This is a genomic window from Azospirillum sp. B2RO_4, assembly GCF_051124815.1.
GTDB lineage: Bacteria > Pseudomonadota > Alphaproteobacteria > Azospirillales > Azospirillaceae > Azospirillum.
In genome coordinates this window covers 282,793-338,071 of sequence record NZ_CP118486.1, presented here as the reverse complement: position 1 = coordinate 338,071, position 55,279 = coordinate 282,793, and the positions used below count along the sequence as shown (strand labels likewise).

At 67.8% G+C, this 55,279-nt stretch carries 56 protein-coding genes (2 of these 56 running past the window's edge); 13 read left to right on the top strand and 43 right to left on the bottom strand.

The genetic code is table 11. The features are described 5' to 3' along the window. From PWS46_RS15595 to PWS46_RS15570, 6 genes are all read right to left on the bottom strand, one after another. A protein-coding gene (locus tag PWS46_RS15595) for an alanine racemase (protein ID WP_434621910.1) crosses the window boundary here: on the bottom strand, nt 1-350 show its 5' end (the start). Its footprint begins 709 nt before the window's first position; 350 of the gene's 1,059 nt are visible here — the first part of the coding sequence; the start codon lies at nt 348-350; the stop codon falls past the left edge of the window. Between the two features lie 81 nt (nt 351-431). Continuing rightward, nucleotides 432-815 carry a RidA family protein gene (locus PWS46_RS15590; protein ID WP_149224340.1) on the bottom strand — a complete coding sequence of 128 codons (384 nt, stop codon included), beginning with the start codon at nt 813-815 and terminating at the stop codon, nt 432-434. A gap of 22 nt (nt 816-837) precedes the next feature. Continuing rightward, nucleotides 838-2,442 carry an N-acyl-D-amino-acid deacylase family protein gene (locus PWS46_RS15585; RefSeq protein WP_434621907.1) on the bottom strand — a complete coding sequence of 535 codons (1,605 nt, stop codon included), beginning with the start codon at nt 2,440-2,442 and terminating at the stop codon, nt 838-840. A gap of 1 nt (nt 2,443) precedes the next feature. Further along, nucleotides 2,444-3,349, bottom strand: coding sequence for an ABC transporter permease (locus PWS46_RS15580; protein ID WP_434621905.1), 906 nt, complete (start codon nt 3,347-3,349; stop codon nt 2,444-2,446). 14 nt (nt 3,350-3,363) lie between these two features. Continuing rightward, complete coding sequence (locus PWS46_RS15575) at nt 3,364-4,305, bottom strand: ABC transporter permease (RefSeq protein ID WP_434621903.1); 942 nt, start codon at nt 4,303-4,305, stop codon at nt 3,364-3,366. A 190-nt stretch (nt 4,306-4,495) separates the two neighbouring features. Further along, nucleotides 4,496-6,070 (bottom strand): ABC transporter substrate-binding protein, encoded by a 1,575-nt coding sequence (locus tag PWS46_RS15570; protein ID WP_434621901.1) that lies wholly within the window; start codon nt 6,068-6,070, stop codon nt 4,496-4,498. A gap of 143 nt (nt 6,071-6,213) precedes the next feature. Here PWS46_RS15570 and PWS46_RS15565 point away from each other — a divergent pair, with 143 nt between their 5' ends. Next, a complete protein-coding gene (locus PWS46_RS15565; protein WP_434621899.1) occupies nt 6,214-7,017 on the top strand; it encodes an IclR family transcriptional regulator in 804 nt (267 codons plus the stop codon). Nucleotides 7,018-7,036: 19 nt separating this feature from the next. On the opposite strand, the gene PWS46_RS15560 is transcribed toward PWS46_RS15565, so the two are convergent. The 9 genes from PWS46_RS15560 to PWS46_RS15520 form a co-directional block, all read right to left on the bottom strand. Then, nucleotides 7,037-7,528, bottom strand: coding sequence for an L-2-amino-thiazoline-4-carboxylic acid hydrolase (locus tag PWS46_RS15560; protein ID WP_434621897.1), 492 nt, complete (start codon nt 7,526-7,528; stop codon nt 7,037-7,039). Between the two features lie 26 nt (nt 7,529-7,554). Continuing rightward, a complete protein-coding gene (locus tag PWS46_RS15555; RefSeq protein WP_434621895.1) occupies nt 7,555-8,265 on the bottom strand; it encodes an ABC transporter ATP-binding protein in 711 nt (236 codons plus the stop codon). Beyond that, nucleotides 8,262-9,032 carry an ABC transporter ATP-binding protein gene (locus PWS46_RS15550; RefSeq protein ID WP_434621893.1) on the bottom strand — a complete coding sequence of 257 codons (771 nt, stop codon included), beginning with the start codon at nt 9,030-9,032 and terminating at the stop codon, nt 8,262-8,264. Before PWS46_RS15550 ends, PWS46_RS15555 begins: the two co-directional genes overlap by 4 nt. Continuing rightward, entirely contained in the window at nt 9,029-10,081 is a 1,053-nt protein-coding gene (locus PWS46_RS15545; protein ID WP_434621891.1) for a branched-chain amino acid ABC transporter permease, read from the bottom strand. The genes PWS46_RS15550 and PWS46_RS15545 overlap by 4 nt, the downstream gene beginning before the upstream one ends. Beyond that, entirely contained in the window at nt 10,068-10,982 is a 915-nt protein-coding gene (locus PWS46_RS15540; RefSeq protein ID WP_085082531.1) for a branched-chain amino acid ABC transporter permease, read from the bottom strand. The genes PWS46_RS15545 and PWS46_RS15540 overlap by 14 nt, the downstream gene beginning before the upstream one ends. A gap of 62 nt (nt 10,983-11,044) precedes the next feature. Then, the gene (locus PWS46_RS15535; protein WP_434621889.1) at nt 11,045-12,154 is read right to left on the bottom strand and encodes an ABC transporter substrate-binding protein; all 1,110 of its coding nucleotides are present in this window, start codon (nt 12,152-12,154) and stop codon (nt 11,045-11,047) included. 54 nt (nt 12,155-12,208) lie between these two features. After that, complete coding sequence (locus PWS46_RS15530; RefSeq protein WP_434621887.1) at nt 12,209-12,706, bottom strand: L-2-amino-thiazoline-4-carboxylic acid hydrolase; 498 nt, start codon at nt 12,704-12,706, stop codon at nt 12,209-12,211. A gap of 17 nt (nt 12,707-12,723) precedes the next feature. Beyond that, a complete protein-coding gene (locus PWS46_RS15525; RefSeq protein WP_434621885.1) occupies nt 12,724-13,944 on the bottom strand; it encodes an NAD(P)/FAD-dependent oxidoreductase in 1,221 nt (406 codons plus the stop codon). Nucleotides 13,945-14,224: 280 nt separating this feature from the next. Continuing rightward, nucleotides 14,225-15,391, bottom strand: coding sequence for a M20 aminoacylase family protein (locus PWS46_RS15520; protein ID WP_434622053.1), 1,167 nt, complete (start codon nt 15,389-15,391; stop codon nt 14,225-14,227). Nucleotides 15,392-15,607: 216 nt separating this feature from the next. Here PWS46_RS15520 and PWS46_RS15515 point away from each other — a divergent pair, with 216 nt between their 5' ends. Continuing rightward, complete coding sequence (locus PWS46_RS15515; RefSeq protein ID WP_434621883.1) at nt 15,608-17,929, top strand: tetratricopeptide repeat protein; 2,322 nt, start codon at nt 15,608-15,610, stop codon at nt 17,927-17,929. A gap of 5 nt (nt 17,930-17,934) precedes the next feature. Here the strand turns inward: PWS46_RS15515 and PWS46_RS15510 are convergent, their stop codons facing one another. From PWS46_RS15510 to PWS46_RS15460, 11 genes are all read right to left on the bottom strand, one after another. Further along, on the bottom strand, nt 17,935-18,213 hold the full coding sequence (locus PWS46_RS15510) for a hypothetical protein (RefSeq protein ID WP_434621881.1): 279 nt from the start codon (nt 18,211-18,213) through the stop codon (nt 17,935-17,937). Beyond that, nucleotides 18,203-18,823 carry an RNA polymerase sigma factor gene (locus PWS46_RS15505; RefSeq protein WP_434621879.1) on the bottom strand — a complete coding sequence of 207 codons (621 nt, stop codon included), beginning with the start codon at nt 18,821-18,823 and terminating at the stop codon, nt 18,203-18,205. The genes PWS46_RS15510 and PWS46_RS15505 overlap by 11 nt, the downstream gene beginning before the upstream one ends. Before the next feature lie 34 nt (nt 18,824-18,857). Beyond that, nucleotides 18,858-19,337, bottom strand: a complete 480-nt coding sequence (gene fliS, locus PWS46_RS15500) for a flagellar export chaperone FliS (RefSeq protein WP_434621877.1) — start codon at nt 19,335-19,337, stop codon at nt 18,858-18,860. 40 nt (nt 19,338-19,377) lie between these two features. Beyond that, the gene (fliD, locus tag PWS46_RS15495) at nt 19,378-21,060 is read right to left on the bottom strand and encodes a flagellar filament capping protein FliD (RefSeq protein ID WP_434621875.1); all 1,683 of its coding nucleotides are present in this window, start codon (nt 21,058-21,060) and stop codon (nt 19,378-19,380) included. 136 nt (nt 21,061-21,196) lie between these two features. Then, nucleotides 21,197-22,021 (bottom strand): flagellin, encoded by an 825-nt coding sequence (locus PWS46_RS15490; protein ID WP_434621873.1) that lies wholly within the window; start codon nt 22,019-22,021, stop codon nt 21,197-21,199. A 122-nt stretch (nt 22,022-22,143) separates the two neighbouring features. After that, a complete protein-coding gene (locus tag PWS46_RS15485; RefSeq protein ID WP_434621871.1) occupies nt 22,144-23,049 on the bottom strand; it encodes a flagellin in 906 nt (301 codons plus the stop codon). A gap of 11 nt (nt 23,050-23,060) precedes the next feature. Further along, nucleotides 23,061-24,803, bottom strand: coding sequence for a flagellar hook-associated protein FlgK (flgK, locus tag PWS46_RS15480; RefSeq protein ID WP_434621869.1), 1,743 nt, complete (start codon nt 24,801-24,803; stop codon nt 23,061-23,063). Nucleotides 24,804-24,833: 30 nt separating this feature from the next. Beyond that, nucleotides 24,834-25,382, bottom strand: a complete 549-nt coding sequence (locus PWS46_RS15475; protein ID WP_434621867.1) for a hypothetical protein — start codon at nt 25,380-25,382, stop codon at nt 24,834-24,836. Between the two features lie 103 nt (nt 25,383-25,485). Then, on the bottom strand, nt 25,486-25,743 hold the full coding sequence (locus tag PWS46_RS15470; RefSeq protein ID WP_434621865.1) for a hypothetical protein: 258 nt from the start codon (nt 25,741-25,743) through the stop codon (nt 25,486-25,488). Between the two features lie 4 nt (nt 25,744-25,747). Next, nucleotides 25,748-27,058 carry a flagellar hook protein FlgE gene (gene flgE, locus PWS46_RS15465; protein ID WP_434621863.1) on the bottom strand — a complete coding sequence of 437 codons (1,311 nt, stop codon included), beginning with the start codon at nt 27,056-27,058 and terminating at the stop codon, nt 25,748-25,750. Between the two features lie 36 nt (nt 27,059-27,094). Next, nucleotides 27,095-27,796 (bottom strand): flagellar hook assembly protein FlgD, encoded by a 702-nt coding sequence (locus PWS46_RS15460; protein ID WP_434621861.1) that lies wholly within the window; start codon nt 27,794-27,796, stop codon nt 27,095-27,097. 274 nt (nt 27,797-28,070) lie between these two features. Here PWS46_RS15460 and PWS46_RS15455 point away from each other — a divergent pair, with 274 nt between their 5' ends. Continuing rightward, the gene (locus PWS46_RS15455) at nt 28,071-28,238 is read left to right on the top strand and encodes a hypothetical protein (RefSeq protein WP_434621859.1); all 168 of its coding nucleotides are present in this window, start codon (nt 28,071-28,073) and stop codon (nt 28,236-28,238) included. Between the two features lie 64 nt (nt 28,239-28,302). On the opposite strand, the gene PWS46_RS15450 is transcribed toward PWS46_RS15455, so the two are convergent. The 4 genes from PWS46_RS15450 to PWS46_RS15435 form a co-directional block, all read right to left on the bottom strand. Beyond that, nucleotides 28,303-28,611, bottom strand: a complete 309-nt coding sequence (locus PWS46_RS15450) for a hypothetical protein (RefSeq protein ID WP_434621857.1) — start codon at nt 28,609-28,611, stop codon at nt 28,303-28,305. Nucleotides 28,612-28,900: 289 nt separating this feature from the next. Next, nucleotides 28,901-29,902 (bottom strand): mechanosensitive ion channel family protein, encoded by a 1,002-nt coding sequence (locus PWS46_RS15445; RefSeq protein WP_434621855.1) that lies wholly within the window; start codon nt 29,900-29,902, stop codon nt 28,901-28,903. A 54-nt stretch (nt 29,903-29,956) separates the two neighbouring features. Beyond that, nucleotides 29,957-30,343 carry a hypothetical protein gene (locus PWS46_RS15440; RefSeq protein ID WP_434621853.1) on the bottom strand — a complete coding sequence of 129 codons (387 nt, stop codon included), beginning with the start codon at nt 30,341-30,343 and terminating at the stop codon, nt 29,957-29,959. A gap of 66 nt (nt 30,344-30,409) precedes the next feature. Beyond that, nucleotides 30,410-31,483 (bottom strand): AI-2E family transporter, encoded by a 1,074-nt coding sequence (locus tag PWS46_RS15435; protein ID WP_434621851.1) that lies wholly within the window; start codon nt 31,481-31,483, stop codon nt 30,410-30,412. A 237-nt stretch (nt 31,484-31,720) separates the two neighbouring features. On the opposite strand from PWS46_RS15435, the gene PWS46_RS15430 reads away from it, so the two are divergent. Next, nucleotides 31,721-32,731, top strand: a complete 1,011-nt coding sequence (locus PWS46_RS15430) for a PRC-barrel domain-containing protein (protein ID WP_434621849.1) — start codon at nt 31,721-31,723, stop codon at nt 32,729-32,731. 98 nt (nt 32,732-32,829) lie between these two features. Here PWS46_RS15430 and PWS46_RS15425 read toward each other — a convergent pair whose 3' ends face one another. Further along, nucleotides 32,830-33,570 carry an SDR family oxidoreductase gene (locus PWS46_RS15425; RefSeq protein WP_434621847.1) on the bottom strand — a complete coding sequence of 247 codons (741 nt, stop codon included), beginning with the start codon at nt 33,568-33,570 and terminating at the stop codon, nt 32,830-32,832. Nucleotides 33,571-33,617: 47 nt separating this feature from the next. Next, nucleotides 33,618-33,830: a tautomerase family protein gene (locus PWS46_RS15420; protein WP_434621845.1), complete on the bottom strand. Its 213-nt coding sequence runs from the start codon at nt 33,828-33,830 to the stop codon at nt 33,618-33,620. 167 nt (nt 33,831-33,997) lie between these two features. On the opposite strand from PWS46_RS15420, the gene PWS46_RS15415 reads away from it, so the two are divergent. Then, the gene (locus PWS46_RS15415; protein ID WP_434621843.1) at nt 33,998-34,873 is read left to right on the top strand and encodes a LysR family transcriptional regulator; all 876 of its coding nucleotides are present in this window, start codon (nt 33,998-34,000) and stop codon (nt 34,871-34,873) included. A gap of 103 nt (nt 34,874-34,976) precedes the next feature. Here the strand turns inward: PWS46_RS15415 and PWS46_RS15410 are convergent, their stop codons facing one another. Next, the gene (locus tag PWS46_RS15410) at nt 34,977-35,402 is read right to left on the bottom strand and encodes a hypothetical protein (RefSeq protein WP_434621841.1); all 426 of its coding nucleotides are present in this window, start codon (nt 35,400-35,402) and stop codon (nt 34,977-34,979) included. A gap of 284 nt (nt 35,403-35,686) precedes the next feature. Between PWS46_RS15410 and PWS46_RS15405 the strand changes: the two genes are divergently transcribed. Next, complete coding sequence (locus PWS46_RS15405) at nt 35,687-37,453, top strand: SLC13 family permease (RefSeq protein ID WP_434621839.1); 1,767 nt, start codon at nt 35,687-35,689, stop codon at nt 37,451-37,453. A gap of 65 nt (nt 37,454-37,518) precedes the next feature. Next, nucleotides 37,519-37,950, top strand: a complete 432-nt coding sequence (locus tag PWS46_RS15400; RefSeq protein ID WP_434621837.1) for a CBS domain-containing protein — start codon at nt 37,519-37,521, stop codon at nt 37,948-37,950. A gap of 15 nt (nt 37,951-37,965) precedes the next feature. Here PWS46_RS15400 and PWS46_RS15395 read toward each other — a convergent pair whose 3' ends face one another. The 3 genes from PWS46_RS15395 to PWS46_RS15385 are packed head-to-tail and all read right to left on the bottom strand — an operon-like array spanning nt 37,966 to nt 42,689. Then, nucleotides 37,966-38,571: a DUF533 domain-containing protein gene (locus tag PWS46_RS15395; RefSeq protein WP_434621835.1), complete on the bottom strand. Its 606-nt coding sequence runs from the start codon at nt 38,569-38,571 to the stop codon at nt 37,966-37,968. Nucleotides 38,572-38,578: 7 nt separating this feature from the next. Continuing rightward, complete coding sequence (locus tag PWS46_RS15390; protein WP_434621833.1) at nt 38,579-38,965, bottom strand: response regulator; 387 nt, start codon at nt 38,963-38,965, stop codon at nt 38,579-38,581. Beyond that, nucleotides 38,958-42,689, bottom strand: a complete 3,732-nt coding sequence (locus PWS46_RS15385) for a PAS domain-containing protein (protein WP_434621831.1) — start codon at nt 42,687-42,689, stop codon at nt 38,958-38,960. Before PWS46_RS15385 ends, PWS46_RS15390 begins: the two co-directional genes overlap by 8 nt. A gap of 260 nt (nt 42,690-42,949) precedes the next feature. Between PWS46_RS15385 and rpoZ the strand changes: the two genes are divergently transcribed. The 3 genes from rpoZ (at nt 42,950) to PWS46_RS15370 (ending at nt 45,110) form a co-directional block, all read left to right on the top strand. After that, complete coding sequence (gene rpoZ, locus PWS46_RS15380; RefSeq protein WP_434621829.1) at nt 42,950-43,405, top strand: DNA-directed RNA polymerase subunit omega; 456 nt, start codon at nt 42,950-42,952, stop codon at nt 43,403-43,405. Nucleotides 43,406-43,536: 131 nt separating this feature from the next. Further along, entirely contained in the window at nt 43,537-44,403 is an 867-nt protein-coding gene (fdhD, locus tag PWS46_RS15375; protein WP_434621827.1) for a formate dehydrogenase accessory sulfurtransferase FdhD, read from the top strand. 170 nt (nt 44,404-44,573) lie between these two features. Beyond that, nucleotides 44,574-45,110: an HD domain-containing protein gene (locus tag PWS46_RS15370; protein WP_434621825.1), complete on the top strand. Its 537-nt coding sequence runs from the start codon at nt 44,574-44,576 to the stop codon at nt 45,108-45,110. Between the two features lie 27 nt (nt 45,111-45,137). Here the strand turns inward: PWS46_RS15370 and PWS46_RS15365 are convergent, their stop codons facing one another. The 3 genes from PWS46_RS15365 to PWS46_RS15355 all read right to left on the bottom strand — a co-directional run bounded on the left by PWS46_RS15365 (nt 45,138) and on the right by PWS46_RS15355 (nt 47,552). Beyond that, nucleotides 45,138-45,518, bottom strand: coding sequence for a hypothetical protein (locus tag PWS46_RS15365; RefSeq protein ID WP_434621823.1), 381 nt, complete (start codon nt 45,516-45,518; stop codon nt 45,138-45,140). Between the two features lie 162 nt (nt 45,519-45,680). Next, nucleotides 45,681-46,115 carry a hypothetical protein gene (locus tag PWS46_RS15360; protein ID WP_434621821.1) on the bottom strand — a complete coding sequence of 145 codons (435 nt, stop codon included), beginning with the start codon at nt 46,113-46,115 and terminating at the stop codon, nt 45,681-45,683. Nucleotides 46,116-46,193: 78 nt separating this feature from the next. Continuing rightward, nucleotides 46,194-47,552 carry an Nramp family divalent metal transporter gene (locus tag PWS46_RS15355; RefSeq protein ID WP_434621819.1) on the bottom strand — a complete coding sequence of 453 codons (1,359 nt, stop codon included), beginning with the start codon at nt 47,550-47,552 and terminating at the stop codon, nt 46,194-46,196. A 113-nt stretch (nt 47,553-47,665) separates the two neighbouring features. Here PWS46_RS15355 and mntR point away from each other — a divergent pair, with 113 nt between their 5' ends. Continuing rightward, complete coding sequence (gene mntR, locus PWS46_RS15350; RefSeq protein ID WP_434621817.1) at nt 47,666-48,127, top strand: manganese-binding transcriptional regulator MntR; 462 nt, start codon at nt 47,666-47,668, stop codon at nt 48,125-48,127. Nucleotides 48,128-48,146: 19 nt separating this feature from the next. Here mntR and PWS46_RS15345 read toward each other — a convergent pair whose 3' ends face one another. After that, nucleotides 48,147-48,779, bottom strand: a complete 633-nt coding sequence (locus PWS46_RS15345; protein WP_434621815.1) for a response regulator transcription factor — start codon at nt 48,777-48,779, stop codon at nt 48,147-48,149. After that, nucleotides 48,776-50,098, bottom strand: a complete 1,323-nt coding sequence (locus tag PWS46_RS15340; protein ID WP_434621813.1) for an ATP-binding protein — start codon at nt 50,096-50,098, stop codon at nt 48,776-48,778. The genes PWS46_RS15345 and PWS46_RS15340 overlap by 4 nt, the downstream gene beginning before the upstream one ends. A 444-nt stretch (nt 50,099-50,542) precedes the next feature. Here PWS46_RS15340 and PWS46_RS15335 point away from each other — a divergent pair, with 444 nt between their 5' ends. Further along, nucleotides 50,543-52,456 (top strand): methanol/ethanol family PQQ-dependent dehydrogenase, encoded by a 1,914-nt coding sequence (locus tag PWS46_RS15335; RefSeq protein ID WP_434621811.1) that lies wholly within the window; start codon nt 50,543-50,545, stop codon nt 52,454-52,456. Nucleotides 52,457-52,531: 75 nt separating this feature from the next. Then, complete coding sequence (locus tag PWS46_RS15330) at nt 52,532-53,227, top strand: pentapeptide repeat-containing protein (protein WP_434621809.1); 696 nt, start codon at nt 52,532-52,534, stop codon at nt 53,225-53,227. Between the two features lie 2 nt (nt 53,228-53,229). Here the strand turns inward: PWS46_RS15330 and PWS46_RS15325 are convergent, their stop codons facing one another. Next, nucleotides 53,230-53,427: a hypothetical protein gene (locus PWS46_RS15325; protein WP_434621806.1), complete on the bottom strand. Its 198-nt coding sequence runs from the start codon at nt 53,425-53,427 to the stop codon at nt 53,230-53,232. A 3-nt stretch (nt 53,428-53,430) separates the two neighbouring features. Further along, nucleotides 53,431-55,279: the 3' portion of a ferrous iron transport protein B gene (gene feoB / locus PWS46_RS15320; RefSeq protein ID WP_434621803.1), read on the bottom strand. It continues 62 nt past the right edge of the window; only the last 1,849 of its 1,911 coding nucleotides appear in the window; its start codon lies off the right edge, out of view — the gene reads right to left on this strand; it ends in the stop codon at nt 53,431-53,433.

Below are 55,279 nucleotides of genomic sequence, written 5' to 3'. Positions count from 1 at the left end.
GCAACGGTGTCGAGCGCGACGGCGTTGTCGAGTGCGACCGTCAGCTTGGTCTTGGCGGCCAGTTCGGCCAGCGGCTTCACCTTGGAGGCGCCGACGATGGGGTAGGTCAGTAGGATGTCGGTGCAGCCGGCCTCCGCCATCACCAGCGCCTCGCTGATCTTCTGGCAGGTGATGCCGACGGCGCCCAGCTCGATCTGGCGGCGCGCGAATTGGGGAAGCTTGTGGGTCTTGATGTGCGGGCGCAGCGCCAACCCGTGCCGGTCGCAATAGGCCTGCATCTTGGTCAGGTTATGCTCGACCCTGTCGAGGTCGATGACGGGGACGGGGGTGTCGAGATCGTCGACGCGCATGGGACCGCTCCGGAACGCAAGAAGAGGGAAAGGGGCCGACCCCGGCGGTGACGCTGTGGGATCGGCCGTGTACTGACGATGTTACGCTGTCGGCAGGACGGCGATGCAGTCGATTTCGACCTGGATGTTGTTCAACTGGCAGCCGATGGTGGTGCGGGCCGGCGGCTCGGTCGGGAAGAACTCCGAATAGAGCGCATTGTATTCCTGGAAGCGGCCGAGGTCGCTGAGGTAGCTGTTGACCTTCACCACATGGGCGAGGTCGGTACCGGCGGCCTTCAGGATGATCTCCAGATTGCGCAGGGTCTGGCGCACCTCGCCGGCGAAATCCTCGGGCAGCGCGCCGGTCTCCGGATGGTGCGGCCCCTGGCCCGACACATAGACGAAGCCGTTCGCGACGATCGCATGGCTGTACTGGCCGGCGGGCTTCGCCCCCTTTTCGGCGAAGATCGGCTTGCGGTTGGTCATCGGGTCCTCACTGGTTGAAAGATCAGGCGCGGGACAGGGCCTTGCCCGGACGCGCGCCGGTGTGCCCGCCGTCGCGCAGGACGAACTGTCCGGCGACGAGCACGTCGGTGATGCCGTGGGGTGGGCGCGTCGGGTCCTGGAAGGTCGCGCGGTCCGCCACGTCGGCAGTGAACAGGTTCAGGTCGGCCACCATGCCGGGCCGGATCAGCCCACGGTCGGACAGGCCGAAGCGTTGGGCCGGAACGGCGGTCATGTGGCGCACGGCATCCTCCAGCCCCAGCTTGCCTTCGCCGCTCAGGGCGCGGGCGAGATAACGCGGGAAGCTGCCGAAGGCGCGGGGGTGCGGCTTGCCGGTCTCGCGCGGCAAACCGTCGGAGCCCAGCATGTGCAGCGGGTGCGACAGCGCGGTTTCCAGATCGGCTTCGGCCAATTGGAACATGACGATGTTGGTCCGGCCGCGGTCGAGGGCGATCAGCCGGACCAGCGTGTCGAAGGGCTGCTCCCACCGCGTCGCCGCGATTTCCGCCAGCGACATTCCCTCAAGGTCACGCAACTCGTGCGCGGAAACGCCGCCGATGCGGACATTCTCCCAGCCGATCAGGCGGATCTTGGATTCCCAGCCGGCGTCGTCGGGAGCCTCGCCGTCCTCCACCGCGTGGCGCAGCGCCGCCAACCCGTCCGCATCGGCCATGCGCGCCAGCAGCGCCTCCACGCCGCCCGCCAGCGCCGAGGGCGGCAGCAGTTGCAGGATGGTGCTGGAGCCGGCCGGGTAGGGGTACATGTCGAAGCTGACGTCGGTGCCGTCATGCCGCGCGATCTCCAGCCGCTCCACCGCCCGCGGCAGGCTGCCCCAATAGGGCTTTCCGGCGGCTTGCAGGTGGGACAGCAGGCCGCTCGCCCCGCCGGCCTTCAGCAGGTCGAGGAACTCGTCCACCGAGGCGATCAGCCCGCCTTCGTAAGAGCGGACATGGGCGGTCAGCAGGGCGCCATGCTCCGCCACCACCTCGGCCAGCCGCACCAGCTCGGCGCGGTCGGCCCAGGCGCTGGGCGGATAGACGAGGCCGAGCGACAGGCCGTGGGCGCCCTGGCGAAGCTGGTCCGCCAGCAGGGCCGCCATCGCCTCGCGCTCTTCGGCGGTGGCGGCGCGGTTCTGCCAGCCCATCACGGCGAGGCGCAAGGCCGCGTGCCCGACCAGCGAGACGAGGTTGATGGCGGTGCCGCGCCTGTCGAGCGCCGCACGGTAGCCGGCGAAATCGGTGAAGGTCTCCTGATCGGATACCGTGCCCAGCAGGTTGCCGAAATGCTCGCGCAAGGGGGCACCGCTGTCGGCGCTCTGCGGGTAGAGGCCGAAGGAGCAGTTGCCGACCACCACGGTGGTGACGCCCTGCGCCACCTTCTCCGGCCGGCCGGGCTGGCGCAGCTGGATCAAATCGTCGTGGCAGTGGGCATCGATGAAGCCGGGGGCGAGGAAGCGGCCCTGCGCCTCCAGCGGTTCGGCGTCGGGCACGTCCAGCATCGGGCCGACGGCGGCGATGCGTCCGCGCTCCACCAGCACGTCGGCCGGGAACCAGGGGGCACCGGTGCCGTCGACGACGCGGGCGCCCTTGATGAGGAGAGTGGTACTCATCTCACTTCGCCTTCTGGAGCCGGGGGTCGAGCGCGTCGCGCAGCCCGTCGCCGACGATCTGCAGCGACAGCACGGTCAGGACGATGGCGCAGCCGGGGAACAGGATCAGCCAGTCGGCCTGCTGGAAATACTGCTGGGCACCGGCGATCATGTTGCCCCAGGTCGGAGTGGTCGGCGGCACGCCGACGCCGAGGAAGGACAGCGCCGCCTCCGTCAGGATGGCGTAGGCGAAGATGAAGGTGGCCTGCACCAGGATCGGCGACATCAGGTTGGGCAGGATGTGCAGGAAGACGATGCGCGGGGTGGAGGCGCCGAGCGCGGTGGCCGCCTCGATGAAGGGCATCTCGCGCACCACGAGGCAGGCGGCGCGCACCACGCGGGCCACGCGCGGGGTGTAGACGATGCCGAGCGCCAGCACGACGTTGTAGAGCGACGGCCCCAGCGCCGCCATGAAGGCGATGGCGAGCAGGATGTCCGGGAAGGCCATCAGCGCGTCGGTCAGCCGCATCAGCAGACCGTCGAGCGGCCGGATATAGCCGGCCGCCAGACCCAGCAGCGTGCCGAGCAGCGTCGCCACCACCACCACCAGCAGGCCGACCAGCAGCGACAGCCGGGCGCCCAGCATCACGCGGGACAGCACGTCGCGGCCATACTCGTCGGTGCCGAACCAGTGGGCGGCGGACGGCGGTTTCAGCCGGCCAAGGATGTCCATCTTCATCGGGTTGAAGGGCGTGATACACGGCGCCAGCAGCGCCACCGCCAGGATCGCTGCCATGATCAGGAAGGACAGCACCACCAGCCGGCGGCGGAAAAGCTGGCGCATCAGCAGGGCGGCCGGCGAGCGGCTTTGCCGAGGTTTGGCGGAGGGAAGGGGGACGCTGCCGTGACCGGCGGGGACGCTTGCCATGGGAACCCTCCCTCTCAATAGCGGACCCGCGGATCGACCACGGCATAGAGCAGGTCGACCGTCAGGTTGATCAGCACATAGATGGCGGACACCACCAGCAGGGCGCCCTGGATCACCGGATAGTCGCGACGCAGCACGGCGGAGACGATCAGGTTGCCGACGCCGGGCAGGCCGAACACGGTTTCCGTCACGATGGCGCCGGCGATCATCACCGCGGTGGTCAGGCCGATCACCGTCAGGATCGGGATCATCGCGTTGCGCAGCGCGTGCTTCAGCACGACGACCAGCGGCGGCAGCCCCTTGGCCCGCGCGGTGCGGACATAATCGTGACTCATCACGTCCAGCATGCTGGTGCGGGTGAAGCGCAGGATCAGCGCCGAGTTGGGGATGCCGAGCGCGATGGCGGGCAGAACCAGATGGCGCATGCGCTCCAGCAGGTCGGCCTCGGGCGGGCCATAGCCGGCGACCGGGAACCAGGCATGGTCGACCGCCAGATACTTGATGAGGGTCAGTCCGATCCAGAAGCTGGGCACGCTGGCCGCCAGCATGGCGAGGCCGACGGCGGTCTGGTCGATCAGCCCGCCGCGCTTGGCCGCCGACAGGATGCCGATCGGCACGCCGATCAGCATGGCGATCCCCACCGACATCATCGTCAGTAGCCCGGTCAGCTCCGACCGTTCGGCCAGCGCCTGCGCCACCGGACGGTTGAGGAAGATGGATTCGCCGAGGTCGAAGCGGACGATCTGCCCGAGATAGAGCAGGAACTGCGTCAGCAGCGGTTCGTCGAGCCCCAACCGGCCGCGCAGCGCCGCGATGTCTTCCGGCGTGGCGGCGGAGCCCAGCATGACGGCGGCGGGATCGCCCGGCACCACACGGGCGATCACGAAGACCACCATGGCGACGAGCAGCATGACGACCATCATGCCGGCGAACCGGCGGACGATGTAAACGAGCATGGTTGCGGTCCCGTAAGGAATCCCCTCTCCCCCCCGGGGAGAGGGTTAGGGTGAGGGGGACGCGCGGCGAGGATTCACAAGAATTGTGACGCTGCGATCATCCCCCGATCCACCCTATGCATCCCCCTCACCCCGACCCTCTCCCCAGGGGGGAGAGGGGGATTTCCGGGGAGATGTCGTAATTCCGACTTCAGCCCTTCAGGTCGGTGTTCCAGAAGAAGGGCCAGGGCGTCGGGGTGTAGCCGGTCAGCTTGTCGCTGCTGGCGGCGAGGTTGTAGAAATCGCCGACCTTGATGCTCGGCACCTCGCTGTAGAACAGCGTCTGCAGCGTCACCCACTTCGCCTTGCGGGCGGCCGGGTCCATCTCACGGTTGAAGGCGGCGAGCGCCTCATGCTTGGCCGGGCTGTCCCACCAGCCGGGATAGCTGGGGTTCAGCACGGTGATCAGCGACGGTTCCGGCACGAAGGTGTGGTAGGTGAAGAAGGCATCCCACGCCTTTTCGTCGCCGCGCCGCTGCAGCAGCGTCGCCCAGTCCAGCACCTGCAGATCGACCTTGAAGCCGGCCATTTCGAGCTGGGCCTGCGCTACCATGCTCATCTTGTACAGGAACTCGTACTGCACCGAGGTCATGATGCGGATCGGCTCGCCCTTGTAGCCGGCGGCCTTCAGCAGGTCCGCCGCCTTGCCGGCGGCATGGTCGCTGTAGGGCTTGGCGCTGGCCGCGTCGTAATAAGGCGTGCCCTGGGCGTAGATCGATCCCTCCGCCTGGACGAAGGCGGGATCGCCGAAGCCGGCCAGCAGCATGTCGTTGGGCTCCAGCGCCGCCAGCACCGCCTGGCGGAGCTTCTGGTTCGCCATGACACCGGTCCGGGTGTTCATGATCATCAGCGGGAAGCCGAAGGGCTTGACGATCACCGGCTTGACACCGGCGGCGTCCTTGATGCGCGGCAGGGTTTCCGCCGGCAGGCTGTCGGCGAACTGGTATTGGCCGGCCAGCACGCCCGACACGCGGGTGGCGGCGTTCGGCACGGGGACGAAGCGCACCTCGCCGATGACGGCCTTGCGGCTGCCGGCATAGCCGCTGGGCGTGCCGGCGGGAGAGGCGTAGCCGTCGTGGCGGACCAGCCGGATATACTGGTCGGGCTTGTGCTCCAGCAGCTTGTAGGGGCCGGTGCCGATCAGCGACTTCAGCGCGCCCGGCCCGTCGATCACCGATTTCGGCACGATGGCGGCGGCGCCGTTGTTCATGGCCAGCAGCGCGGTCAGCGGCGCGAACGGCTCCTTCAGCGCGATGATGACGGCGTCCGCGCCCTTGGCGGCGATGCTCTCGACCAGCGGGGCGACGGTCTTGCCGCGTGGGGAGGCCTTGGTCCAGTGGTCCAGCGAGGCGACCACGTCGTCGGCTGTGACGGTGCTGCCGTCATGGAAGGTGACGCCGCTGCGCAGCGGGATCGTGTAGGTCTTGCCGTCCGCCGACACCTGCGGCAGAGCCGACGCCACCAGCGGGGCCAGCTTCCACTCGCCGTCGAAGGTGAACAGCGTCTCGAACATATGCTGGGTGATGATGCTGACGAGGTCGGAGGTGGTGCCGACCGGGTCCAGCGTCGGCGGTTCACCGATGGTGGCGACCGTGACGACCGAGGCACCGCCCTGCTGGGCCAGCGCCGGCGTGGTCCAGGTTCCGAGGATTCCAGAGGAAAGCCCGCCGGCGGCCAGTGTCGTGCCGAGGGCGGTGTTGAACAGACGTCGCGTGATCCCTGTCATTTCTGCCTCCCCGACCGTTTGTCCGAAATATCGGACATCGGTCTTGTATTCCAGACAAGGAAACGGTATATCGGACAATGACCACTGGCAAGCCGAAAATCCGCGTGCTAATCGGTTGCGGGACGGCAGGGAGCGCGGATCGGATGAAGAGCAGCGGCGTGGCGGAAAAGCAGAGAGCGGAAAAGCAGGCGGAAGAGAAGTCGACGGGCCGCGCCCGCGGCATCGACCGCGTCATTGCGCTGATGGAGCATCTGCACAGCCGGCGTGCGCCGACACGCATCGCCGACATCGCGCGCGACACCGGTACGCCGCGCTCCACCATGTACGAACTGGTCAACACGCTGGTGGAGGCGCGCTGGCTGGAACTGCGCGACGGCGATGGCACGGTCTATTTCGGGCCGGCGATGCATTATTACGGCAGCGATTACCTCGACAGCGTCGACCTGATCCGCAAGGCGCGGGTGGAGGTCGCCCACATCGCCGAGACGGTGGGGGAGACGGCGCAGTTCTGTACGCTGGATGGCGACAAATATCTGGTCGTGCTGAATGAGCCGGGGCGGCGCATGTTCCGCATCAGCTCCGAGATCGGCATCAAGGTGCCGATCCCCTGGACGGCGTCCGGCCGGCTGCTGGTCGATCACATGGCCGCCGACGAGATCCGGCGCTTCATCCCGCCCGAGGATTTCGTCCTGCCCGACGGCCGCCGCATCGCCGAGGATGAGTTTCTGCAAGACATCGGCCGCGCCCGGACCCAGGGCTATGTCCGCACCACGGCGCTGGTCGACCGCTTCACCACCTGCCTCGCCGCGCCGGTCCGCGATGCGGCCGGCCGCTGCATCGCCACCATCTGCTTCGTCGTCCCGGCCGACACGACGGAAGAGGCGCAGCAGGGGATGATCGACACGCTGAAGGCCAGCGCGGAGCGGCTGTCGCCGGGGCGGCCCTGACGCGTTGCCGAGGTCGCGCCTATTCGCCCTTCGGTTCGAAGCGATAGCGGAAGTCGCAGTGGTCGGCGCCCTGCATGATGGTCTGCGTGCGCTCCATTGTGATGCGCGGGTCGTAGCCGGTGCAGAAGGCGGCGTCCCGGTTGCAGGACAGCAGGTGCCCGATCGACCCCAGCCCCATCTCCCGGTACATTTCGGCGTAACGGCAGCGGGTGACGTTGTAATCGAAATGGGTGTCGTCCTGCCGCTTCACATCCAGCCGCAGGGCGTCGTCCTTGGTCCATAGCGGCTGAAGATCGGCGAAGCTCTTCAGGCTGGTGCCTCCCTCCTCGGTCGCGGCGAAGGATTGGGCGGCGGCCAGGGCAGCCTTGGTGATCGCGGCGCCCAGGATTTCCTGCGCCGTGGCCTCGCCCAGCCGGGCGACCATCTCCTCATAGACCGGCTTCAGGATTTCCGCCTCGATGCGGCGGCGCTCCAGAATGCCCAGGGTTTGGGTCCCCTTGGTTTCGGTCATGACAGGCTTCCTTCCGTCAGGTGGCGTCAATGGGTGTGGCCGCCGAGATAGGCCTCGGCGATGCGCGGGTCGTCGCGCAGTTGGGCGGCCGGGCCGGCCAGCACGATGCGGCCATCCTCCAGCACCGCGGCGTGGTCGGCGATGCGCAGGGCGGCGCGGGCGTTCTGTTCGACCAGCAGGATCGACACCCCTTCCGCCCGGATGCGTCCGATCAGATCGAAGATCTGCGCGACGATCTTCGGGGCCAGCCCCAGCGACGGCTCGTCGAGAAGCAGCAGCGTCGGCTTGCGCATCAGGGCGCGGGCGATGCACAGCATCTGCTGTTCGCCGCCGGAAAGCGAACCGGCATTCTGGCGCAGCCGCTCGCTCAGGATCGGGAACATCGCCAGCACGCGGTCCAGTTCGCCCAGCCCGACCTCGCCGCCGCCGAGCACCAGATTCTCGCGGACATTCATGTTGGAGAAGATCTGCCGCCCTTCCGGCGCCTGCGACAGGCCGAGCCGGACGATGTGGTGGGCCGGCATGTTGGCGATCGGCTGGCCGCGAAAGGTGATGGTCCCCTGCTTCGCGCGGTAGATGCCGGAGACGGTGCGCATCAGCGTGGTCTTGCCGACGCCGTTGGAGCCGAGCACGGCGACGATGGCGCCCTGGGCCACGTCCAGCCTGACGCCGTGCAGGATCTCCTGCGGCCCCATGGCGACATGCAGGTCCGTGATGGAAAGCAGCGGCGCGGTCATTCATCCACCCCAAGATAGGCTTCGAGGACGGCCGCATCGTTGCGGATCGCGTCGGGGGTGCCGTCGGCGATCTTGCGGCCGGAGGCCAGCACCAGGATGCGCTGGCAGATGCCCATCACCAGCGCCATGTCGTGTTCGACCAGCATGACTGTCAGGCCCTGTCCGTGCAGCCGCTTGATGAAGGCGGCCAGGTCGCGCGTCTCGGTGTCGTTCAGCCCGGCGGCCGGCTCGTCCAGGATCAGGAAGCGCGGCCGCATGGCGAGCGCGCGGGCGATCTCCAGATATTTGCGCTGGCCGTAGGGCAGGTTGGCCGCCAGCTCCGCCGCGACATGGGTCAGGCCGACCGCCTCCAGCGCCTCCCAGGTGCGGCGGCTGATCTCGTCGGAGTGGGCTCTGCCGCCCTTGGACAAGGGGCCGAACAGGGCGCCGAACGCGCCTTGCGGCAGCGTGCCGACCGCGCCGACCGACACGTTGTCGAAGACCGACATGTTGGGGAAGACGCGCAGGTTCTGGAAGGTGCGGCTGATGCCCAGCCGCGCCACCTGATTGGGCTTCAGGCCGCTGATGGTCCTGCCGGCGAAGGCGACGGTCCCGCCGGACAGCGGGGTGAAGCCGGAGATCAGGTTGAACAGTGTGGTCTTGCCGGCGCCGTTCGGTCCGATCAGCCCGACCAGTTCGCCCTCGTCCACATGGGCGGTGACGTCGCCGACCGCCTGCACGCCACCGAACCGGCGGCTGACATTGCGGATTTCAAGAAGATGGGTCATCGCCAGCCGATCCCTTCGCCCTTCCGGTCACCGTCATTGGTGTTGCACCACGCCGCACCCAGTTGCCGGCGCACCAGCCGCAGGGCGGACACCTCGCCCAGCAATCCCTTGGGCAGCAGCAGGATGGAGAGGAACATCACCAGCCCGACCATGATGTTGCGGAAATCGCCAAGGCCGCGCAGGCCCTCCGGCAGCAGGATCAGCAGCAGCGCGCCGATGATCGCGCCGGGCAGGCTGCCGAGGCCGCCGACCACCACCATCGCCAGGATCAGGATCGATTCGGAGAATTTGAAGTCGCCCGGCGAAATGTAGCCGGTCATGTGCGCCCACAGGCTGCCCGCCACTCCGGCGAAGAAGGCCGACAGGGTGAAGGCCTCCATCTTAAGCCGCACGGTGCGCACGCCCATGGCGTCGGCGCACTGGTCGTCCTCGCGGATCGAACGCAGCGCGTTGCCGTAATAGGAGTGGCTGAGCCGGCCGATCGCGACGACCGACAGCGTCACCACCGCCGCCACGGTGTAGTAGGTGGCGATGCGACCGGACAGGCTGAACCCGAACAGTTCGAAGCCTCTGGTGACGATGATGCCGTTGGGACCCTTGGTGAAATCCACCCAGTTCAGCATGACCAGATACAGCATCTGCCCGATGGCCAGCGTCGCCACGGCGAAATAGATGCTGACCAGTCGCATGGTCGGCAGCGCCACCAGGAAGGCGACCAGCGCCGCCACCAGACCGGACAGCGGCAGCGTGACGGTGAAGCCCAGCCCCAGCTTGGAGGTCAGCAGCGCCGCCGTGTAGGCGCCGACGCCGTAGAAGGCGGCATGCCCCAGATGCAGCAGCCCCGCCACCCCCGTCACCAGATGCATGGAGGCCGAGAGCAGGACGAAGATCAGCGCCAGATTGGCGATCTGGTAGAAATAGCCCCGGTCGAAGCCGGCCAGCAGCGCCGGCAGCGCCGCGAACACCAGCAGCAGGATCAGCGCCGGAACCAGCCGGCCCCGGCGGCGGCCGGCGTGACCGGCGGGCGCGACAGTCTCAAACGCGTTCACGGCGCGCTCCGAACAAGCCGTTGGGGAAGAAGATCAGGGTCAGGATCAGGAAGCCGTAGGCCACCATGTCCGACCAGCCCGACGAGACGAAGGTCGTCGCCATGCTTTCCGAAATGCCGAGGATCAGCGCGCAGATCACCGCGCCGGGGATGGAGGACAGCCCGCCCATCACCATGGCGACGAAGGCCTTGATGCCGGGGGTGAAGCCCATGGCGGGGAAGACCGCGCCGTAATAGAGCCCCATCAGGATGCCGGCCGCCGCCCCCATCATCGATCCGACGACGAAGGTGGTGATGATGGTGCGGTCGGTGTCGATGCCCACATATTTGGCGCCCAGCGGGTTGTTGGACACCGCGCGGATCGCCAGCCCGACGCGGGTGCGCGTCAGCAGATACTGGAGGCCGATCAGCATGGCGGCGGCGACGCCGAAGATGATGAAGTCGCCGGTCACCAGGATCACCGGGCCGACGCGCACCGGCGTGTTGATCAGATACTCGAAGGGGATGGACCGCATCTGCGATCCGAAGACGATCTCCAGCGCCTCGCGCACCACGATGGACACCGCCAGCGAGGAGAGCAGCGTCGATTCCCGCATCGCCCGCGATTTCAGCGACGCCTCGTCGGTGAAGCGGCGAAACGGCTTGAAGGCCAGCCGCTCCAGCGAGAAGCCGGCCAGCGCCCCGATCGCCAGCGCGCCCAGGATCACCGCCACGATGGGCGGCGCGGTGGCGGAGATCAGCACGAGGCCGGCGAAGGCGCCCAGCGTGTAGATCTCGCCATGGGCGAAGTTGACGACGTTCAGCACGCCGAAGATCAGCGTGAAGCCGATCGCCATCAGCGCATAGGTCATGCCCAGCGACAGGCCGATGGCGAGCTGCTGGAGATAATAGGGATCGAACATGCGGGCTCTGTCGCTGGGGAATGGGCGGAGATCGGGGCGCTGGAGATCGGGTGCCGGGGGCCTCAGTCCTTGACGGGAACGAAGGCGCCGCCCTTGACCTCGACCTTCACCAGTTCCTTTTCCGCTTCGCGGTCGGCGCTGAAGCTGGTCTTGCCGGTCACGCCGGGGAAGTCCTTGGTCTGGGCCAGCGCGTCGCGCACCTTCTCGCGCGTCGGGTTGGGCTGGGCCTTTTCCACCGCCGCCAGCATGATGCGCACCGCGTCATAGGCCTGGGCCGGGAACTGGCCGGGGACGGCGCCGTCCGAGCGCTTCTTCCATTCCTCTACGAAATGCTGGACGTTCGGCGACGGGTCGGTCGGCAGGAAGTTGGAGGTGAGGTGCATGCCCTCCGCCGCCTCGCCGGCCAGTTCGATCAGCTTCGGGCTGTAGGCCGCCGAGGTCGAATAGACCGGAGTCTTGACGCCGAGCTGGTGCAACTGCTTCAGGAACTGCGCCCCGTCCTCATAGAAGAAGCCGGTGTAGATCGCATCGGGCTTCGCACGCTCCAGCTTGCTGATCAGCGAGCGGTAATCCTTCAGGCCGCGGTTGAAGAACTCCGAAAAAACGACTTTGCCGCCGTCGGCCTTCACCGCGTCGGAGAAGCCGCCGACCACCGACTGTCCCCAATCGGTCTGCTCGGCGATCACCGCGACGTTCTTGAGACCCTTGGACGCCATCCATTTGGCGTTGTAGGGGCCTTCCTGCGCCTGGGTGGCGATGTTGCGGAACTGGTACTTGGAGATCTTGGTGTAGTCGGGGTGCGAAGCGGTCTGCGACAGCTGAGGCATGCCGGCCTCCTTGTAGACCTGCGCCGCGGCCATCGACACGCCCGAGGTGAAGTCGCCGAGAACGCCGACGATCTCCTTGTCGTCCACGAACTTGCGGGCGATGTTGGTGCCTTCCTTGGCGTCGGACCGGCTGTCCTCGAAGACGATCTCGACCTTGAACGGCTTGCCGGCGGCGTTGAACTCGCTCAGCGCGATTTCGGCGGCCTTGCGGAAATCCTGGCCGTACTGCGCGGTGTCGCCGGTCAGCGGCAACTGGTAGCCGAGCTTGACCGTGTCGGCGGCGAAGGCCGAACCGGCGATCCCGGCGGCGGTGAGGGTCGTCAGCGTGAGGAGGCGGAACGTCATGGCGGGAACACCCTCTTCTTCTGTTTGGCTTCTTCTGCTTCGCAACGCGTGGACTTATTCGGCGGAGCCGGAACCCGGCAGGACCTTCAGCCTGCAGCAGCCCTCGTCGCCCGGCTTCCAGGTTTCGCCCTTGAAGACGAAGCCGGCCGCTTCGAACAGCCCGCCGTCGATGGCGCCGGCCATCTTGCACAGCAGTTCCAGATCGGTGTCGGAGCGGCCCTGGGCCTGCCAGGCTTCTTTCAGCGGGCAGCGGTGGAAGTGGATTTCCAGCGCCTCGCCGTCGCAGCGCTTGATCTCCGGCGCGAACATGCTGTCGCGGTTGGGGATGCCGTCGAGGAAGGCATGGCAGAGACCGGTCAGGTCGTCCGGACCATGGCCGGCATACTTTGCGCCCATCGCCTCGCCGAGGCGGCGGGTGGCCTCCTGCCCGACCTCCAGCGCCGTTTCGGTGCCGAACCGCTCGCGCAGCACGTCGAACATGTGGGCGTAGGACGCCGCGCGCATCGCGTAGGCATTGCGCAGAAGGGTGGGGTAATCGGGGGTATCCGACATGCCGGCCGTCTCCTTGATTAAATTTCGCGGGCGTCGTTCCAGCGGTATTGCAGGATCTTCAGCGGTCCGACGCGTTGCAGCAGGGCATTGAAGGGCAGGGGCGTCGGCGGGGTGAAGGGCAGGGCGAGATCCTTCGGATCCTGGCCGATCGCCGCCCGCGCCAGTTCTCGACCGAGTGAGACCGACAGCGCCACGCCGCGCCCGTTGCACCCGGCCCAGCCGAAGCCGTTCGGCCCCAGCCGGTGGACGCGGGGAAAGTAGTCGGTGGTCATGGCGATGCGGCCGTTCCACACGTGATCGAAGGTGACGCCTTGCAGGGCCGGGAACATCCCGGCCAGACGGTCGCCGATGATCCGCTTCAGCCGTTCCGCCCCGTTCACCGGGATCAGCAGCGCGCCGCCGGTCACCAGCCGGTTGTCGGCGGTGTAGCGCATGAATCGCAGATCGCCATGGGTGTCAGACATCGCCTGACGGCCCGGCAGGATGGTCTTCCGGACATTGTCGCCCAGGGGCGCGGTCGCCATCTGCCAGGACAGCACCGGCACCACCTCCGTCCGGATTTCCGGAAAGACGACGGCGGCATAGCCGTTGGTGCCCAGAACCAGAGCGTCGGCGGTCACCATTCCCTGCGGGGTGCGGGCGACCCACATGTCGCCGCGCCGCTCCACCGACAATGCCGGGGAGTTGACGTAGACCGCCGCCCCGGCCTCGACGGCCTTGGCGGCAAGCCCGCGCACCAGCGCCAGCGGGTTGATGTGCCCGCCGGTCCGGTTCATCCAGCCGCCGTAATAGACATCGGTGCCGAGAAGGGCGGAAACCGCGGCACGGTCCAGCAACTCCACGTCGGCACCGTAGCGGCCCCATTGGGCGGCCCGGCGCTCGGCAATTTTGATGCGGCCCGGCGAATGCACCGGCTGGACCCAGCCGGTCTGCTCCGCCGCACAGTCGATGCCGAGGCGGCGCACCAGATCAAACAGGGTGGAGGCGCTGTCGCGGATCAGGCCGACGAAGCGCTCCCCGGCCTCGCCGCCGAAACGGGCGACGAGGTCGGCGGGGTCGGGCCGGGTCAGTGTCGGAATGACCTGCCCGTTGTTGCGTCCCGAAGCACCCCGGCCGAGTTCGGAGGCTTCAAGCACCACCGCGTGCTTGCCGGCCTCCGCCGCGTGCAGGGCGGCAGACAGGCCGGTGAAGCCGCCGCCAATCACCAGCACATCGGCCTGCACGTTGCCCTGCAGCACCGGCAGCTCCGGGGGCGGCGGGGCGGTGGCCTCCCACAGCGAGTCCGGGCGTCGCCAAATTCCGCCCTGGCCTGGAATATCCTGCGCCTGGTCTGCCACGTCCGCCTGCCCCCGCTCGGCCAAATCCGTCCGGCCCGAACATTTCTGGTCAGGCCCGACCGTCTCCAGTCGAACTATGGGTCAAAAGCCACACGTGCGCAATTCCCAAGATTTTCTAGCGAAAACATTATTACACCAAGTGCGACGCTGGGAAATCGGTAGGAATTGCACACAAGATCGATCACCCGGCCTTCGGCAGGACGGTCTCGGCCAATCGCACCCAATAGCTGGCGCCGATCGGCAGCACCGCGTCGTTGAAGTCGTAATGCGGGCTGTGCAGATTGCGCCCCTGGTCGGATGGTCCGGCGCCGACCCAGATGTAGCAGCCCGGCCGCTTCTGCAGCATGAAGGAGAAATCCTCGGCCCCCATGCTGGGCATCGGATCCAGATCGAGGGCATCTTCTCCGACGACGCGCGCCGCCGCCTGCCGCGCCAGTTCGGTTTCCTTGGCGCTGTTGGTGGTGGGGGGATAGCGCCGTTCGTAGCGCAAGCTGGCCTCGACGCCGAAGCCGCCGGCGATGGCGGTCGCGACCTCGCCCATGCGGCGCTGGACCAGATCCTGAACCTCCGGCCGGAATGTCCGCACCGTGCCGCGGAGAACGGCCGTGGCCGGCAGCACATTCCACGTATCGCCGGCGTGGAACTGGGTTACGCTGACGACGGCCGAATCGATGGGATGGACGCTGCGGGCGGCGATGGTCTGCCAGGCGCCGACGATCTGGCTGCCGACCATGATCGTGTCCGTTCCCATATGCGGCATGCCGGCGTGGGTGCCCCGGCCGGTCAGGGTCAGTTCGAAGATGTCATAGGCGGCCATCAGCGGGCCGGGACGCAACGCGATGCGGCCGACCTCCAGCCCCGGCCAATTGTGCATGCCGAAGACCTTCTCCACCGGGAAACGGTCGAACAGCCCTTCCTCCACCATCACGCGCCCGCCGCCTTCATTTTCCTCGGCCGGCTGGAAGATGAAGACGATGGTGCCCTGGAACAGGTTGGGATTTTCGGTCAGGTGGCGGGCCGCACCCAGCAGCATCGCTGTATGGCCGTCATGCCCACAGGCGTGCATGCGCCCCGGATTGCGCGAGCTGTGGGGCAGGTTGGTTTCCTCGTGGATGTGCAGCGCATCCATGTCGGCGCGGAACCCGACCATGGGGCCCTCGCCGTTGCGCAGGATCCCGACCACCCCGGTCTTGGCGAGGCCGCGGTGGACCTCCAGCCCGAAGGAGGCCAGCTTTTCCGCCACGAAGTCGCTGGTCCGCTGCTCCTCGAAGGCGGTTTCCGGATGGGCATGCAGATCGCGCCGCCATTCCGTCATGTCCGCCGTCAGCCGGTCCATCCCCGTCGCCATCCCGTCCATCGCCTGTTCCTCTTGTTCGGGCAAAATCCTGTTTCAATCCTGCCCAACTTATACCGGAACCGAAACGGTCTATTTTTGCATGCAACGTCCGCAGCCTTTCCGTGCCCCCTCCGCGTTGCGCGCACTTCCGATGGGCGCAGGAGTACGCCGCCGCCGCCGTACAACGAACAAGCGCGGCCCGATGCCGCCGACGGGTTCATTGACGGAATGGCGACGACCATGGACGGGAACGCGACACGGCGTACCGACGGATTGCTGCGTCTCGCGGTCCAGCATCACAATGCCGGACAGAGCGAGCGGGCGGAGCGGTTTTGCCGCGAAATCCTGCGGATCGATCCGACACATGGCGATGCCGCCCATCTGCTGGGCCATATCGCCTATCAGGACGGGCGAAGGACCGACGCCACCCGGCTGTTCGACACCGCGGCGCGGAACAATGCGCTGGTCGGCTCCTACCATCTGGCGCTCGGACAGGCATTGATGGAGGAGGGGCGGGTGGCTGCCGCACTGGCCAGCGCCCGCCGGGCTCTTGCCATCGATCCCGACAATGCCGCCGCGCTGTGCCTGCTGGGCTCGGTCGCCGGGCGGCAGGGGCAGCCAGTGGCCGCGCTACGCTGCTATCGCGCCGCGGCGCGTCTGGTGCCGAGCGCGGCCGAACCGCGGCTCGGCATGGGGCGGGCGCTGGAGGAGTTGCGGCAGGCCGGACCCGCCATCGGCTGCTACCGGCTGGCGGCAAGGCTGCGGCCGCAGGATGGCGCCATCCGCATTGCGCTGGCCAATGCGCTGCGTCGCTGGGGTGCGATGGCCGAGGCTGCCGCCGCCTATCGGGACGCCATCGGGCTGGGCGCCGGCAACGGGTCGGTCTGGGCCAATCTGGGCGCCACGCTACAAGGGCTGGGCCGGTTGGGCGAGGCCGAGGGCGCCTATGTCGAGGCTCTGCGTCGTGAGCCAGGCCATACCGAGATCCGCAACAATCTGGGCCTGCTGCTGCATGCGCAGGGCCGCCATGAGGAGGCGCGGGCGCGGTTCCGCACCGCGCTGGTGCTCGACCCGTGCCATGTTCCGGCGCTCGTCAACCTGGGGCTGGCGGACTCGGCGCTCGGCGACCTTGGCGGTGCGGAGCGGTGGCAACGCCGCGCCATTGCCCGCGCGCCCGGCCGGGCCGAGGCCTGGAACAATCTCGGCAACGCCTGCAAGTCGCAGGCCCGGCGGGCGGAAGCGGAGCATTGCTGGAAACGTGCGCTGGCGCTGAATCCCGGCTTCGCCGATGCGCTGGGCAATCTCGGCGCCGACCTGTCGGACCGCGAAGCTTTCGAGCCGGCGGTGGTGCAGGTGCGCCGTGCCATCCGGCTGATGCCCGGCCATGCGCCGCTGCATGCCGTGCTGGCCTATGCGCTGAATGGCGCCCAGAGCCCTGTCGAGGCCGACGTCGCCTGCCGCAAGGCGCTGGCGCTGGCGCCGTCGCTGGCCGACCCGCTCTGCACCCTGGGGCTGGCGGAGCAGCGGCAGGGGCGCGCCGATGCCGGCCGCTGGTTCGAGCGTGCCGTCGCCGCCGCGCCCGGCCATGCGCTGGCCCGCTTCAACCGCGGCCTGCTGTCGCTGGAACGCGGAGCGCTGAGCGCCGGCTGGGCCGATTACGCCTTCCGCTTCAAGGCCGGACGCGTGCGGCCGGAGCGGCGCTTCACCATCCCCGAATGGACCGGAGAGCCGCTGGAGGGCAAACGCCTGTTCGTCTGGCGTGAACAGGGGGTGGGGGACGAGTTCCTCTTCGCCTCCTGCTATCCCGACCTGATCCGAATGGCCGGGCGGGTGGTGATCGAGTGTGAACGCCGGCTGGTTCCGCTGTTCGCCCGCTCCTTTCCGAAGGCGACGGTGCGCGCCGAACAGCCACCCTGCGGGATGACGGAGGCCGAGACGGTCGATTGCGACTATCACATCCCGGCCGGCTCGGTCCCGCGCCTGCTGCGCGAACGGCTGTCGGGCTTTCCGGCGCGGTCCTGCTGGCTGTTCGCCGACGGCAACCGCGTCGCCGACTGGCGCGAGCGGCTGGATGGCGCGGGCGACGACCTGCGGGTCGGCATCAGCTGGCGCAGCCAGGTGATGACCGCCGACCGCCGCAGCGCCTATCTGCCGCTGGATGGCTGGGGACCAATCTTCGCGGTGCCCGGCGTCACCTTCGTGAACCTGCAGTATGACGACTGCCAGCGCGAGATTCTGGCGGCGGAGCGCCGGTTCGGTCAGCCGATCTATGGCTGGACCGGGCTGGATCTGCGCGACGATTTCGAGGAGACGGCGGCACTGGTGTCGGCGCTCGACCTCGTCATCGCGCCGGCGAATTCGGTGGCGGAGCTGGCCGGTGCGCTGGGAGTGCCGGTCTGGCGCTTCGGGCACCGGGATTGGACGCAGCTCGGCACCGCCGGCCGACCCTGGTATCCGTCGATGCGCGTGTTCCAGCCGCTGGGCGGGCAGGGACTTGAACAGGCGCTGGAGCGGATATCGGCGGAACTGCGGCGGGTGGCGGGGGGCTGACCGGCCTACATCAGCCGCGGCGGCTGATCGCCATCCTCGTCGAAGGTCCGGTTGGACGGCGGCAGGCGGAAGGCGGCGGCGAAGATGCGGTCGGCGAGGTCCGGGGGCGGGCGGTCTTCCGATTGCCCGAGCGCCAGCTCCATCGTCACCATGTCGTCCAGCATCGCCTGCGCCTTGACCGAACGCAGAAGAAGGCGCCGCGCGTCCCTGGCCGCATCGGCCGGCCAGAGGGCGAGGTCGCCCCCAAAGCGATCGAGCCGATCGCGAAACTCCTCATCCGTCATCGAAGGAATCCCTGGCCGCCTGCGCACTGGCGCGCAGCAGCAGCCGGAGCTGCTGGCGCGCGCGTTTCAAAAGCGACTCTACAGCACCGACGCTGATTTGCATAACGGCGGCGATGTCGGCGTTGCTTAAATTCTCGTAATAAAACAGCGTCACGGCGGCGCGCTGCTGCGGGGTCAGCCTGTTCTGGGCATCCAGAAGCCGGGCGGCGACCTGCCGGCGGTGGATGGTGCTGATCGCATCGGGCGCGCTGTCCGACGGCTCCGCCACGGTTTCCAGATCCTGGCCGACCGGCCGGCGCTTGTGGTCGATGCAGCGGTTCACCACCACGCGGTAGAGCCACGTCGTGAAGCGGGCGCCACCGTCGTCGCTCCATTGGGTGCGGCGCTGCCAGACCTGGAGAAAGGCGTCCTGCACGACATCCTCGGCCTCCGCCTCGTTGCCGGTCAGGCGGCGGGCCAGTGCATAGGTGCGTTTCAGGTGGCGATGCACCAGCCGCCGGTAGGCCGTCTGGCTGCCGGCGCGGATCTGCGCCATCAATGCTTCGTCGCCGTCCTCGTCCGCGGGGATGATGACACCGGAGGCGGAACCCCGGCTCAGGTCCCCGGACATGGAGCGCCCGACGCTGGAATCCTCCCGCCGGAGGTCAAGCCGAGAGTCCGCCATTCGCATGATCCATCGTTCTCCCGACGACGGATGCATGCGGCCCTTTGGCCGGCGCACCGACGACAGTGGATGGCCCGCCGCGTTCTGCGGCGATGGCCTGCCAAGCCTTCAGCATGAAGGACGTCTGGCGGATGAGCGAGTCACAGGCCGCCACCGGATCCTTCCGGCTGGCGGCGGCGCCTGCCTGCGCGATCAGCCGGTGGTAGAACCGTCGAAGCGTCAGCGCGACATCCTCATTTTTGTCGAAAACCAGAATGGAATCAAGGCCTGCGAACACCATGACCGCATTTCGGATCGCGTTGTGGTGCGCTTCGAACCGTCGGTTCGAAGCGGCGTCGCGGGCGGCATACAGATGGGTCATCGCCCGCTCGTACAGCCGCAGGACGGCGACCAGCGGCGGCACCGCGCTGTTGGCGACGGCATAGGCATTCAGGGCTTTCGAATAGGCGGAATTGCGCATGGCGCCAAATCCTCTCGATGGGATGTGCCGTGACCGGGTGTCAGCTGTCGCTGCTGCTGTCGCTGTAGGTCAGCTGTTTCAGGAGAAGGGCCGCCGTTTCCGCCGCGGCTTCCAGCCGGGCGTAATAGGCGGTCAGCGTGGTGCGGTAGGTCTCGGCTTTGGTCTTGATGTCGGTCGAGCGGCTTTCCAGCTCGGTGTCCCGGGTTTCCAGATCGTCGATGGCGGTGGCGAGGTCGCTGTCGTAGTCGGCCGACGCGTCGTCGATGACGCCGAACAGCTTGTCGGCCAGCCCTTGCGAAAAATCGATGTCGACGCTGCCGCTGTTGCCGGAATAGACCAGAACGATGCCTTCATAGGCGGTGCCGGTCGCGCCGATGATGCGGTTGCCGCTTACGGTGAACAGGCTGCTGTCGCCGTCGACCGATGCCGAGGTGAGGGTTCCATCGTCGTCGCGCACGATGTCCAGCGTGAAGGACAGAGCCGAGGCGCTGCTGGTGTAGCGCAGCAGCGACATCTGGCTCGACGAACTCGTCATGTTGAGGCCGAGCAATTGCTTGACCGCATCGACATCGGTGCTGAGGATGCTGTTCAGCGTGTCTTCGTCCAGTTCCAGCTCGTTGGAGCTGTTGAAACTGATGCCCAGCGAGGCCATCGACAGCACCGTGCCGTCGTCGGTGGTGATCGACGTGTTGAGGGCGCTGTTGACCGAGCGCACGATCTGGCGCAGCAGCGTGTCGGAAAACAGCGTCGCGTCGCTGGACGCCGTACCGTCGCTGGTTGTCGCCTGCTGCGTCAGCACGAAGTCGCGGTATTCGTTGTAGGCGTCGACGAAGCTGGTGATCGCCGACTTGATCGAGGACAGGTCGGTCGCCACCTCCATCGAAATCGCCGTGTCCGGGCTGGCGCTGTAGAGGTTCAGCGTCACGCCTTCGATGGCATCGTCGATGGTGTTGGAACTGCGGGTGACGGTGACGCCATCGATCTCGACGATCGCATCCTGCACTGCGACCAGCTCGTTCTTGATGGCGCCGTCGCTGTCGGTCAGGCCGAGCGACGACAGGACGCCGGCGCCGTCGTCGGTCAGGCTGATTTCCTCGCCCGTGTTGTTGGCGGTCAGGATCAGCTGATAGCTGCTGTCGCTGACCTGCACGATGCTGGCGGAGACGCCGCTGGTCGATTTGTTGGCGTTGATGGCGTCGCGCAGGTCGGTCAGGCTGTCATCGCTTTCCATCGAGATGGTCACGGCGCTGCCGTCGGCGGCCTGGAGCGTGAAGCTGCCGGAATAGCCCAGCGCGTCGGTCTTGCTGTCGACGCCGTCCGCCGCGATCTTGTGCTTGGTGGCAAGCTGCTGCACCACGACCGAATAGGTGCCGACCTCCGTGTCGTCGTCCACCGTGGCGCTGAACACGTCATCGTCGCCGACATAGGCGGTGCGCTGGCTGAACAGGTTGGAGGACGAGCCGGTGGAGACGCTGCGGTTGCGCAGCCCGTCGATGGCGTCGTTGACCGCCTGCAGCTTGTCCTGAAGGTCGGTGTAGGCGGTGATCTTCGCTTCGTTCGCCGTGATCTTGGTGTCGATGCGGTCTGCCTTCGCCAGCCTCGCATTGACCTTCGCCTCGATCAGGGTGGCGTAATCGATGCCGGTACCCGAATCGCTGGAAGACAGCGCCGAGTAGCCCGTCGTCGCCGCTGTGCTGGAGGAGGTGGAACTGACGGTGGTCATGGCAGGGCTCTCCCGTTTCCGGCCGCGAAGAGTGCGGCGGATGGCACGGCGATGCGGGTTTGGTGGCGGCTTCGGCTGAAAAGGGGAAGCGGCCGCCGGCCGGGACGCGCACCCCCGCCGGCGGCCTTACGAAACGTCAGCGGAGAAGGGAGAGCAGATTCTCCGGCATCTGGTTCGCTTGCGACAGCACGGCGATGGCGGCCTGGGTCAGGACCTTTTCCGATGCCAGTTTGGATTGCTCCTCGGCCACGTCGACGTCCATGATGGCGGACTGCGCGGCCTCGGTGTTCTCGATGGTGGTGTCGATCATGTCGCTGCGGAATTCGAAGCGCGAGATCAGCGCGCCGACGTCGGCGCGCGCATCCGACAGGGTGGTCACCGCGGTGTCGAGCGCCGTCAGCGCGGCGGCGGCGGTGGCCGAGGTGCCGACGTCCAACGTGTTGATGCCCAGCCCCGTGGTGGTGACGCCGGCGATCTGCACGGTGATGTTGTCGGACGAGGTGGTGCCGACGCGGAAGTTCACGCCCGACGACCAGTTGGTCGAGCCGTCGAGCAGCGATTCGTCGTTGAAGCGGGTGCCCGACGCGATGCCGTCGATTTCATCCTGCAACTGCTGGAACTCGGCGTCGAGATAGGAGCGTTCGTTGTCGGTGACCGAGCCGGACAGCGATTGCGTTGCCAGCGACCGCATGCGCTGCACGATGTCGGAGATGCTGGACATGCCGCCGTCGGCGGTCTGCAGGATCGACGACCCGTGCGAGGCATTGGTGGCCGCCTGGTTCAGCACCGTGATGTCCGACTGCAGCGATGTGCCGACGGCAAGGCCGGCGGCGTCGTCCGACGCCTTGGTGATGCGCGAACCGCTGGCGATCTTCGAGACCGAATCCGACTGGTTGGTCGAATTGATGTTCAGGTAGCGAAGGGCCGAATTGGAAGCCGTGTTGGTCGAGATGACGGGCATGATGTGGTCTCCTGATCGAACCGGGCCGTTTCGGCGACCCTCACCTGGGACTCACGGGGCAGGCGGAGAAAGCTGGCGGGATTTTTCGATCGGGCTAGCGCTTTTTCGCGCCGCCTCTGCGGTCACAGGTATTTGGAGAGATTGTTTTCCTCCAGGATCTTCATCAGGCTCATGGTCGCCTCCAGCGAGGCCTGGAGTTGCGACAGCCTGGTGGTGGATTCGGCCAGATCGATGCTGCGGATGTCGTCCACCTGGGTTTGCAGAACCAGCTGCTCGTCGACATGGCGGTCGATGCTGTTCTCCAGCGAGGAGCTGGCGGCGCCGAGCTTGGCCTGGACGATCGACAGCCCGTCGGTGGCGTCGGAGGCGAGCTGCGTCGCCTCGGCCAGCAGATCGTCGTCGACCGGATCGGTCGACATGTTGGCGATCAGGCTGAAGGCGCGCAGCGCCTTCTCGAACGCCGGTTGATCGGCGGTGACGCCGTAGGCCAGCACGAAATCGTCGGCCGCCTGGAAATGGGCGACGGTCGAATCCCCCTGGTAATAGCCGGTGTCGGCGCTCGACGGGTAGGTCGCGGCGGTGTAGCTGTCGAGATCGACCGCCTGTTGGTCGGTGCGCCCGCCGGCGAAAAGATAGCGGCCGTCCTGCTGCGTGTTCAGCAAGCCGCCCAGTTCCTCCATCAGTTGGGCTGATTCCGCCACTACGCCTTCGACGCCGGCGGCGTTGTCGCCCTGCAGGCCGGTGATCAGGGCGCTGAGGCGGGAAGTCAGGTCCGACATGCCGCCGACCGCATCGTACATCGACTGGATGCGGCCGTTCACGACCTCGCCCTCGTCGATATACTGTTCCAGCCGGCGGTAGTGGCTTTCGAGGTTGACCAGCCGGCCGCTGTCCGACGCGATGCCCTTGTAGTCGGTGGAGTTCAGTCCCGACGCCGAGCGGACCTGTTCCGCGGCCACCTTGGCCTCGGCCTTCATCATATATTGGACGAGCGTGTTCTGATGGTTGTAGGTCGCGACCCGTTCCATCGCGGTCTCCTCTACTGGACCATGTCGAGCGCCGTGCTGAACATCTCCTGCAGCGTCTTCATGACCGCGGCTGCGGCCTCATAGGCGGATTGCAGGGTGGAGATCGCGGCGGTCTCCTCGTCGACATTGACGCCGCTCTGCGACGAGAAGGTCGATTCGAGGCTGCTGGTGTAGGTGTTCTGGCTGTCGTAGGCGGCGGATGCCGTGTCGGCGAGGGTGGCTGCGCCCTGGATTATCGCCCCGGCATAGCCGGCGAAGGTCGTGCTGCGGGCACTCAAACCGCCGGCGGCATCGAAGTCGTGGCTGGTGGAAAAGGCTGCCGACAGTGCTTGCGCCACCGATCCCTCGCCGCTGGTCAGCACCGTGTCGCCGGCGGTCAGCCCGCTGTTCGAGGACAGGGCGCCAGTGGCGAGCAGGCTGCTGTCGCCGGCGATGCGGGTCGCAACCTTGATGTCGGATGCGCCGGTGCCGGTCAGCAGGTCGTTCATGCCATAGGCGGTGGAGAAGGCGCCGTCATCGCCGCCGACCGCGATGCCGTTGCTGGCATCGGTAGCGGCGATCACCAGCTTGCCGTCGGCGGAGATCGAGGCGGACGCAGTGCCCATCGTGTTGATGGCGTCGACCACGTCCTGCAGCGTCGACAGGGTCGACAGGTCGATGTCCAGAACTTCGGCCGCGGTGCCGCTGCCGTCGGTGACGGCGACGCGCAGCGTGCCGCTGGTCACCTTCAGCGCGTCGCCGGCCGAGACGGTCTCGGTGCCGGTCAGGCTTTGCGGGGCGGGATAGGAGGTGCCCTGGTTCTGGATGGCGTTCAGGCTGTCCATCAGGGTGGTCGCCAGTTCGTCCAGGGCTGCCTGCTGTGCCGGCAGGTCGGTGTCGCGCAGTTGCACCAAGGCGCCCAGAGTCCCTCCCAGAGAGGAGCCGGTGACGTCGGTGCCGTTCAGCATGATTCCGTTGAATCCGCTGCTGCCGCTGGCGCTGTAGGCCGTGCCGGCGCTGACCGAGGCGGCCGGCGTGTAGGACAGCTCATGCACCTTGCTGTCGAGCAGCGACTTGCCTGACGCGGTGGAGATGCGCATCAGCCCGCTGTCGTCGACCTGATAGGTGACGTCGATGTTGGTCGCCAGGCTCTTCAGCGCCGTGTTGCGCTGGTCTTCCAGGTCGGTGACGTTCTGGCCCAGCGCCTTGCCCTTGACGATTTGGTCGTTCAGGGAATCGATGCTGTTCAGTGTCTCGTTGATGCTGTCGACGGTGCTGGCGATTTCGTCGTCGGCCTGGGCGCGCAGGGACTGGATGGAAGAGGAGGTGCTGCGCAGCGATTCCGCCAGATCCGACAGATCCTGCACGGTGGCGGCCTTGGCGCTCTCGCTTTCGGGCGAGGTGGCGAGCGTGCCCAGCGTGTCGGCAAGCGCGTCGATCATCGATCCGATGTCGGTGCCGCCGCTGTCGTCGTCGCTGACGCTGCCGAAGGCCGACTGCATCCGGTCGAGATAGCTGTTGCGGGTGTCGGTATAGCCGAGGTCCGATTGCGCCGCGACCAGGGTCTTCAGCAGATAGCGGTCGACATTGCTGTTGACGGCGGAGACATCGACGCTGGAGATGTTGGTGCCGGTGCTGCGCGTGACATTGGACGCGGTTTTGCGGGTGTAGCCGTCGGTATCGGCATTGGCGACGTTGGAGGAGGCGACGGCGATCCCGACCTCGGACGTGCGCAGTGCCGACGTGGCGATGGAACCGGCGACGCGAAGCGACATGGCGGGTTTCCTCCCCTGTGTTGCCTGCCGTCAGGCCGTCAGGCCGACGACATGGCCGGTGGTACGCGTCGCCACCCGTGCGCCGTAGCGCCCCGCGGCGCCATAGGCGACGCCATACACGCCGGCCGGCGCGGTGGATGCCGCGCGCAGGGCGGCGCCGATGGCGTTCTGGCGGGCGCGGTGGACCTTGATCTGCGCCTCGATCTCCCGCATGCGGGCGGCAAGCGATGGCAGGACCTTGTCGGCGGCGGCCCTCGCCGCTCCGCGCACGGTGGGGGCGACGCGCTTGCTGCGCGTCTGCGCCAGCGCATCGTCCAGCCGGTCCTTCCAGGTCCGCAGCAGAGTCTGCATGTCGCCGGCCGCCAGCAGCGCGTCGCGCGGCCGTCCCTCGCGCACAGCCGCCTCGGCACGGGCCGCGTTGCGGTCCAGTTCGGCGACGAAGGCCTCCAGCACCTCCACCGCGTCAACGCGGAGGAAGATGGAGGGGGAGGCGGGTTCGGCGGGATGGGCGGGCGCCTGGGCCTTGGTCAGGACGGGCTTCGGCGGGGCCGGCTTCCGCAGGGTCTGCTTGAGCGCCATGGATTTGGCTCCGGGTGTTGGATGTCTGGTTCCACGGCGGGCGGGTGGAAAGCTGGCGGGGAATTTTTGGGGCGAGCGCCGGCAGTCGACACCGCTACTCAATTCACCGCCGCGCCGCCATCGCCCGGCCATAGGCGTGGACCGCTGCGTTCGCGACCCGTCCGCGGTGGATCCGTGCTCCCAACGCACGCTTCTCCACATCCAGCCCGTCGATCAGCGCGATCAGGTCGTCGGCCAGCGCCAGCCGTTCGGCCCGCGTGGTCGGGCGCACCAGCAATGCCCTCGCCTGCACCATCAGCCGGCGGTGGTCCAGCAGCAGGGCTTCGGCGCGAGCGAACCCCTCGTCCGGTGCGGCGGTCATGGCGTCACCGCTTCATCGAAATCAGCGTGTCCAGCATGTCCTGCGCCGTGGTCATCACCTTGGATGCGGCGGAATAAGCCTGCTGGGCCACGATCATGCGGCTGAACTCGTCGGTCAGTTCCACCGTGGAGCTTTCCAGGGAACTCGCCTCGATCTCGCCAGCGGCGCCGTCGCCGGCGGTGCGCAGCTGGTAATTGCCGGACTCGTAGGTCTGGGTGAAGGTGGTTCCGCTCTCGCTCTCCAGCCCGTCGGAATTGGCGAAGGTCGCGATGGGGATCTGGTAGATCGCCCGCGTTTCGCCATTGTCGAAGGTGGCGCGGACCACGCCGCTGCTGTCGATGGTGGTGCCGGTCAGAGTGCCGGGTTCATAGCCGTCGCCGGTCGCCGTCCAGTCGCCGATCGAGGCGGTGTCCTCGCCCGAAGCGTACTGCGTCAACCCGGTCGTGCTGTCGGCGCTGCCGAGATTCATCGATACCGTGCTGTCGCTGGCGCCGGTGGTCCAGCCGCCGACAGAGAAGCTGATGGCCGACGGATCGACGCTGGTCGTGGTGCCGCTGCTGTCGGTCTGGGTGGCGCCGGCCAGCGAGCCGTCGCTGTTGAAGGTGATGGCGATGGGGAAGCCGGAGATCGTGCCGGTGGTGGTGGTGCCGTCGGCGGAACTGGTCGGGGCGGACGCACTGAGCGACCATGTGTTGTCGGCCGTCTTGCTCCAGGTCATCGTCACCGAATGGCTGTTGCCCAGCGCGTCGAACAGCTCGACGTCGGTGGTGAAGCTGTCGCCGGTCTCGGCGTCGGAGGGCAGGTTGGCTTCGATATCCAGCGTCGAGGTCGCCTTGGGCGTGCCCTTGATGCTGGTGAGGTTGATCGCCTCCAGGCTGTCGGTGGAGGTCTTGTTGGCGGCCTTGACGGTGCCGTCGTCGCCAACCGCCCAGCCATAGAGGTAATAGCCCTCCGAATTGACCAGATTGCCGTTGGAATCGGTGGAGAAGGAGCCGTTGCGGGTGAAGTAGGTGCCACCGCTCGACGTCTTGTCCGACACCACGAAGAAGCCGTCGCCGTTGACCGCCATGTTGGTGGTGGTTGCCGACGACTGGATTTCGCCCTGGCGGCTGACGCTGCGGGTGTTCGATGCGATGACGCCGCCGACCTGCTCGTCCACCGTGGTGGTCTTGTTGATGTAGGACGTGAACTCCGTCACCGTGCCCTTGAAGCCGGTGGTGCTGGAATTGGCGATGTTGCTGGAGATGCTGGCGAGCGCCTTGCTCTGGGCGGTCAGCCCGGACGTGGCGCTGTACATCGCGCTGGTGAGGCTCATGGCGGCACCTGTCTTTCAAAAATCCGGGGAGGGGGATCAGGACACCGACAGCACGTCGCCCGCCGACAGGCTGACGCCGCCGACGCTCAGCACCGCAGTGCCGGTCGAGCTGTCCACCGACGTCACAGTGCCCTTGAAGCGCGTGGTGGTGTCGATGGCGTTGCCGCTGGAATCCAACGCGGTTATCGACAGCGTGTAGGTGCCGCCGCTGTAGCTCTGGCCGTCGGTGCCGACGCCGTCCCAGGTCACCTCATGGGTGCCGGCGGCGGTGTTGGAGCTGACATCGCTGTAGACGGTGTTGCCGCTGGAATCGGTGATGGTCAGCTTGAGCGAGGAGGCGGCGGACTCGAGGTCGTATTCCCAGGTCGCCTCGCCGTCCTGCAATGGCGTGGTCGAGCCTTCGGCCTCCACCGTCTTGCCGTAGTAGCTCACGGCGCCGCTGGTGGTGCCGAGCGACGACGTGACCGAACTGGCGAGGTCCGAGACCGTGCTGGTCAGCTCGTCCAGCTTGTCGTTGGTCGACATCTGCTGTTCCAGCGAGGACATCTGGACGAGCTGGGTGGTGAAGCTGGTGGTGTCGACCGGATTGGTCGGGTCCTGGTTCTGCAGCTGCGTCGTCAGCAGGGTCAGAAAGGTTTGGTAGGTGTCGCTCGTGGACGTTGTTGACGAACCGCTCGACGAGGATGTGGATTTCGTCGAGGTCGTTGACGTCGTTGCGCTGACAGAATCGACCAGCATCGCCTTCTCCACCCAATCGCGGCCCGTTCGCGGAATCCGGGCGGGATTTCGCGGCGGTTCAGGCCGATGGCTCTTCGGGATGGGCGGCGGGCTGGCGCCGCCCCGTTCGTTCTGTGGCTATCCACGGAACGGCCGGCGAAAGCTGGCGCGGATTCTTTCAAGAAAATGCGGAGAGTGTGAAAAGGCCCTGGCTGTCCGCCTCAGGGGAGGGCGGAACCGGCATGATGCTTTGCCGGTTGGGGTGGGTATCCTCAACTGTCCCAGGGAGCCGTCCATGTCCGGCACGAAAGAGCGGAATCAGGAACAGGACCGGCCGGCGGGCCGCGATCCGGCCGCACCCGTCGAAGGCGGCGGCACAGTGCCGCGTACCACCGAGGAAAACAAGAAGGCCGCCGAGGGCGAGCGCTTTGAGAAGGCTCCCAATCCGGGGCATCCGGTTTGACGCCGGCTTGCCCGCCCCGGACTGGCTCTTTCTGAAATCGTTCTGCCGGCTCTGACGGTTTCGGTTACTCCGCCGCCGTCAGTGCCGGCGCTGCGGCCTGCGTCTGCTTGCCGGAGCGGAAAACCAGCAGGGTGAACAGCCCGAGCGCGCCGAGCAGCAGCAGCGAGCTGACCGCGGCGACCGGCTCGAACGCGGAATAGCCGAGATGCAGGGCGGCGACCGCGACGGTCAGGAAAGCCGTGCCGACGCACCAGACGACGATCTGCGTCATCGCGAGCCGGCTGGTCTCCAACGCCGGATGCAGCCGGTAATAGACGCCGAACAGGAAGAGCGACACCCAGCCCAGCAGATTGAGGTGGGCATGGGCCGGCATAATGCTGTGATTCTGCGATGCGGCCATTCCGATCCCCATGCCGATGCCGGCAAGTGCGAACAGGCAGGCTGCCCTGAAACTTGTGGATGAGGTTTTCATTGCCCTGGTCTCCAATCACCGTCCCTGTGAAGGTTCGTATTCGAACGATGTCAGAGCACTCAAATGCTGTCCATTGAAAAACCGTCCATGTCCTTTGGATCAGGCGGGGCGGATATTTTAAAATATCGAGTATCGACTGAGATATCGCCGCGCCTGCAAGTCAAGCCGTGTGAAGTCAACTGAGACAGGGCTATGGACCGCCCGGCCTTGCCTGATGGTCCTCGCCGTTGCGCGGTTGGGATTTCAGCGCGCCGGCGATAGTGCGGGGGCGCGGCGGTTCCCCTCCGGGCGGCCAGCCTTCGCGCTGGCGGGTGCGGTCGCCGTCCGTCTCTTCGGTCTGGTCGTGGAACAGCACGACACGGGTCGGGAAGGGCAGGTCGATGCCGGCGTCGCCCAGCTTCTGCTTGATGGACGCGATGGCCTGATGGCGCACGCGCAGGACCTCGTGCTGGTGCGCGTCGGTCCACCAGCGCGCTCGGACGGTCACGCTCGACCCGGCGAGTTCCATCACCAGCGCTTCCGGCGCCGGATCGGCCAGCACGCCGTCGACGCTGCAAAGTGCCTCGACGATCAGGACGGATGCACGAAGTGCATCGTCGCCATAGCCGATGCCGATGTCATGCTCGCTGCGGCGGAGGCCGTAGGCGGTGTTGACGGTGACGGCGTTGGTGAAGATCTCCCCATTCGGCACGAAGACGCGGCGGCCGTCATAGGTCTTGATGACCGTCGTGCGGGTTTCGATGTCCTCGACCGTCCCTTCGAAGCTCTTGAAGACGATCTGGTCGCCGATCCGGAAGGGCTGGCGCAGCAGGATTAGGATTCCCGCCAGGAAATTCTGCAGGATGTCCTTGAAGGCGAAGCCGATGGCGACGCTGCCGACGCCCAGCAACCCCAGCACGTCGACCGGCTTGACCGACGGGAACATCACCGTCACCGCGATCAGCAGGCCGAGGAAGCGCAAGCCCCATTGCGAAAGCCGGGCGAGCACGAGCCCGACATTGCGGGCGGGGCGGTTCAGAGTTGCCCGGCGGACGCCGGCCCGCATGCCCCACCCGATCATCCAGAACAGCAGGAAGATGACGGCGCCGACGGCGAATTTGGGAAGGAAGGCCAGCGTCCAGTCGACGATGCCGTCGATGGACGCCAGAGTGGTCGAGATGTCGCCGTCTACCTGTTCCAGACCCTGTGCCATGCACCCACACCCGATCCGCCCGAACTGATTGCTTCTGCCTCGCCCTTCCGGCGGTCAGTTCTCCCGGTCCGGCTCGCCGGACGAGCCCATGCCAAGCGATCCATTGCGGGAATCGCCGCTTGTCCCGCTCGATCCGCCGATCGGCTCGTCATGATTGGCGGCGGCGGCGGCGGCGGCATTGTTGGGGGTGACCAGAATATTGCCGGCCGGCGGGCCGGATTGGCGCCCTATGCCCATTTCACCGGCCTCCAGCCCCTCACCGGGGCCGCCGGTCTGCGAGGCGTCCGGCCGCTGCCAGCCCGGCGGGGGCGCCGGCAACAGTGCGTCTCCCTTCTCCGTCTCCAGTCCTGCCCCTTGTCCGACCCCCTGGCCGGCATGCAGCGCGGCGGTCGTCGGAAGGGCCAGCAATGCCGCGAGGGCGAGCGTCTTGGCGGTTCTCATGGCATGTCCTCCGTGAAAGGGTCTCCTCCGCCAACTCTGGCGGGCGGCACTGGTTCCGCCGGCGGCCTATTCGCCGGAATCGCCGCCGTGTTCCTGGGCCAGCAGGTCGGCGATCCAGGCGGTGCGGGGGAAATGCTGCAGCACGATCACCAGCGACGCCGTCAGCGGAACGGCGATCAGGGCGCCGGCGATGCCCCAGACCCAGCTCCAGAAGGCCAGCGCCAGGATGATGGCGACCGGCGACAGCGACAGGCTGCGCCCCTGCAGCGCGGGATAGACGAAGTTGCTGATGATGAACTGCAGCACGGCGTAGCCGGCGAAGACCACGGCCGGCATGGTCCACCCGTCATACTGGATCATCGCGTAGAGGGTCGGCGGCAGGATGCCGACGACGTTGCCGATCACCGGCACATAGTTAAGCAGGAAGTTCAGCACGCCCCAGACCAGCGCAAGGTCCAGCCCCACCGCCAGCGCCCAAAGGCCCGACGCCACCCCGGTGACGATGCTGGCCAGCGTCGCCGCCCCCAGGTAGGAGCGGACCTGATCGGCGCTGCGCCCGGCGATGTCGATCAGGGCCTGCCGGTTGTCGTATTCCAGGCTGGTGCGCAGCTTGCGGCGGACGGCCTTCACCTCCGGCAGGCCGAAGATGACGAGGACGCCGATGAAGCCGAAATAGCCGAGCATGGTGTAGGCGCTCGACAGCACCTGTTGCGCGATGCCGGCCAGCCGGCCCGAGGTTTTCGCCCCGTCCAGTGCCGGCAGTCCCCATTTCTCGGCCTGTTGCGACAATGACTGGAACAGTGCGTTCAACTGGTCCTGCTGGTCGGTGAAGGCGCCGACAATCTGGGCGGCGGAGAAATAGATGGCGGCGAAGAAGCCGATCAACAGGCAGAAAAGAAGAAGCGCCATGGCGGTGGTGCCGACGAAGGACGGCAGCACCCGGTCCATGCGGCTCTTGATCGGCCAAAGGGCGGCGACCACCACGACCGCGGCGGCGAGCGGCATGGTGACCGGATAGCTGGCGCGCAGGCCGGCGATCACCAGCAGGACGGTGACGATACCCAGCATCAGGTTGCGGTTGCCGGAGCTGTGGCGGCCGGGGCCGCCTTCGGGCGTATCGCCGGCGGTCGGGTCAGCCATGGCGGCACCATGCAGGCTCCGGGAGGGCGGGCTCCGGAAGGTTTGTCAGCCATTCTTCGGCATGTCGTGCGCTCCCATTCCGCCGATCTCGTTCTGGTTCAACTTCGGCAAAGGCGGTCCGTCTCGCGGCATGCCGGCCCCGATCAGGCGAAACGGCTTCCGGTGTCGCGAGTTGACCAACCAAGGAGCAGCCCGGTGGGAGGCTTCGCACATGACAACGACACCGGAGGAACGACGATGAGCACCCGCCTGATCACCATGGCCACCGCGGCACTGGCGCTCACGCTGCCGATCCCCTCCCAGGCCGCGTCCCAAGGCACATCCCAGGCGCAGCAGCCGGGAACGGCCTCCCAGAAAACTGCGCAGACCTCTTCCCAGACACAGGGCAACACGCAGGGTAACTCCCAGGGCAACACGCAGATGCAGGCGTCGAACGCCGATCAGCAGTGCCTTCAGCAATTGCAGCAGGTGAACCAGGGGCTGGTCGGCGCCGGCTATGGTGTCGCCGGGCCGCGCGGCTATGCCGGCTATCCCGGCTACAGCGCGGCGGCCGCGCCGGGCATGACCGGCCGGGTCGGCGGACTGGCGGCGACGCCGCGCGTGCAGATGCGCACCCTGATGCGCGCCGGCTATATCCTGGGCATCAACGGCTATGGCGACGGCTGCCGGTCGGTGGTGCAGGCGGTGCAGGAGATGCAGCAGCGCTTCACCACCGCCGCAGCGAACGGCGACACGGAGTTCCGTGACTGGCGCAACCGCTATGTCGCCGCAGCGGTGCCGGTCACCAAGGCCGCGGCACCGATGCAGGCGGACGACATCGTCGGTGCCGACCTGCGCAACCTGCGGGACGACGACCTCGGCGACATCGACAATGTGGTGATCGGCGCCGATGGTCGGGTCCAATATGTGCTGGTCGGCCGTGGCGGCTTCCTGGGGATCGGCGAGGAACTGGTGCCGGTGCCCTGGAAGGATCTGCGGGTCACCCCGGCCCCGAACCAGGACACCTTCGTGCTGAATGTGCCTGACTCCGTGCTGGAGAAGGCGCCGTCGATCGGCAACGACATCGGCCGCGAGGCCAGTGCCGCCACCTGGAACAAGCAGGTCGATGCGTATTGGAGCAAACAGCTGGCCCAGGGAGTCAACGGCCAGGGCAACGCCAAGACCTCCGCGGGCAGCAGCGGCCGGAAGCCGACCCATGACCAGAACGGATCGGGCCAGTCGGGTTCGAACCCGTCGGGCAAGCAGTAAGGGCATCGTCGGGCCGGCGTGGGGCGCTGACAGGGGCAGGATTCCAAACTTGCCTTCAACTGCGCCGCCGCCGCCCGGCGATCATGCCGTCCCCTCCCTCAGACCACGCCGCCGTTCGCCCGCAGGGTCTGGCCGTTGATCCAGCCGCCATCCGGCCCGACGAGCAGGGAAACCACGCGGGCGATGTCGTCGACCTCGCCCAGGCGGCCGAGCGGGATCATCTGCCGGATGCGATCGAGCGTGGCCTGATCCTTGCCCTGGAAGAAGAGCTCGGTGGCGACCGGGCCGGGTGCGACCGCGTTGACGGTGATCCCCCGGGACCCCAGCTCCTTCGCCAGAATATGCGTCAGGGCTTCGACCGCCGCCTTCGTGGCCGCATAGACCCCGTAGGTCGGCTGATAGAGACCAACGACGCTCGTGGAGAAATTCACGATCCGGCCGCCGTCGCGCAGCCGGTTCGCCGCCTCGCGCAGCCCGTTGAACGTCCCCTTGAGGTTGGTCGCGATGATCCGGTCGAAGGCGTCGTCGTCCATCTGTGCAATGGGCGAAAGCGTCATGACGCCGGCATTGTTCACCAGCACGTCCACTCCGCCAAAGGCCGCCTCGGCGGCATCGAACATCCGCTTCACCGCCGCCGGGTCGCCGACGTCGGCCTGGACGGGAATGGCCCTGCCGCCGGCCGCTTCGATCTCTTCGACCAGCGTGCCGGCGGCGCCGGCGCTGCCGGCATAGTTGACGACGACCGCGAGGCCGTCACTGGCCAGCCGCCGGGCAATGGCGGCGCCGATGCCGCGGGACGCTCCGGTGACGATCGCGACCCGGTTCGTTGATGACGTCATTGTCCTGCTCCCTCGATCCTGTTGCGGGTGGTGGTGTCCGGCCGGCTTCAATCCTTCGCCCGATAGGCGTCCGGAATGACGAAAACCTCGTCGGCGCGGGCATAGCCGCCGTCCTTGACCTCTTCGATCAGGACCATGGTGTGCGGGCGGGCAGCTTCAGAGAAATACTCGACGAGCATCGCGGTGGTGCGATGAACGATCTCTTCCTTCTGGGCACGATTCAGCGCGGCCTCGGGAACCTTGAAATTGACGAACGGCATGGTCTTCGCTCCTGTGGGGGTGATCGACGAGCAGCGCCTCGGTCGGCCGCCGCTCTCGGGACCGAAATTCGTTCGTTTTGAGGTTCAGGGGTAGACCGACGAATTCGACATCACTATTTCGCTGGAATTAACAATCGCGCGGGCCGGCTATGGATCGCATCGACGTCATGCGTCTGTTCGTCAGGATCGTCGAGCGTGGGAGCTTCGCTCAGGCCGCGCGGGACCTGCAGGTTCCGCGCCCGACCGCCACGCATGCGATCCAGCGCCTGGAGGCGGATCTCGGCGTCCGGCTGCTGGAGCGGACGACACGCAAAGTCCGGCCGACGCTCGACGGCTCGCTCTACCATGAGCGCTGCCTTCGGCTCCTCGCCGATCTCGACGAGATGCAGAGCGTCTTCAGGAACGCCGAGCCCAGGGGGCCGCTCCGTGTCGACATGCAGGGGACCATCGCGCGGTTCTTCATCCTGCCGGCGCTGCCTGCGTTCATCGCGCGCTATCCGGGGATTTCACTGAATCTCAGCGAAGGCGACCGGATGGTGGACCTCATCACCGAAGGGGTCGATTGCGTCGTTCGGGCCGGCGATCTGTCCGACTCTTCCCTGATCGGCCGCCGCATCACGCTGTTCGAGCAATCGACCCTGGCGAGCCCCGCCTACCTCGACCGTCATGGCATCCCGTCGACGCCGGACGATCTCGACGGTCATCGGATGGTCGGCTATGCCGCCTCGGCGACCGGGCAATCCTATCCGATGGAGTTCACGACGCCGGAGCGGGACTGGGAGGTGCAACTGCCCTACGACGTGGTCGTCCGCGGGGCGGAGATCTACACGGCGTCGGCCGTCGCGGGGTTGGGGCTGGTCCAGGTTCCGCGATACCGCGTGGAGCACCAGATCGCCGCCGGACAGTTGGTCGCGATATTGGAAGCCTTCCCGCCCCCACCGATGCCGGTTTCGGTGGTCTATCCGCAGAACCGCCATCTCTCTTCGCGGTTAAGAGTGTTCATCGATTGGCTGACGGAGGTTTTCGACAGTCCGCACGGCTAGAAGGGATTGCTCGCCACCCGGGCAAGAGAAAAGCCCCCGCATCGGTGCGGAGGCCTTTCTCTTGCTGAATGCCCGTCCTTACCAGGACTTCTTCGACCCGTCCTTACCAGGACGAGGAAGACGAGTTCCCGGCGGTGTTCGGCAGCGACTTGCGGGTATTGCTCTGGCCCATGCCCGGCTCGTTCGGCGAAACCGTCTCGTTGTTGTCGTAGGCCATGCCGCTGGAGCCCGAGCCGGCCCGGCTGGAGTTGTTCAGCGACTTGCGGGTCATGCCCTGGTCCAGGCCGGGCTCGTTCGGCGAGACCGACCGGTTGTCATAGGTCGTGCCGGTGGAGCCGGAACCGGCCGGAGCGGCGTTGTTCAGCGACTTGCGGGTCATGCCCTGGCCCATGCCGGGCTCATTCGGCGAGACCGACTGCTGGCTCGTTCCCGTGCTGCCGGAGGTGCCATAGCTGCTGCTGTTTTCGGAAGCACAGCCCGCAAGCATCAGGGGCACGGCGGCGGCAGCAAGGATGAGAATGTGTCGCATGGGTTTACTCCGTCCAAATGTTCCGGGAAATCCTGCAGTCCTCAGAAGGACCTGCGTGAAAAGCTGGTTGCGGCGACCGCCCGCAAGACCTGTCCAGTACAACTCGATAAAGCAGCCCAGGTTCCCGGAATTCGGTTCTGGAAATGACGTCTTCTGTGGAACCGTGCCGGAATTGGCGATTCGGGAGGGCGGCAAGGGCCTTCGGTGCCCAAGCGCGGGCGCTGCGGGAACCAGCGGGGTGCCGCGGGGTTACCAGCGGGCGATATCAACGGACGGACCCCCCGATGACCCTGCAGCAGTTCATGGCCTTCGCGCTGGTGGGCATCGTGGTGGCGATGCTGATCTGGAACAGGCTGCGTTACGATGTGGTTGCGGTGCTGGCCCTGCTGGCCGGCGTTTTCCTGGGGCTGGTCCCGGCGAAGGAGGCGTTTTCCGGCTTCGCCGACGACATCGTCATCATCATCGCCTCCGCCCTGATCGTCAGCGCCGGTATCGCCCGCTCCGGCGTGATCGACGCGCTGGTGCGGCCGGTGGCGGCGAAGCTCAGCACGCCGACGCGGCAGATCGCCTTCCTGTGCGGATCAGTGGCCTTCATGTCGGCGCTGATGAAGAACATCGGTGCGCTCGCCATCTTCCTGCCGATCACCATGCAACTGGCACGGCGGCACCGGACCGGAGCGCACCGGGTGCTGATGCCGATGGCCTTCGCCTCGCTGATGGGCGGGCTGATGACGCTGGTCGGCACCTCCCCCAACATCATCGTCTCGCGCGTGCGGGCCGAGTTGACGGGCCAGCCCTTCTCGATGTTCGACTATCTGCCGGTCGGGCTGGGCATCACCGTCGTCGGGCTGCTGTTCCTGATGGTCGGCTGGCGCCTGCTGCCCCAGGACCGCGGCGGTGCCCGGTCGGCCGAGGAGACCTTCGCCGTTGAGAATTACGCCAGCGAGATGAGGTTGCCGGCCGGATCGTCCTTTGTCGGCCGCACCGTCGCCGACGTCGAGGCGCTGGCGGAGGGCGAGGCGCAGGTGATCGGACTGGTCCGCGAGAGGTTCCGCCGCTATGTGCCCGACCGGCACTGGACCCTGCTGGCCGACGACGTGCTGGTGCTGGAGGGCGACGCCCCGGCGCTGCAGCGCCTCGTCCAGGGCGCGTCGCTGGAGCCGCTGGGCATCCTGGAGGGGGTGGAGGGCGAGCTGCTGGCGGTGGAGGCGGTGGTGACGCCGGACTCGCCGCTGACCGGCCAGTCCGATCGGAAGCTGGACTTGCGCGGCCGGTTCGGCGTCAGCCTGCTGGCGGTCAGCCGCACCGGCGAGCGGATCGCCCGGCGCCTGCACCATGTGATGTTCCGGGAGGGCGACCTGCTGCTGCTCCAGGTGCCGGCGGAGCGCTATCCCGATGCGCTGGCCGATGCCGGGCTGATCCCGCTGGCGGAACGCCGCCTGCAGATCGGCCGGCGGCGGCCGGTCTGGGTGCCGGTCGGGATCCTCGTCATCACCATGCTGGTCCTTGCCTTCCATCTGGCGCCGCTGGCGGTGACCTTCCTGGCGGCGGCGGCGGCGATGGTCGTTACCGGCGTGCTGAGCGTCGAGGATGCCTATCACGCGGTGGAGTGGCCGATCATCATCCTGCTCGCGGCCTTGATCCCGGTCAGCGGCACGCTGGAGAGCACAGGCGCGACGGAGGTGATCTCCACCCTGCTGGCCGATGCGGCGCGCGGACTGCCGGCGGTGGCCTGTGTGACGCTGATCATGGCGGCGGCAATGGCAGTGACGCCCTTCCTGAACAATGCCGCGACGGTGCTGGTGATGGCGCCCATCGGGGCCGGGATGGCGCAGCAGCTGGGGCTGAGCCCCGACCCGTTCCTGATGGCGGTGGCGGTCGGGGCCGGCAGCGATTTCCTGACGCCCATCGGCCACCAGTGCAACACGCTGGTGATGGGACCGGGCGGCTACCGTTTCGGCGATTACCCGCGGCTGGGCGTGCCGCTGTCGCTGATCATCCTGACGCTGGGCACCTTCCTGATCGTCACGGTCTGGCCGCTCGGCGGATGAGTGGGGCGAGGAACAACGGGAGCGGGGACTCCGTTCCCCAAACCGGAACAACGAGGAAGACGACCGTGCAGGTTTCCGAGATCATGGCGAAGGCGCTGGAGTTCATCTCGCCGGACGCCACCGTGCAGGACGCCGCGACGCTGATGGGCGAACTGGACGTCGGCGCCCTGCCGGTCGGCTCGGCCGACGATCTTGTGGGCATTCTGACCGACCGCGACATCCTGTTCCGCGTGGTGGCGGAGGGCGGCGACAACACACGGGTCCGGGTGCGCGAGGCGATGTCCAGCGCGCTGTTCACCTGCCGCGACACCGACACGCTGGCCACCGCCATGGACATCATGGGCGCCTATCACGTGCGGCGCCTGCCGGTGCTGGACGAGGGCGGGCAGGTGGTCGGCTGGCTGACCCTGAGCGACATCTCGCGCCGGCTGCTGCTGGAAACCGGCACGATCCGCGACGCGCTGGGCGAACTCAGCGCCAGCGGGCAGGATGTGTGAACGGGTGCGGCGGCCCTACAGCCGCAGCCCCATCTGCCGGTTGAGCCTGACCACCAGATCGGCGGGAAGGCCCAGGCGCTGGGCGAGATAGCGCAGGTAGGACCGGTTGATCGGCGCGTGCTTGTCCACCGTCGCCAGCGAGACGGCGTAGAAGCGCGCGGCCATCCGTGGGCCGTCGACCCGGCGGATCAGCTCCTCCAGGCATTGCGGCTCCTCGACCTGCCGCTGCAGGCGGTCGCGGTCCTCCTCGTCCAGGCTGCTGGTGTTGAGCCTGCTCCGGATCCGGCCGCGCTCCGTCGCGTCCAGCTCGCCGTCGGCATGGGCGGCGGCGGCCATGGCGCGGACCAGCAGATCGGTCTCCTCCGCGCCGAATCCGCGGAAATCCGCCGGCGCGCGGTCGAGCAGCTGGTGGCGGTTGCGCAGATGGGCGTCCAGAATCTGGCGGGCCAGCATGGTGTGCAGCACCGGCTCGTGTCCCAAGCGCGTCCTCGCCTCGCCGGTTTCCGCAGATCCGGCGGAGGTGGGAGCGGGGGATGGGGCCGGGGCGGGCGCATCCGGCGCGCCGCCGAACAGCCGCGTCAGCAGGTTGGGCTTGGGCAGGCTTGGCTTGGCTTGGGTCATCCTGCGGCTACTCCCCGGCCGGTTGCGGCCCGCGCTGCATGGCGGTGTCGATCTGGGTCAGCAGGCGGGAGAAATCGATGGGCTTCGGGTGGTAGTCGTCGCAGCCCGCCTGCAAGGTCTTCTCGCGGTCACCGGACATGGCGTGGGCGGTCAGGGCGATGATCGGGATGCCGGCGGTCTCCTGGCCCGCCTTCAATTCTCGGGCGGCGGTCCAGCCGTCGATGACCGGCAGGTTCATGTCGAGCAGGATGACGTCCGGCCGCTCGTCGCGCGCCATGTCCACGCCCTGGCGGCCGTCGAAGGCAAGAACGACGTCGTACCCGCGCCGCTTCAGCCGGCGCGACAGGAAGTCCCAGATTTCCTCGTGATCCTCGACCAGCAGCAGCTTAGCCATCGGTACCTCTCCTTCCGTCCGCCCGTCCCGCTCCCGTTCCCGGTTCGGGTGGAGGGGGCCGCAGGCGTGCGATCGCTTCCTTCAACTCTTCGATCATCCCGTCCGATCCATCCTCTGCCATCGGGATGATGTCGCGGACCCGGCCGCGCAGTTCCTCGGTCTCGTCGCGCCCGATCTCCTGGGCGGCGACGACGATGACGGGAATGCGGCTCCAGTCCGGGTTGCGGCACAGCGCCTTGAGGAAGGCGAAGCCGTCCATCCCCGCCATATAGGGATCAAGCAGGATCACGGTCGGGATGGCGGCGGCGAGTTGGCGGAAGGCGTCCGCCTCCGTCTCCGCTTCGCCGACCTGCCAGCCGTCGCGCTCCAGTTCGGTTCCCAGTAGGGCGCGCGTCTCGTCGGCCTCCATCAGCACCAGCGCCGAGCCTGGCGCCTGCCCGCTGAGGCCGCTCAGCACCCGGTGCAGGCGCTGCCAGTCCACCGGCTTGGTGAAATAGTCGGCAGCCCCCAGCGACAGCGCCAGCCCCTTCTCGCGGCGGGACGAAATGATGATGACCGGAATGTCGGCGAGGTCGGGTTCGGCCTTCAGCACCGACAGCACCGACCAGCCGTCGGTGCGCGGCATCATCACGTCGAGCAGGATGGCGCGCGGGCGGATTTGCCGGGCGATGGACAGGCCGGTCTGCCCGTCGGCGGCCAGCGCCACGCCGTAGCCCTCGCGGTGCAGGAAGCGGGCGAGGAGTTCGCGCATCGCCTGTTCGTCGTCGATGATCAGGATCGTCTCGCGCGCGGACTGTGCCGACGGCAGCTCTTCGAGGCGGATCGGGTTGGAATCAGCTGCGCCGGACAGGCGGCCGTGCCGCAGGTCGGCCGGCAGGCGCAGGGTGAAGCTGGTTCCCTTGGCCGGCGCGGTGTCGATCGCGACCTCCCCGCCCAGCATGTCGGCGAAGGCCTTGGTGATCGCCAGACCCAGCCCGCTCCCGCCGAAACGGCGGGTGGTGGAACTGTCGGCTTGCATGAAGCGTTCGAACAGCCGGCGGACCTGTTCCGGCGACATGCCGATGCCGGTGTCGGTGACGCGGAAGACGACCATGTCCGCAGGTGTGGCGGGTGACCGTTCCACCGACAGGGTGACGGTGCCGTTCTCGGTGAACTTCGCGGCGTTGCTCAACAGGTTGAACAGGCATTGGCGCACCTTCACCACGTCGGTGTGCATGCGGCCCACGTTGTCCGCCACCTCCACCGCCAGCCGGTTGCCCTTCTTCGACACCAGCGCTTCCACCGTCGCGGCGACCTCGCGCGTCAGGTCGGCGACGTCGGCGTCCTCGCCATGCACCTCCATCTTGCCGGCCTCGATCTTGGAGATGTCGAGGACGCCGTTGATGAGGGTCAGCAGATGGCGGGCGTTGGCCTCGATCTTCTCCAGGTCGGGCAGCATGCTGTCGACGCCGAGGTCGGCCAGCTCCTCCTCCAGCATCTCGGTGTAGCCGATGACGGCGCTGAGCGGGGTGCGCAGCTCGTGGCTCATGTTGGCGATGAACAGGCTCTTGGCCCGGTTGGCCTCCTCGGCGGCGAGGCGGGCGGCCTCCAGCTCCTCTTCCGCGCGCTTGCGCACGCTGATGTCCTGCATGGCGCCGATCATGCGCAACGGCTGGCCGATCGGGCTGCGCAGGACGAAGCCGCGGTCGAGGATGCTGGCATAGCTGCCGTCGGCGCGGCGGAAGCGGTATTCGTCGTTCCAGCGCGTGCCGCCGCCGTCGATCACCGCATGGATGCCGGTCACCACATGGTCCTGGTCGTCGGGATGGATATGGTCCATCCACCAGGAGGCGGAGGTCTCCGACACATCCTCGCCATAGCCGAAGAGGGTGCGCACCGCCTCGTTCCAATGGATGCGGTCGGACGACAGGTTCCAGTCCCAGATTGCGTCGTTGGTCGCCTGCGCCGCCAGCCGGTAACGTTCCTCCGTCTCGCGCAGCGCCTCCTCCGCCCGGCGGCGGGTGGTGATGTCGGTGTGGACGCCGACCCATTCCTGCACGGTGCCGCCGGCGTCCAAAAGCGGCACGGCGCGGACCAGCATGTCGCGATAGACGCCGTCGTAGCGGCGCAGGCGGTGCTCCGCCTTGTAGACGGTCTTCCCCGCCCGCGCGGCGCGCCAGGCCTCCGAGGTGTGGGGGCGGTCGTCGGGGTGGATGGCCTCGACCCAGCCGGTGCCCTTCAGCTCGTCGAAGGTCTGGCCGGTGAAGCTGCTCCAGCTCGGCTGCGGGGTCTCGAAACGGCCGGCGCCGGACGTGCTCCAGACGATGGCGGCGGTCGCCTCGACCAGCGAGCGGAAGCGGGCTTCGCTGAGGCGCAGCCTCTCCTCCGCCCGTTTGGCGTCGGTGGTGTCCCAGGTGACGCCGATCAGGGTCAGGCTGCGCTCCGGCGTGCCGTCGGTCACCACGCCGCGCGCCACCGCCCAGCGCACCTCGCCCGACGGCAGCTGGATGCGGAATTCGGCGTCATATTCGCCGCGCCGGCGGCGGGCGGTGTCGATGATCTGGCCGATCCGCGGCTGGTCGTCGGGATGGACGCGGCCGGTCACGTCCTGTCCGCGGATCGGCTCGTCGCCCGTGAAGTCGAAGATTTCGCGCAGCCGGGCATCGGCCTCGATGCGGTCATCCTCCAGGTTCCAGGACCAGGCGCCGATCCGCGCGGCGCGGAGCGCCAGCTGCATCCGTCGCTCCGCCTCCATCACCCGGGATTCGGCGCGGCGCTGTTCGGTGACGTCGGTGTTGGTGCCGAGCCAGCGCAGGATGCGGCCGTCCCTGCCGAGCACCGGCACCGCGCGGGACAGGAACCAGCGGTATTTGCCGTCCTTGCCGCGCAGTGGGAAGGTATCCTCCCATGGTTCCCCCGCCCGGATCGCGCGGAAGAAGCCGTCCGAAGCGCGGTCGACATGGTCGGGATGGTGGACGCTCCGCCAGTTCCAGCCTTCGGTCTCGCCCGGCTCGGCGCCGGTGAACTCGTACCAGCGCCGGTTGTACCAATAGACGGCGCCGTTGGCGTCCGCCATCCAGGTCAATTGCGGGATCAGGTTGGCGAGGCTGCGGAACTGCGTCTCGTTCTCGCGCAGCAGCGTCTCGGTGCGCAGGCGTTCGGCTGCGTCGCGGGCGCGGTCGATGGCGGCGCCCAGCAGGGTGGCGACCCCCTGGAGAAAGGCGGCGTCGGCGGTGTCGAAGCGGCCGTCGCGGCGGCTGTCGACCTCCAGCACGCCGAACGGCTCGCCCTCGCCACGGATGATGACGTTGATGGCGCGCTTCACCCCATGTTCGGCCAGCAGGTCGGGACAGCGGAAGCGGGATTCGATGCCGAGATCATTGGAGATCACCGGCTCGCCCGTCTTCAGCGCATAGCCGGCGGGGGAGGCGAGGTCGGCGTCGAGCGAGCGGTGCCCGACCACGCCGGGGTTCCAGCCGACACCGGCGAGGACCAGCAGGCGCTCGGCACCGTCCGCATCCGTCACCCTTTCCAGTGCCTTGCACAGTTCGGCCTCCAGCCCTTCGGCGCAGAGCGCGGTCGCCTCTTGCAACAGGGCGTCGATGTCGGCGCTTTTCACGGCGGCGATGCCGAAGCGGGCCAGCAGGTCCTGCTGCCTCTCCCTGCGGGCGAGGCGTTCGGCGAACTGGCTGTCGGTCTGGGCGATCCGGGCGGAGGACCGGGGAGAGGGTCTGGCGGTGGGCATGAACCATGTACGGGCGGGGAGCGACGGCACTTGAACAGCCGGCGGCGGCTTTCGTCCGCGCCGACGTGGCGGATTACCGCTGTAGACCCGCAAGATCGCATGAGGGCCCGCCCCGATGGGGCAGGTCCCCATTCCTCCGATGCGATATGACCAGTGAGCGGGGGTACGAATGGCCGCCGGCGCTGTTGAATGGTCGAGGGGTTGGTGCGGTTGCCGGCCGCCCCTGAAAAGCCTTGTTCTTTGCCTGGAGTATTTGTGGAATGGCCCGTGTCACCGTCGAGGATTGCGTCCTTCTCATCCCCAACCGTTTCGATCTGGTGGTGATGGCGGCGCAGCGTGCCCGCCAGATCGCCGGCGGTGCGCCGCTGTCGATCGACCGCGACAACGACAAGAACCCGGTCGTCGCGCTGCGCGAGATCGCGGACGAGACGCTGTCGCTGCCCGACCTGCGCGAAAATCTGGTCCGCGGCCACCAGAAGATCGTGGAGACCGACGAACCCGAGGAGGAGATCGTCGAACTGATGGCGGACGAGAACAGCTGGATGCACACCACCGATACCTCGCTCGCCGACGAGGACAGCATGAGCGACGCCGAAGAGGACATCACCGAAGACGACGATATGGCGTCTGAGATGGACCGGAAGCCGGGTGCGGCCTTCGGCATGACGGAGGACGACGTGGTCGGCGACGATGCCGACGGGGCTGTCGGACCTTAATTCGGCAACGCAGGCATGACGCCGGGACCGATGGTCCGGCTCCGGCGTTATATCTGCGCGCTGCGGCGAACGGATCGGCCGGCGCTCGTCCTCACCCGCCCGTCCACCGCAGCCAGGGTCCCGGCCACATCATGGATCACGCAACCGCCTGGGCGGCCCCATCGCCCGCGCCGCCAGCCCTGTCGCGCCCGCTTTCCCGTGAGGGTGTCAGGCTGGTGCCGGCGACCGTCTGCACCGGAACCGCGATGGCAGAGCGGGAGGAGACGGTCATCGACGAGGTGCCGGTCGGTCTGGTCTATGCCGGCGGCCTGTTCTCCGTCATGCTGGCGACCCCGACAGACCTTGAGGATTTCGCCACCGGATTCTCGCTGAGCGAGGGAATCGTCGGCAGCGCCGGGGAACTGGCCGTCACCGCCATCGACGAGGTGACGGACGGGGTGCGCATCCGCATGGAACTGCCGGTGGAGCGGCTGGCCGCGTTGCTGCGGCGCAAGCGCAACCTGATGGGCGGCTCCGGCTGCGGGCGCTGCGGCACCGACAGCTTCGTGGAGGCTCTGCGCCCGCTCGACCCCGTCCGCTCCACCGCCCGCATCGCGCCCGACGCGATCCGCCGCGCCATGGCCGCCCTGCCGTCGGGGCAGCGGCTGAACCGGGCGACCGGGGCCGTCCATGCCGCCGGCTTTGCCCGTCCCGACGGGCGGCTGGTCGCCGTGCGCGAGGATGTCGGGCGGCACAATGCGCTCGACAAGCTGATCGGCGCGCTGGCCCGCGCATGTGTCGATCCCGCCGACGGCTTCGTCGTGGTGTCGAGCCGCTGCTCCTTCGAGATGGTCCACAAGACCGCGGCGGCCGGCATCCCGCTGATCGCCGCCATTTCCGCCCCGACATCGCTCTGTGTGGGATTCGCCGAGGCGGTCGGCGTGGGGGTGGTCGCCTATGTGCGCGACGGCCGCTTCACCGTCTATGCCGCCCCGTCGCGGGTCCTGACGCCCGCGTGATCTCCGTGCCGGCCGGGCCGCGGCGATCTGCCGCCGGCCGAGGGTCTGGACTTCGGCCCTGCGTGGGCGGACCATCGCCGCATCCGCTGCCAAGCCTTCGGGACCAGCCGTCGTCGCCGTCCCGCCGCAGGCGCCGCCCGCCTGCCTGACAGCGGCACGGAGGAGAGCATATGTCTATGGACAAGGACGTGATCGTCGCGGCGTTGCGCTATGCGGCGGAACTGCACGAAGGCACCTATCGGCCCGACCGGGCGCGCACGCCCTTCGTTTCGCACCTGTCGGAAACGGCGGAACTGGTGTCGCAGGCCGGCGGAACCCCGGTCGAGATCGCCGCGGCCTGGCTGCACGACGCGGTCGAGGACGGGCTGACCACCGTTGCCGATCTGGCCGAGCGCTTCGGCCGGGAGGTCGCCGACCTCGTCGCTGCGGTCAGCGACGCGCCGGAGGATGTCGGCAAGGCGATTTCCGAGCGCAAGGCGATCCAGGCCGCGCGCCTCGCCGCCGCGCCGGAGGGGGCCAAGCGCATCAAGCTGGCCGAGCAGATCTCGATTCTGCAGGCGCTGGCGGTCGAACGCCCGCTGTCCTGGAGCGTCGAACGGGCCGAAGCCTATGTCGAGGGCTCCCGCCTCGTCGCCGAGGCCTGCGCCGCTGCCAGCCCGCTGCTGGCGGAGCGCTATGCCGCCGCGCTTTCCGGGGCGACGCACTGACGGCACGAAGTCCGGGCGGCGTTCAGGTCAAAGCGCGGATGAGCGCCAGAGCCAGACCAGACCGGCGACCGCCCCGGCCACCAGCAGGACCAGCACCAGGATGATGGCGAAGGCGGTGCGGCGGTCCTTGGCTTCGCGCTGTTCCGCCTCTCGCCGCTTCTTCAGCAGAAACTGCTGCTCCGGGCTGAGGAAGCGTCCGGCGGCGGCATCGGGGGTGGGCACGTAGCGCACCCGGCCGCGGGCCTTGGCCGCCTTGGCCGTGGCCGCCGCCGACGTCCCTCTCACGGCGGTGGTCAGACCGCCTTGGGACGGCCGGCCCGTGTTGATCGGCTCCGCCGCCGCGCCGCGAACCGCGGTCGCCTGCCGGCCCTTGCGCTTGCGTGGCAGCTTTCGCCGTCTGGTCGCCATGCCCTCTCCCCCGCTTTCGATCCTTCACCGCGGCGGGGAGCATAGCCGCCCGGCCCGTCCGGCGCAGCCAATCACAAGATGATCTCCGGAAAGTCACATAGGCTCATGCCATTGGGCGCATGCCAACCGGAATCGGTTGGACCGTTCGCCGGCAGTCGGCCTTTACCGTACGCAATTTCCGACGATCTGGTAGCAGAGCGTGGGATCGCGCCGGTCGTTGTAGTGGACGGCGGTGACCTGCCCGCCATGCAGTTCGAAGGTGGCTTCGCAGCTGTAGGTGCGCGACCATGTGGTCACGTCGCGCTGCCACAGCATTGGGCCGCGTGGGCCGAGCCAGGGGCTAGGCTCCCAATCCACATCGCGGTCGACCAGCGTCTGCCGGCGGGTGTAGACCAGATATTCCGCATCGCCGGCGACGGCGGAGCGTTCCGGCACCCCGGCACAGGACAGCAGGCCGGCCTTGCTCATGCCGACCATCGCCGCGGGTGCGCGCAGCGCCAGTTCCGCCTGCGGGTTGGCGCAAGAACTCGCCAGAAGGGCGGCGGCGAGGCATCCGCCGCGCAAGGCCCAAATCGTCGGACGCCGGCCGATGGTCATCTCTGGTCCTCCGCGAAAATGCGCAAACGAACGGGACGTTGCCTCAGATAAAGCGTCCCTTCAATTGCACAACAAGGATCAGCCGAGAACCGTGTCGTAGAGCAGCTTCAGGTTCAGCACGACGATGACGCCGGCGACGATCCAGGACAGGCCGGCGATCCAGCCGGGAACGGCGAAGCGGCCCATCTTGCCGCGGTCGGTGACGAAGCGGACCAGCGGGATGACCGCGAACGGAAGCTGCATCGAGAGCACGACCTGGCTGAACACCAGCAGCTGCGCCGTGCCGCTTTCACCATAGAGCGCCGTCACCACCACCACCGGGATGATGGCGAGCCCACGGGTCAGCAGCCGGCGCGCCCAGTGCGGCAGGCGAAGCCGCAGGAACCCCTCCATCACGATCTGCCCGGCCAGCGTCGCCGTCACCGTGGAGTTCAGGCCCGACGCCAACAGCGCCACGGCGAACAGGGTGGAGGCGATGCCGAGGCCGAGCAGCGGCGACAGCAGCTCGAACGCCTCGCCGATCTCCGCCACCTCGGTATGGCCGCTGCCATGGAAGACGCTGGCGGCCAGGATCAGGATGGCGGCGTTGACGAACAGGGCCAGCATCAGTGCGATGGTGCTGTCGACCGTGGCCCAGGTGATGGCGTCGCGCCGCCCCTCCTCCGTCCGCGGATAGGCCCGCGTCTGCACGATGGAGGAGTGGAGGTACAGGTTGTGCGGCATCACCGTGGCGCCGAGGATGCCGATGGCGACATAGAGCATGCCGGGGTTGGTCACCACTTCCGTCGTCGGGATGAAGCCGTGGAGGACGGCGGCGACCGGCGGGGCAGCGGCGACGATCTGCACCAGGAAGCAGCCGGCGATGATGGTCAGCAGGGCGACGACGAAGGCCTCGAGATAGCGGAAACCCCGCTGCATCAGCAGCAGCACCAGGAAGGCGTCGAGCGCGGTGATCAGGGCGCCGCCGATCAGCGGGATGCCGAACAGCAGGTTCAGCGCGATGGCAGTGCCGATCACCTCGGCAAGGTCGCAGGCGATGATCGCCGCCTCGCATGCCACCCACAGCGTCAGGTTGATCGGGCGCGGGTAATGGTCGCGGCAGGCCTGGGCCAGATCGCGCCCGGTGACGATGCCCAGCCGCGCGGCAAGCGACTGCAGCAGGATCGCCATCAGGTTCGACAGCATGATGACGGACAGCAGCGTATAGCCGAATTGCGACCCGCCGGCGAGATCGGTCGCCCAGTTGCCGGGGTCCATGTAGCCGACCGACACCATGTAGCCCGGCCCGGCGAAGGCCAGCAGCCGGCGCAGCCACAGGCCGCCCTGCGGCACCGCGATTGAGGCATGGACCTCCGGCAGGCTTGGCCGGCCGTCCCCGTCCTGGCTGGAGTATCGCCAGGCGCTGGGGGGCGGCACGGCGGCTTCGGCTTCCGACATCGGCGTGTGGCTCCCGGCCGAATTGCAAACTGGTATCAATCAAGTATGTACCGGGACATCGAGTATGCAAGATGCTATACTTTCCGGAACAAAACTTTTCCGGGGGGTGAAGCGTGACAGTCAGGGAAGGCGATGCATCCACGCCGGCCGAGACGGCGCTGCCCGATGCCGAACTCCATGCCGAAGGCTTCCGCAAGACGCGGGAGGCGCAGCGCTCCGCGCTGGCCGAGGATTATGTGGAGCTGATCGCCGACCTGATCGAAAGCGGGCAGGAGGCGCGGCAGGTCGACATCGCCGCGCGGCTGGGGGTGGCGCAGCCGACCGTCGCCCGCATGCTGGACCGGCTGGCGGCCGACGGGCTGGTCTACCGCAAGCCGTACCGTGCCGTGTTCCTGACCGACGCCGGCCGCCGGATCGCTGAGGAAAGCCGGGAACGGCACCAGACGGTGGTGGCCTTCCTCCGTTCCCTCGGCGTCAGCGCCGATACCGCGCGGATCGATGCCGAGGGCATCGAGCACCATGTCAGCGCCGAGACGCTGGACGCCTTCCGCCGGGCGCTGGCGAAGGGCGGCTGAGCGGTGCTCGGTCGGGCCTTCAGCCGGCCAGACCGTTGTCGATGGCGATGCGGATCAGGGCGCGGGTGCTGTCGGCGCCCAGCTTGTCCTTGATCTGGGTACAGCTGTTGGCGACCGTCTTCTGACTGATCCCGAGCCGCTCCGCGATGGCCGCCGTGGTCAGCCCTCGCCCGACCAGACCCAGGATTTCCCGTTCGCGCTGGGTCAGTCCCGCCAACGGGTCGGACGGCGGCGTCAGGGTCATCAGCGCCAGATCGCGGGCAAGGCCGCTGTCCAGATGCACGCGCCCGGCCAGCACCGTGCCGATGGCGGAGGCGAGGCTGTCCGGGGCGTCGTTCTTGGTGACATAGCCCCTGGCACCGGCTTTCAGCGCGCGGGCGGCGATGGCCGGATCCTCATGCATGCTGAAAATCAGGACGGGCACCGCCGGAGTTTCCTCGCGGATGCTGCGCAGGACCGCCATGCCGCCGCCGTCGCCCGGGATGTTGAGGTCGAGGACGACGACGTCCGGCCGCTCTGCCCGCCACAGGGCCAGCGCGCTGCCGACATCCTCCGCCTCGACCACGCGGCCGAGCGCCGCTTCGGCCAAAAGGCGCTGGCAGCCGGCCCGGACGATGGGATGGTCGTCGACCAGAAGAATGGTGCGGGTCACGTCATGCGCTCCAATGCGGGCGGGGAGGATGGGGAAAGGGCCGTCCGGCACAGGCGGGCCGACACGCGGGTGCCGCCGCCGGCCGCGGTTCCGATCGACAGGATGCCGCCAAGCGTACGGACCCGCTCCGCCATCCCGGAAATGCCGAAGCCGCTGTTCTCCGCATCCCCGCCGCTCGGCATGCCAGGGCCGTCGTCGGTTATGCTGATCTCGACCATATCGGGGTCGATCCGCAGGCCGACCGCGACGACCGACGGCGCGGCATGGCGAAAGGCGTTGACCAGGGATTCCTGCACCAGCCGGTAGACGGTCAGCCGCAGCACCTCGTCGCAGCCGTCGAGATCGGCCACCGCCGCCGGCGGTTCGATGGCGAGTGTCACGGCGATGTGGGGCTGGCGCCGCATCCAGTCCCCGGCCAATTCGGCCAGCGCCTCGCTCAGCGGCAACTGGTCGAGCAGGGCGGGGCGCAGGCGCGCCAGGATGCGGCGGCTCAGCCGGTGGACCTCCGCCGCCGTGTCCAGGATCTTGCCGGCGCGCTCGGCGGCTTCGGTGTCGCCGTCGCCGTCGCGCAGGCGCAGGATGCGGCCGGCATCGACCTTGATCGCGAACAGGGCGGCGCCGAGTTCATCGTGGATTTCGCGGGCGATCTCCCGCCTTTCGGCATCCTGCGCGGCGACGATCCGCTGGCCGGCTTGCCGGTTCTCCCGCTCCGCCGCCGCCAGCCCGTCGGCAAGCGCTGCGATGCCGGTTCCCAGCCGGTCGAGTTCGGGAACGCCGCGACCGTCGACGGCGAAGGCATAGTCGCCGGCGCGCAGCCGCTCCACCCCGGCTTCCAGCCGCGACAGCGGTGCAAGGGCGCGACCGACCGCGAGATGGGCGGCCGCCATCAGCAGCAGCCCGACCGCCAGCATCGTGGCGGCGAGATCGCTCATATCCTCCCACACCTCGGCAATCTCGTCCCAGGGCTCGGCGACGATGCGCAGATCGCCCGCCACCAGCCGGCGCTCCTGCGGCTCCCCGCCGATCAGCGCGGCGAACCAGTCCGGCGCCCGTCGTTCCGCCGGTTCCGGCCGTGGCAGCCCATCGGAGCCGATGAAGCGAAGGTGGCGCAACCCCAGACCGTTCAGGATGCCGATGCCGTCGGGCATCTCCCCGCGCTCCGCCATCGCCAGTCCCAGCACGCCGCCCAACTCGAGGGCTGAGGCCATTTCGGCCCGGACGGCGTCGCGGGCGTTGGCGACCATCACCGCCCCGCCGGCCGCCGCCATCAGCAGCAGGAAAAGCCCGATCAGGGCCAGGATGTGCAGCCTCAACGACACCGCCGCCCACTCCGCAATAAGACCAATGACGGAATGTTAGTCGATCCATCGGATCGGGCGCCATCCGCCCTTTGGGCAATCGAGCGCGGTCAGCGGTGTGGATTTGTGCATGCCGCGTCGGTGGACGGGAAAAAATCCCGGTCCTCACGGGATGTCGTCATGGTTCACCGTCAAGAAATTCTTCCCCGGATTGTCGAATGGAACGGCGGCCTCGACGGAGAGACTATTGGAAGCGGCAAGACATGGTGCTGTGCGCCGGGCGGGATGCACAGACCGGATTTGAAAAGGTCCTGCCGCTCAGAAAGCAACGGCCTTCTGGCACGACATCGTCACGTTCGGCTTTTCCCGGTTCCGCGGGCGGCATCGCCTCCCGCCATCCGCGGGATCGCGGACAAGCCGGCGTGGCGGTATCGCCGCTTGGCGGCCAATCATCGGGGGAAACGCATGACACTTTCGTCCTACAGCACTTCTGCGGGCAGCACCAATTCCGGCGCCAAGCCGCGCCGCCGCGCCCATCTGGCAGGAGTCGCCACCGTGTTGGCCGCGCTGTTCCTGGCTGCGGCTCCGACTGGTCCGGCGCTGGCCTCCGAGGTCACCTGGGATGCCATCGCCAACGATGCGAAGAACACCGGCGACGTGCTGATGTACGGCATGGGGGTGGAAGGCAAGCGTTTCAGCCCGCTGAAGCAGATCAATGCCGAGAGCGTATCGCGTCTGGTTCCGGCCTGGTCCTTCTCCTTCGGCGATGAGAAGCAGCGCGGGCAGGAGACCCAGGCGCTGGTCCATGACGGCGTCATCTACGTCACCGCCTCCTATTCGCGGATGTTCGCGCTGGACGCCAAGACCGGCAAGCGGCTGTGGAGCTATGCCCACCGCCTGCCCGACGACATCCGTCCCTGCTGCGACGTGGTCAACCGCGGTGCGGCGATCTATGGCGACAAGCTGTTCTTCGGAACGCTCGACGCCTCCATCGTCGCGCTGAACAAGGACACCGGCAAGGTCGTCTGGAAGAAGAAGTTTGCCGATCACAAGGTCGGCTACACCATGACCGGCGCGCCGACCATCGTGAAGGACCAGAAGACCGGCAAGGTTCTGCTGATCCACGGCTCGTCGGGCGACGAGTTCGGCGTGGTCGGGCGGCTGTTCGCCCGCGATCCCGACACCGGAGAGGAAATCTGGATGCGTCCGCTGGTCGAAGGCCACATCGGCCGGCTGAACGGCAAGGACAGCACGCCGACCGGCAGCGACAAGGCCCCGTCCTGGCCGCGCGACAAGGACGGCAATCTGGTGGAGGCGTGGAACCATGGCGGCGGCGCGCCGTGGCAGAGCGCCACCTTCGACGTCGAGACCAACACCATCGTCATTGGCACCGGCAACCCGGCGCCATGGAACGGCTGGGCGCGCTGGCCGGGCGACAGCCTCTACACCTCGGGCCAAGCCTATGTCGATCCGACCACCGGCGAGTTGAAGGGCTTCTACCAGCACACGCCGAACGACACCTGGGACTTCTCCGGCAACAACGAGCTGGTGCTGTTCGACTACACCGACGCTTCGGGCAAGACGGTGAAGGCGACGGCGCACGCCGACCGCAACGGCTTCTTCTATGTCACCGACCGGACCAAGCTGGCAACGGCGGGCGGCGAGCCGAACAAGCCGAACAGCGTGATCGCCGCCTATCCCTTCGTCGATGGCATCACCTGGGCCAAGGGCATCGATCTGAAGACCGGCCGCCCGATCGAGAATGAGGGCCAACGCCCGCCGCTGCCGGCCGAAGGGGAGAAGCGCGGCAAGCCGGTGGAGGTCTCGCCGCCGTTCCTGGGCGGCAAGAACTGGAACCCGATGTCCTACAGCGAGGACACCAAGCTGTTCTACATCGCCGCCAACCATTGGAAGGAGGATTATTGGACCGAGCATGTCGGCTACAACCCCGGCTCGGCCTATCTCGGCATGGGGTTCCGCATCCACAAGATGTTCGACGACCATGTCGGCAGCCTGCGGGCGCTGGATCCGAAGACCGGCAAGATCGTCTGGGAGCACAAGGAGGAATTGCCGCTATGGGCCGGAACGCTGGCGACCGCCGGCAATCTGGTCTTCACCGGCACCGGCGATGGCTTCGTCAAGGCCTTCAACGCCAAGACCGGCGAGGAACTGTGGCACTTCCAGACCGGATCGGGGATCATTTCCTCCCCGATCACCTGGGAGCAGGACGGGGTGCAGTATGTCGGCATCACCACCGGCTATGGCGGCGCGGTGCCGCTGTGGGGCGGCGATCTGGCCGACCTGACCACCCGCGTGACCCAGGGTGGTTCCTTCTGGGTGTTCAAGCTGGCGGATGTGAAGGTCTCCAGCACCAAGTGACCGGATCCTGGGAAACCGAACCATGGAGCGCCGGGGCAGCAGTCCGCCCCGGCGCCTTTCATCGGAGACACCATCATGACGTCGCGCACCACCACCCCGCAGTCCCGGAAACGGCCCGATGACGTCCGCCGGTTCCTTGCGCTGAGCGTCCTGACCCTCGGCCTTGCGGCACCCGCTTCGCAATCGCTCGCAGCGGGAATGGAAACCGCGCTCGTTCCGGCGGCCACCGACGACCAGACAGCACAGCCGGTCGGCGGCGGCGAGGAGGAGCGGGCGAGCGTAGTGAATGGATGCAGGCTCGGGCCGCGCATCGTCTGCCCCAATCTGGATCTGCGGCACCGCAATCTGCGCGGCCTTTCGCTGGCCGGGGCCGATCTGCATGGCGCCAACCTGATGCGGGCCGACCTGCGCAAGACGGACCTGCGTGGGGCCGACCTGACCGGCGCCATTCTGGACGGCGCCGACCTGCGCACCGCCTTCCTGCAGGGCGCGCGCCTGTCTGGAGCACGGCTGCGCGGCGCCAATCTGGAATTCGCCCGCGCCACCGGCGCCGATTTCACCGGAAGCGACCTGACCGCCGCCAATCTGGAGGCGATCCGCGCCGACAAGATCAATCTGGCCGGCGCCAGCCTGGAGGGAGCCAATCTTCAGGAGGCGAAGATGGCGCTGTCCAACCTGTCCGGTGCCAACATGGACGGGGCCAAGCTGCGCTTCGCCATCTTCCAGGATGCGCTGATGACCGGTTGCCGGGCCTGTCCCACCGGTTGGTAACCTCAGCAGTGCCGGCCGCGCTTCGGGGTCGCGGCGTCACAGCCGCAGCAGCCCCCGCAGCCGCCGGCCCCCTGCGGCGGGACCGGCCGTCCGGCCAGCCGGCGCAGGCGGTTTCGCAAGGACGCCGGCAGCAGGATGGTCCAGGCCACCCAGGCGAAGGCGGCGGCGACGATCGTACCGACCAAAATGCTTTCCATCATGGCTCAGCCTCCCAGCAGGGCGGTGGATAGCCGGAAGGTGACGAAGGCGGCGCCATAGGCGAGCGCCGTCATGTAGGCGATCATCACCAGCATCCAGAACCAGCTGTTGGTCTCCCGCTTCACCACCGACAGGGTGGAGACGCATTGCGGGGCGAACACGAACCACGCCAGAAGGGACAGCGCGGTCGGCAGGCTCCAGTCCGCCGCCAGCACGCCGGCCAGCGAACCGGACAGCGCGTCGCCGGTCTCGCTCAGCGCATAGACGGTGCCGAGCGCGGCGACCGCCACCTCGCGCGCCGCCATGCCCGGCACCAGGGCGATGGCGATCTGCCAGGTGAAGCCGATAGGGGCGAGCAGCGGCGCCAGCGCATGGCCGAGCATCCCGGCGAAGCTGTAGTCGATGGCCGGCCCCGTCGCCCCGTCGGGCGCCGCCGGGAAGCTGCCGAGGAACCACAGCAGGATCATGATGGCGAAGATCACCGTGCCGGCGCGGGCCAGAAAGATGCGCGTTCGCTCCAGCAGGCCCAGCAGGATGTCGCGTGGACTGGGCAGCCGGTAGGAGGGCAACTCCATCAGCAGCGGCTCGCGGGCGCCCTTGAAGATCGTGCGCTTCAGCACGAAGGCGACCGCCAGCGCCGACAGGATGCCGGCCGCATAGAGGGTGAACATCACCAGTCCCTGCAGCCCGATCATGCCGCCGGCCACCGTCCGGCTGGGAACGAAGGCGGCGATGATGAGGGTGTAGACCGGCAGGCGGGCCGAGCAGGTCATCAGCGGCGCGATCATGATGGTGGCCAGCCGGTCGGCGCGGTTCTCGATGGTGCGGGCGGCCATGATGCCGGGAACCGCGCAGGCGAAGCTGGACAGCAGCGGGATGAAGGCCCGGCCGTGCAACCCGACCCCGCCCATCAGCCGGTCGAGCAGGAAGGCCGCCCGCGCCATGTAGCCGGTGGATTCCAGCATCAGGATGAAGAAGAACAGCACGAGGATCTGCGGCAGGAAGATCAGCACGCTGCCCACCCCGGCGATGATGCCGTCGGTGATCAGGCTTTTCAGCATGCCGTCCGGCAGGGTGGCACCGGCGGTGGTCTGTACCCAGCCCAGCGCGCGGTCGATCATGTCCATCGGCACGGCGGCCCAGGCGAACACCGCCTGGAACATCAAGAACAGCACCAGCAGCAGGAAGGGCAGGCCGACCGCCGGATGCAGCAGGGCCGCGTCGATGCGCCGGGTGGCGAGCGACGGCTTGCCGGCATCCTGGAGCGCGGCGGCGAGGATGCCTTCGACCTCCTGGTGATAGGCGCGCAACTCCCGCGCCGACGGCTCGCTCCAGCCGCAGGGCGCGGCGGCTGGATCGGTCGTCATCGCCATCATGCTGCGGTCGATCTGGTCGAGCAGCCCAGCCACGCCGTTGCGCTTGACCGCCACCGTCGGCACCACCGGCACGCCCAGCGCCGCCGACAGGGCCGCCGCATCGACACGGCAGCCGCGCGCAGCCGCCACGTCCATCATGTTGAGCGCGAGGATGATTGGCCGGCCGAGCTTCTTCAACTCCAGCACCAGCCGCAGATGCAGGCGCAGGTTGGTGGCGTCTGCGACGCAGACCATCGCGTCGGGCGGCGCTTCGTGCCGGAAGCGGCCCAGCACGACGTCGCGCGTCACCTCCTCGTCGGGGGAGCGGGCGCGCAAGCTGTAGGTGCCGGGCAGATCGACGATCTGCACGCGGGTGCCGGCCGGACTGAGGAATTCGCCGACCTTGCGCTCGACCGTCACGCCGGGATAGTTCGCCACCTTCTGGCGGGCGCCGGTGAGCGCGTTGAACAGCGAGGTCTTGCCGCAGTTGGGGTTGCCG

Coding starts and splice junctions, on each gene's coding strand:
- PWS46_RS15590 (WP_149224340.1), bottom strand. CDS start 815: ATGACCAACCGCAAGCCGATCTTCGCCGAAAAGGGGGCGAAGCCCGCC.
- PWS46_RS15585 (WP_434621907.1), bottom strand. CDS start 2,442: ATGAGTACCACTCTCCTCATCAAGGGCGCCCGCGTCGTCGACGGCACC.
- PWS46_RS15580 (WP_434621905.1), bottom strand. CDS start 3,349: ATGGCAAGCGTCCCCGCCGGTCACGGCAGCGTCCCCCTTCCCTCCGCC.
- PWS46_RS15575 (WP_434621903.1), bottom strand. CDS start 4,305: ATGCTCGTTTACATCGTCCGCCGGTTCGCCGGCATGATGGTCGTCATG.
- PWS46_RS15570 (WP_434621901.1), bottom strand. CDS start 6,070: ATGACAGGGATCACGCGACGTCTGTTCAACACCGCCCTCGGCACGACA.
- PWS46_RS15565 (WP_434621899.1), top strand. CDS start 6,214: ATGAAGAGCAGCGGCGTGGCGGAAAAGCAGAGAGCGGAAAAGCAGGCG.
- PWS46_RS15560 (WP_434621897.1), bottom strand. CDS start 7,528: ATGACCGAAACCAAGGGGACCCAAACCCTGGGCATTCTGGAGCGCCGC.
- PWS46_RS15555 (WP_434621895.1), bottom strand. CDS start 8,265: ATGACCGCGCCGCTGCTTTCCATCACGGACCTGCATGTCGCCATGGGG.
- PWS46_RS15550 (WP_434621893.1), bottom strand. CDS start 9,032: ATGACCCATCTTCTTGAAATCCGCAATGTCAGCCGCCGGTTCGGTGGC.
- PWS46_RS15540 (WP_085082531.1), bottom strand. CDS start 10,982: ATGTTCGATCCCTATTATCTCCAGCAGCTCGCCATCGGCCTGTCGCTG.
- PWS46_RS15535 (WP_434621889.1), bottom strand. CDS start 12,154: ATGACGTTCCGCCTCCTCACGCTGACGACCCTCACCGCCGCCGGGATC.
- PWS46_RS15530 (WP_434621887.1), bottom strand. CDS start 12,706: ATGTCGGATACCCCCGATTACCCCACCCTTCTGCGCAATGCCTACGCG.
- PWS46_RS15520 (WP_434622053.1), bottom strand. CDS start 15,391: ATGGCGACGGGGATGGACCGGCTGACGGCGGACATGACGGAATGGCGG.
- PWS46_RS15515 (WP_434621883.1), top strand. CDS start 15,608: ATGGCGACGACCATGGACGGGAACGCGACACGGCGTACCGACGGATTG.
- PWS46_RS15510 (WP_434621881.1), bottom strand. CDS start 18,213: ATGACGGATGAGGAGTTTCGCGATCGGCTCGATCGCTTTGGGGGCGAC.
- PWS46_RS15505 (WP_434621879.1), bottom strand. CDS start 18,823: ATGTCCGGGGACCTGAGCCGGGGTTCCGCCTCCGGTGTCATCATCCCC.
- fliS (WP_434621877.1), bottom strand. CDS start 19,337: ATGCGCAATTCCGCCTATTCGAAAGCCCTGAATGCCTATGCCGTCGCC.
- fliD (WP_434621875.1), bottom strand. CDS start 21,060: ATGACCACCGTCAGTTCCACCTCCTCCAGCACAGCGGCGACGACGGGC.
- PWS46_RS15490 (WP_434621873.1), bottom strand. CDS start 22,021: ATGCCCGTCATCTCGACCAACACGGCTTCCAATTCGGCCCTTCGCTAC.
- PWS46_RS15485 (WP_434621871.1), bottom strand. CDS start 23,049: ATGGAACGGGTCGCGACCTACAACCATCAGAACACGCTCGTCCAATAT.
- flgK (WP_434621869.1), bottom strand. CDS start 24,803: ATGTCGCTTCGCGTCGCCGGTTCCATCGCCACGTCGGCACTGCGCACG.
- PWS46_RS15475 (WP_434621867.1), bottom strand. CDS start 25,382: ATGGCGCTCAAGCAGACCCTGCGGAAGCCGGCCCCGCCGAAGCCCGTC.
- PWS46_RS15470 (WP_434621865.1), bottom strand. CDS start 25,743: ATGACCGCCGCACCGGACGAGGGGTTCGCTCGCGCCGAAGCCCTGCTG.
- flgE (WP_434621863.1), bottom strand. CDS start 27,058: ATGAGCCTCACCAGCGCGATGTACAGCGCCACGTCCGGGCTGACCGCC.
- PWS46_RS15460 (WP_434621861.1), bottom strand. CDS start 27,796: ATGCTGGTCGATTCTGTCAGCGCAACGACGTCAACGACCTCGACGAAA.
- PWS46_RS15455 (WP_434621859.1), top strand. CDS start 28,071: ATGTCCGGCACGAAAGAGCGGAATCAGGAACAGGACCGGCCGGCGGGC.
- PWS46_RS15450 (WP_434621857.1), bottom strand. CDS start 28,611: ATGCCGGCCCATGCCCACCTCAATCTGCTGGGCTGGGTGTCGCTCTTC.
- PWS46_RS15445 (WP_434621855.1), bottom strand. CDS start 29,902: ATGGCACAGGGTCTGGAACAGGTAGACGGCGACATCTCGACCACTCTG.
- PWS46_RS15440 (WP_434621853.1), bottom strand. CDS start 30,343: ATGAGAACCGCCAAGACGCTCGCCCTCGCGGCATTGCTGGCCCTTCCG.
- PWS46_RS15435 (WP_434621851.1), bottom strand. CDS start 31,483: ATGGCTGACCCGACCGCCGGCGATACGCCCGAAGGCGGCCCCGGCCGC.
- PWS46_RS15430 (WP_434621849.1), top strand. CDS start 31,721: ATGAGCACCCGCCTGATCACCATGGCCACCGCGGCACTGGCGCTCACG.
- PWS46_RS15425 (WP_434621847.1), bottom strand. CDS start 33,570: ATGACGTCATCAACGAACCGGGTCGCGATCGTCACCGGAGCGTCCCGC.
- PWS46_RS15420 (WP_434621845.1), bottom strand. CDS start 33,830: ATGCCGTTCGTCAATTTCAAGGTTCCCGAGGCCGCGCTGAATCGTGCC.
- PWS46_RS15415 (WP_434621843.1), top strand. CDS start 33,998: ATGCGTCTGTTCGTCAGGATCGTCGAGCGTGGGAGCTTCGCTCAGGCC.
- PWS46_RS15410 (WP_434621841.1), bottom strand. CDS start 35,402: ATGCGACACATTCTCATCCTTGCTGCCGCCGCCGTGCCCCTGATGCTT.
- PWS46_RS15405 (WP_434621839.1), top strand. CDS start 35,687: ATGACCCTGCAGCAGTTCATGGCCTTCGCGCTGGTGGGCATCGTGGTG.
- PWS46_RS15395 (WP_434621835.1), bottom strand. CDS start 38,571: ATGACCCAAGCCAAGCCAAGCCTGCCCAAGCCCAACCTGCTGACGCGG.
- PWS46_RS15390 (WP_434621833.1), bottom strand. CDS start 38,965: ATGGCTAAGCTGCTGCTGGTCGAGGATCACGAGGAAATCTGGGACTTC.
- PWS46_RS15385 (WP_434621831.1), bottom strand. CDS start 42,689: ATGCCCACCGCCAGACCCTCTCCCCGGTCCTCCGCCCGGATCGCCCAG.
- rpoZ (WP_434621829.1), top strand. CDS start 42,950: ATGGCCCGTGTCACCGTCGAGGATTGCGTCCTTCTCATCCCCAACCGT.
- fdhD (WP_434621827.1), top strand. CDS start 43,537: ATGGATCACGCAACCGCCTGGGCGGCCCCATCGCCCGCGCCGCCAGCC.
- PWS46_RS15370 (WP_434621825.1), top strand. CDS start 44,574: ATGTCTATGGACAAGGACGTGATCGTCGCGGCGTTGCGCTATGCGGCG.
- PWS46_RS15365 (WP_434621823.1), bottom strand. CDS start 45,518: ATGGCGACCAGACGGCGAAAGCTGCCACGCAAGCGCAAGGGCCGGCAG.
- PWS46_RS15360 (WP_434621821.1), bottom strand. CDS start 46,115: ATGACCATCGGCCGGCGTCCGACGATTTGGGCCTTGCGCGGCGGATGC.
- PWS46_RS15355 (WP_434621819.1), bottom strand. CDS start 47,552: ATGTCGGAAGCCGAAGCCGCCGTGCCGCCCCCCAGCGCCTGGCGATAC.
- PWS46_RS15335 (WP_434621811.1), top strand. CDS start 50,543: ATGACACTTTCGTCCTACAGCACTTCTGCGGGCAGCACCAATTCCGGC.
- PWS46_RS15330 (WP_434621809.1), top strand. CDS start 52,532: ATGACGTCGCGCACCACCACCCCGCAGTCCCGGAAACGGCCCGATGAC.
- PWS46_RS15325 (WP_434621806.1), bottom strand. CDS start 53,427: ATGATGGAAAGCATTTTGGTCGGTACGATCGTCGCCGCCGCCTTCGCC.